Source organism: Nonomuraea sp. NEAU-A123 (genome assembly GCF_018603905.1).
In the GTDB taxonomy this organism is placed as follows: domain Bacteria; phylum Actinomycetota; class Actinomycetes; order Streptosporangiales; family Streptosporangiaceae; genus Nonomuraea.
Genome location: NZ_JAHFZZ010000034.1, coordinates 57,438 through 108,429 on the forward strand (window position 1 = coordinate 57,438; position 50,992 = coordinate 108,429).

A 50,992-nucleotide genomic window follows, 5' to 3' on the forward strand; every position below is an offset into this window, starting at 1 on the left:
AACGTCTGCAGGATCGCCCCCGCCGTCGCCGAGAGAAACGGCCTCTTGCCGTCTACCAGCGGGACCACCCCGGGATAGAGCACGATCTTGCGGAGCATCCACACGAAGCCCGGTAGCTCGAACCCGGCTAGCCCGGTAGCGTCGGAATCATCGCCGCGGCGCTTTATGCGCAGGAACCGAGAGTCCGGCGCTTCGGTCCAAACCGTGCCGTCCACACTCCACTCAACGGCGACCTCGCACGGCTGATCGAGCAGGGCCGATCCGATCGCCGTGGTGGTGTATCCGAGCTTCAGGGACGGCACATCGTTGAGCGGCCAACCGGCCTCGATCGTCAACGGGTGCGGGAGCACGCCGAGCCGGTCGCCGAACGGGCTGTAAACAACGAGGCGAAGATCGAACATCTGTGCCCCCCTGCCTGAGTGCGAGACATGGGGCACAGATGGTTCTCTCCTACACGGCAGAGAACCCGTTTCACCCTGTTCTGTTAGCCGACACGGGATTTCGTAAGAGCCTATGGCGGCCAGCGCTTATCGATGGCTCGCCATAATGACCAAGAGAGCGATGATGCCCAGGATTGAGACTATGACCCCAAACGGGCCCATGTCCTCCCACGCAGTCGGCGTGCGACCCTTATCAGACCTTTCGGTTAGCCTCCGGACCATCTGCTGGTGCTCATAATCCCGTTGGTTCTTGCGCATCCTGTCGATGTCATCGAAGGGCACTGGAGCTGTCCCCCTTCCGCTCGATGCCACTGGGTGCAACAACCATGGCACAGTAAGTCATCACTTGGGGGTAATACCGTCGTTCCATTCTTCCGTCGCCCGAATGATCCCGACCTGCGATAATCGTGCCCATCGTGACCACTCCACCTCACAGCCCCCGATCTACGTCCATGTGACGCCGCGCGGGCCGCATCTCATGATCCCGGCGGTGCGCCGCCGGAGTTCGACGCCGACGACCTACTCGCGGAACGGCTAACCGCCGCAGCTATCTGCAGCAGGGCAAGGACCTACAGTTACTGGGTTGAGCGACACACCGAGATTTCAGGACCACCAACGTTGCACCATTCCAAGCATGGGATCGGAAAGCCAGTTGACAACAAAACCAAGCAAAAACGCCAGGACCAGAAAGATGATTTGCTGAATTAGCCCCGAGCGGCGATTTCCAGTAAACTGCTTTCGCAATACCTTGTTAAGCGCCTCGACTTGTTCCGGAGTTAGCGAGGCAAGCCGCTCCTGACCATCCACCTTTTCGCTGAGCTCTTTGAGTGCAGCCAGCCGCTCTTCGAGATAGAGTTCAAGCTCACGCGATACCTCTTGCGCCTCGCGAACCATGGTCTGCAACCCCTTGGCTCGCTGTGTCAATATCGACTCGCGCCGCTTAACCCGCTCTTTTCGGCGAGCCAACAGTGCAGAAAGTCCCGAGAATGCGCCCCATCCAAAAGCGCCGACGACCACGAGCCCTACAGGGACCCCAAAAAGTACCCACCCAAAGTACTGGTCGAATAACTTATCGAACTCTGGCCCCTCCGTGGCATGGCCCGTCGCCCATGCCCAAATTAGGATGATAAGCGGCGCGCCGAGGAAAAACCACGCGGCAATACCGCCGCCCCACCACCAGCCCTCACTGCTACTTCCATCCGAAGAGACGACTTCGGGATTCTCACTAGGCGCATCCGAGGACGGAGTCGCCGACGAACTGCCAGACGGACGCGCTTCGTCCGGGGATGAAGTCATTCCTATAGAATGCGGCCCGCAACAGCCTGCGACAAGCCGACTCTGTGAGATGTCATTCAGGCGTGGTGATTGGGAATGCCGCTGAGTTGTCCTGGTACGGAACGTGCAAGATCACCGGGTCACAGGAAGGCGCGCTTCGCCTGGATCTCCGCCTTTGACGAGGCGCCCGTGCCCGTGGCCGATGTGGAGACCAGTACCGCGCGGGAGAACGGATCGGCCACCGCAACGGACGGCGTCAGATGGAGCCACCGGAACTGCGAGCCGGGACCGATCGCGTCGATCTCCCCCGTCACGTCGTTCCCGGCGGCCAGGTCCCACGTATCCGTGGTCACGACTGCGGCTTGCATCCGGCCGCAGTCAATCAGCAGCCGCTCCCCCGCCAGCAGACCACCCGGACGCAGCGCCCAGCCGCCGGTGGCGACGTCTCCGATGGACGGTTGCACGGCCGGGCCGGTGAACCGTAGCAGCGCGTCCGTGATGGGCCCGGTCGAGTTCGCGAGCGTGGTCACCGGTTGGGCGAGCTGGTTGGGCGCGCCCGTCCAGGTGGACTCGGATTCGTCCCGCCATAGCGCGCCCGGCACCTCGACTACGGCCGTGAGCCGGGCGGTCGCAGCACCGGTATTGACCTCCGGCTCGGACGCGGCGGTGATCGTCACGTCGGCGACGCGCACGAGGTTGCCCGCCTGGTAGCGCAGCTTCATCAGCCGGTGCCGCGTGCCGAGGAGCGCCGACAGCGCCTCCAGATTGCGCTCCATCTGCTCGTAGCCGCCATCCGCCCCCGAAGGAGTGGCCGACGCGACCTTGAACGTTAGGCCGAACGTCGTGGCCTCCAGGTCGAGACCGACAACCGGGATGTCACCGTGCCTGCCCGGCACGCTGACCTTCACGGCCCGCGCGCCGGGCAAGGGCCTGCGCTGTGTCCCCTTCTTGGTCCGCCAGCAGCCGGCCGGGTGGTCCAGCGGCACTCCGTCGAGTGAATAGCTCGGCACCTCAGATCACTCCCATCGCGCCGACGTACTGGAGCGACCGGTTCACGGACACGCTGGTAGGTTCGGCCTGCGGGTAGTAATTGGTCACGTTCACCACCGTCCGCGACAGAGCGCGCCCGCCGCCGATCCCGTCCGGGACGGTCACCCCGGGCATCGACAGGTCCGGCATGGCCGTCCGGGTCGCGAGCGTGGCCACCTTCTTCAGCGAAGAGACGACAACCCCACGGCTCTTATCAACGCCGATCGACATGCCTTGCATCATGAAGGCTCCGATCTGGGCAAACACCTTCGACGGAGACTTGATGCCGAGCGCGTCCTTGGCGCTCTTGACGATGTTGGCGAAGAAGTTGCGGACGTTGTTGTACAGGCCGCTGGCCAGCGACTGGAGCTTGTTCCAGAAGCCGGATACGACGTCCTGGGCGATGCCCGCCATGGTCGGGCCTATGGACGACATCGCGTTTTTGATCTTGCCTGGCAGGTCGCGGAACCAGCCGACCAGAGTGGTGCCGATCCACTTGCCGATGGCGTTGACCATGTCCGGGATGATCGAATTGCCGACCAGGACGTTGTACATCCACTGGAAGATCGCGACGCCCTTTTCGATCACCGGCTTGATCAGGCCAACGACCTCGGCCACCTTCGCTCCGAACAGAGCGAACCCGACTCCGAGCTTGATCAGCATGGGCAGGATGGGGACCAGGGCAGGCAGCACCTGCTGGATCGCCATGACCGCCAGATCGGTCAAAATCGGAAGAACGGGCAGCACCGCCTCAGCTAGCTTCACAAAGGCAGGAACAAGCCCATTGAGCAGCGAAGGGATCAGATTCAAGATCGGCGGCAGGAGTTGCTGCACGAGCACGCCCGCAATCTGACCGAAGGACGCATAGATCGGCGCCATAATCGGCCCAAGCTGCGACAAAGCTGACGAAACGGATGAAAGGGCAGGTTGCAGGGCATCCGCCAAGGCGCTGATCACTGGGCCGAGCACGGCCGACAGATTGGTCAGCGCGATACCGAGGACCTGGCCTACGATCCCCGCTAATTGCGCTACCGCAGGTAGAAGTGGCGCGAGCGCTGTAAGCGCCGCCGACAGCCCTTGGCCGAGCATTAGCAGTCCCGCCTGCAGCTCAGGCGATGCGAACGCTTGTGCGAGCATGCTCGCGACCATGGTCAGCCCCGGACCAAGAGCGGACAGGGCCGGCCCGAGCGCCGACACCGCAGAGGCGAGCCCAGGACCCAGCGCCGTCGCGATCGAGGCTACGCGCGGCGCGACCAGCGCCAACGCGCCCCCGAGCGCCCGAAAGATCGGCATCAAGGCGCTTCCGACCTGCGACAACGCGCCGAAGATCGCAACCAGCGCCTTCTGACCCTCCGCGCTCGCCAAGAACGCATTGAGCTGATCGAGGAGCTGGCCGACCACGCCCAGCGCCCCGGACCCGCCCGTAGACATCGCCGAGAAGATCGACTTGACGATGCCAATCACGTCACCGCCGACCTGGCCGAGCTGCTTGAATACCTCCAACGCGCCCTGCATCCATCTAAAAGCGCTACCGCTATTAGCGGCGTTAGACAGGAACTCTCCGAACTTCTGGGCCACAGAAGCGATGCCGGGAGCCAGCCCGGACGAGAAACTGGCACCGACCACCGCGATGTCGCGGAAGCCCGCGAGCACCGGCTGGATCGCGGGCTGCACCGCAGCGACGGCCGACCGCAGTGCCCCGAAGATCGTCGAGATCGCCGACACCGTCGCCGACGAGGAGGCAAACCGAGCCGCCTCTGCTCCGGCGAGACCGAACTCTCGCGCGACGCCCTGCATCCCGGATCGGAGCGGCCCGACAACGGCGTCCGCGACGGCGCGGATCTGGCCAGCCAGCGGAGCGAAGAAGGCGTCCTGGACGGCGGACCTCAGCCCGTCGACCGCAGGCTTGACCGAGTGCAGTTCACGCGCGGCAGCCTGCGCCGCAGGTGAGAGCCTCTGCAGGCTCTCCTCGAACTTTTTCGGATCATCGCCCAATGCCTCCTTGAAGGCGTCGTCGACGCCGAGCAATGCGACCTTGAGGGTGGCCATCGCGCCAACGCCCAGCGCTATCGCACCCGGCAGAGCGGCGATGATGCCTCCGGCAGGGGCCAGCGCCGCGGCGAAGCCGACTGCTGTCTGCGCGGCTGCGGCCATCGAGGCCGCCAGGGTGGCCGCCTTGAGCGCTGCGCCAGTGAACTGGACACCCATCGATCCGGCCGACTTGGCGAGCCCGCCCACGTCTATGTCGATCTTCTTGGCGGCGTCGCGCATGAAGGTCATGAACCGGCGGACAGCGGTTGTGCCCCGGTCCTTCACGTCGATCGTCGCGAACAACTCGCCGACATTCAGCGCCACCCGGGTCTCACCTCCTGGGATCTCAGATGACTCGCTTCACTGCCGTCCCTCGCCGGGGTCCAGCGCGCGGGCCAGGCGCGAGTCACACGTCAGCAGCCCGTGCAACCGCGTCCGCAGCCACCGCCATGACCGGGCGCGCAGCACGCCAGGCTCGCCGAGGTCGATGCCGTACACCTCGTGTAGGTCGGGCTCAACGAGCGCCCAGCGCGTCAGGATGTCGTGCCACGAGACGGTGCGGCCTTTCGAGATCGAGAGGCCGTCGTCCGGGTCGTAGTAGTCGTGGAGCCCCGTGATCGGGTCGATTTCACCGCCGCCGCTGCCGCTCGACGTGTCGCCCGGTTCGGGGCCGGTGCTTCCCCCGCGCCACCCGAGGCCCAGATCTTCGCGGCCGCGTCCTTACCGGCCGCGACCCACACCAGCGCGGTCGCGCCGATGTGCTGGACTTTCGGCCACGACACGCCGTCCGCGCGCAGCTCGTCCCACACGGGCCCGAGGATGCGCTGGTACAGGTCGCGCTCCTCGTCATCGTTCAGGACAACCTCGGCCAGCTCGTTGAGCTTGGGGTCGTCCACCGCCTCCCCCTGCTCGGCCTGCAGGCTGGCGTGCATGAGCCGCTGGCACAGTAGACCGACCTCGGCGTCGGGGGCGGGAACGATGTACCACTTCCCGCCGACCGGGAGCCGGAGGTTGTCGTCGAAGAACTCGTCGAGATCTTGGAAGGTGGTCACGGGGTGGTCACCGGGTTCTTGATCTCGACCGGAGCGCCCTGACCCAGCAAGGTGAAGTCGAACGGCTCCAAGTCGGTCACCGAACCGCCCTTGGTGAACTCGGACACGGTGCACACGCCCTCGTAGGCGTCGTTCGCGCCGTCGCGGCGGTACCACCTGACCTTGATGTTCGCGCCGAAGCCGACCTTGCGGGCGGCCTGCCGGATGGCCTCCTGGCCGGGGTCGGCGGTGAACGCCGCAGCCTCGGTCCGCTTGCGGCGGCCCTCTGCCTCGATCTGCCACGTCCGGCCGGTCACGACGGAGGAGCCCCAGCCCTCTTCGTCGTCGAAGTCTGAGTCCTCTTCCGTGTTGTCGTCGGTCGTCTCCTGGAAGCTGGTCAGGCCCTTGACCGGGAGCCAGGTCGGGTTCGCGGGGTCGGCTCCGGTGCCGACGTCGAGCTTCCAGTCCTTAGCGAGCAGGCTTCGCAGCGCCATGATCACTCCTTAAATGGGCATGTCAAAGCGCCAATAGCGGTAGCGCTATTGGCAAGGGTGAGGTCACACGTCGCGGTGCGGCGACGGCCTATGAACCATCAGGTCGAACGAGTCGGCTCGCTCCCAACGACCGCTGGAATCGCGGCCGAGTGGAGCGACCAGTGTCCGGCGCGCGAGCAACACGAGTACGCCTGTCGAGAGCGTCACGTTGGCCAAGCCGTGGATCGCGTCGAACACGCCGTCCGCCAGGTCGTCCACGACCCGCGGGTCCGTCTTGGCCCGGAACCTGGCCTGCATCTGCACGGCCGAGTCCGACTGCTCGACGTCGTCGCCCATCTGGCCCACGCCGTACACCGCGAGCGCAATCGCGGCGTCCGGCTTTGCCGGGAGACCGCCGATCGTGAGCGCCGTCTGGTTGTCGGTGTAGATGCCGTTGGGGTTCCACGTCGCGACGCGGGCCTCGCCGAGCAGGACCGCGAACCCGGTCAGAAGATCACGAGTCCAGGTCACTTGAGCGCCTGCCGGATCTGCTTGGCGATCAGCAGTTTGACCACCTCGCTCTCCTCACGGACCGCGAGTTCCAAGAACTTCGCCGCCCGGCCGGGCTTGTGCTGGTAGTCGAGATTTTCGTGCTGCACCCGGGCGTACGGCGTGTCGTAGGAGACGATGCCGCGCAGGTCGTTCTCATCGACGATGGCCGCGCCCGACCGCTCCAGCGTGCCCTCATCGTGCGGGACGCGCTGATTGGACACCGACAGAACGTGCTCGGTGGCGTGACGGAGGCCGAGTCCGGCCGCGCGCCGGATCTCAGCCGTGACCTCCTCCGCGTTGACCTTGGCGTTGAATCTGGCTCTGGCCATCAGCGGCACACCACCTCAACGTGATCCGGGGTCGGCAGTCCGCCGCCATCGCGGGAGAAGGATGTGATGACGGTGGTCTGCCGCCCGTTGACGGTGACCCTGCTCCCCTCCGGGCAGGTGGTGCCCGGAGGGAAGAACACGGTCGTATCGCTGACGACCTCGGCACCCTGCGCGTCGCGCACCAGGCGCCGCTCATCATCAACGAGGCAGCGGGACTCGACGGCCGGCCCGAACACTGGGCCGTACGCCCCGTCCCCCTGAAAGGGCTCGATGATTGCTTTGTGGCGCAGCAGCCACTCAGGCAGCATCACCACACGCTCCCGTCGAGGATGTAGCCAGGCAGCAGCCCCGCCCGCTGCAAGATCGACGAAGCGTCCGGTGAGTACCGCGGAGGCGGCGCGTCCCCGGAGCCACCGCGATCCAGCCGGACCGAGCCGATCGACACCGACTTGAACGCCGCCGCCACGCCGAACTCATCGCCCACGGCGACTGTCCACGCCACCTGGGCGCACGTCGCCCGCTTCATCGCCTCGACGTCCTCCGGCCGAGTCGGCAGGCCCGCATCGTCGGTCGGGTAGATCGAGGCGAACAGCATCTCGTCGATGCGATCAGACGCACGCTCCAGCCGCCGGTCGATGTCGTCAGGCGCGGCCTGGCCGCTGTATGCCGTGTAGTCGGCAGCGGTTGCGTACGCCATGGCTACACCGGCTGTTCGAGCACGCCGACCGTGAGCCCGGCCGGGGCCGCGTAGTCGATGTACACCTTGCCGTTGGCCTGCCGATACACCGCGCTGAACGGTGGCAGCAACAGGCTGTCGTTGGCCGGGATGGTGACCGGAAGATCCACCACGTCCTGGCCCTCGACCGTGGCGGGGATCTGCACGGTCACCGTCGCGGGCGCGCCGTTGCTGTTCTTGATCAGCAGCATGCGCCTGTCGGTGTGGTCGAAGGCGTTGCCGTCCACCTGCGCCGCGGCCAGGCCGACGCCGAGCGCAACGCCGGTACGCGGCATGGGCCGGACGGCCAGGTCAGTCCTCGCCATCTGGGTCCTCCCCGAATTCCTCGATCAGCGCGGCCTTTGACAGCGACTTGGCGTCGCTCTCGGGCATGCCGCAGGAGACCGCGTACTCGATCCACGCGGCCTTGTTGTCGTGCTCGGATGGGCGGGCCGGCCCGGCCGAAGCCGGACCGGACGTGTCGGCGGGCTCGGGCCCGCCGATGATCCGCCAGTTGTCCAACATGTCCAGGCAGGGGTCTCGCTGTTCGAGCGGGACCACCTGCCCAGTGTTGGAGTTGCGGTAGACGTAGGTCACGCCGCGACCCCGTGGATCAAGACGGCCCTGTTGGGGTCGAGGGTCTTGACGCCGTAGAGGCAGTCCACCGACACGATGTCCTGCTTTTTGGAGATGTCGTAATCCATCACGACTCTGACCCCAAATCCCTTGTAGCTCTCCACAGCGGCGTTGGCAGCGCCCTGCGGGAGAACCAAAGGACGGGTCACCAAGGCGAAGGCGGTCCTGTGAAAAGACACTCCGACCTCGGTGTTCGGCTGGCCAGCGGACGGCGTGCCGGTCGGCGCGTCGATGTTCTGGGTTTGGTAGGCGTCGTGTCCGAAAACCCGCCTACCCAGCGAAGCCTCACGGAGACCGTCCGTGTCGCCCCTGGTGTCCGCCTGATGGAACAGCGGGTCCGACAACCAGAGCGCCTCGATCTCCGGGCCGATCACCAGGTGACGGTCAGCCGAAGGGACGGAGCGCTGGTTAAGCACGCGCCTGGCGTCGATCGCTGTCTTCGGGTCGTCGTACGGGTGGATCACCTTGCCTGTGACGCCCGGGACCACCGCATTCGGCACGCCCACACGCTGCACGATGTCGTTGCGCAGGCTCAGGATGTCCCGGTCGATCTTCTGAGAGATCGCCTCCATCGCCGGAGACAGGAGCTGCGTGCCGAAGTCCTCGATCTCCAAGGTCAACTCCTCCGCCGTCACGCTGAAGCTGACGTCGGCGAAGTGGTTCAGCGTGATCGGCACGCTCCCCTCGGACGCGTTCTGGATCTGGATGCCCCGCGTCCGGTCGAACTCGTTTGCCTGGAACACGGCGGGCTTCCGCACGGAGATCGTGTCACCAACACGAGATACGAACTCCTGCTCGTAATCACGGTGAACCAACTGCGCCATCACACACGTCTCGTAGAGCGTCGCGAGCGCCGCCTTGGCGATGATGGACGGGGTCAGGAAAGTGTTAGCCATTCGGGCCTTTCACCTCTTCAGGAAGCTAATTGCGATACCGCAATTAGCGGCTAGGACGAGGCGCGCTTCGCCTTACGCCTGGCGCGGAACTCGTCGATGGAGGGCTCGGAACTCGGCGCTCGCTCACCAGGCCCGCCGGTGAACTCGCCTCCGCTCCTGGCTGGCGGCCCCGCCTGGGTGGCCGACTTGAACTTCGGGTTGTTCTCCACCGCCGTCTGGATGGTCTCGGCCAGACCGGCGGAGAAGTCGTCGGCGTCCGGGTCCATGTCCCGGACCGCCTTCAGGAACGACCTGCTGTCCAGCAGAGCGTCCGGGTCCGCGCCGACCTTCTGACTGGCGCGGTGCACCGCAAGCTCGATCAGGGCACGGCGGTGCCGCTCGCGCTCCTGGTCGCGCTCCGTCGCCGTGGTGTCCCGCTCGGCCGTCAGGGTCTCGATCACCTTCTGCGGGTCGAGCGGCTTCTCCTCCTCAGACGCCAGACCCAAGGCCTTAGCGATCTGCTGAGCGAAGTCCGTCTTGACCTGCTCGGTGATCTCATCCTGCGACGGCCCCTGCTGGGCGGTCGCGTCATCGGCAGCCTTCTGGGCGTCCTTGAGCTTGGACCGGTAGTCGGCCGCCTCCGTGCGAGTGTCCTTGATGAGCTTCTGCGCCCACGGCGGGAGCTGGTCCACGCGCTTGGCGTCGGGGTTGGCCGCCGTGTCGTCGGCCGCCGGCGGCTCAGGCGGCGTGACCTCGGCCCCAGTCGGAGGGTTCTGCTCCTCCTGCTGCGGCTGGCCTTCGCCGCTGCCATCGGTGGTCGGCACAGTGTTTTCTGGCATGACGAAATCGCCCTCCTGGAGCGTGTCGTCGGAACATGGGAAAGGCCCGCGCCTGGCGAGCCCATGTGGCGCGTCTATGCGCCCGAGCTGGCTTCTTGCTTGGCTGCGGCCTCGTCGCGGCGCTTCGTCTCCTGCTCAAGCCGGGCCAACGCCTGCTCATCGTGGCCGAACTTGCTGGCCAGGTTGGCAAGCTGCCTGTCAGTCAGCTTCTCCAGGTCCGAAGGTGGGGCATCGCCCTTCTCCCGCCCGGTCTTGCGCCGCAGACCCGTCGCCTTTGTCAGGGCCTTGACTTGACGCTGGTAGTCGGCCGTCTTCGCATTGGCCTTCGCGCGAGCGTCGTCGTCAAGCGCAACCGCTGCGCGCCGCTTGTTCTCCCGGACCTTCCGTTCCAGGTAGCGCTGCCGCTGCGAATCGGCGTATGTCGCTTCCGACCGACCCACGGGCGCCGGCCTTGAGACGCCCGGAAGGTAGGCGTTCAGGCTGTGCCCGCAGTTCGGGTGCAGCAGACCCGCCAGCCGGGCTTCCGCGACCGTCCCAGCGACCTGCACGAACACCTGCACGCCCGTGGCCGGGTTCTCTTCCACGCGCGTCCCCGCCGCCCCGGACAGGGCAAGGACCTCGCCCTCCCAGCGGGAGCACCGGTCACACGTGTGCGGCAGTCGCGACACGCTGACCAGGTTGATTCCAGCATCGCGCAGCGTGGACAGGTGCCCGTCCACCGCCGCCCGAGCGACAGCCGTCCGCATGGCCATCTCGACGTAGATGGCCATGCTCCAGGTCCGGGGCGGATCGGCCGAATCGGTGAACCCCTTGATGCCTTCCGCCGTTAACCGGTCGAGCGCTCGCTGCGCAGACTCCCTCCGGGTCTCCGCGCCGATCAGCGCTCGGCTGGCCGTCTCGGCAATGACGTTGCGGTAGATGCCTTCCACCGCGCGCAATGCGCCCTCATGCACCGAATCGACCACGCGGATGGTCTGCGCGGCCAGCTCGGCAACGCCCTGGCCAGCGTTGATGCCCCGACTCGCGCCGAGGTTCTTCGCGTCCTGCAGCACCCGCTCCAGCCGCTTCCGGACCTTCCGATCGTGGACCTGCAGCACAGCACCGCGCACCGCAGCGTCCATGCCTCCGGCCCACGTGTCCAGCACCGCCGCCTGCGCGGCCGCCTTCGACGCGGCCTGCAGACGACGGACGATGGACTCGGCTTCCTTGCGGAGCTGGGTCACCTCAGCGAGCCGCTTGTCCGCCCAGACGTTGCCGTCGTCGTTGTCGAGGTCCTTGCCGACCCGCGCGGCGATGCGTTCCAGCAGTGCCATCTCCGCGTCGGCGTACATGGCGGCGACCTTCCGCGCCTGCTCCAGACCCTCCTCGATCGCGGCGGCTGGAGTGATCGCCATCAGTCGTCGCCGGTCGCGTCAGGAATCCACGTCTCGCCCAGCGTGGTCGGGTCCGGGACGTTCAGCCCGAGCTCGTCGCGAAGCTTCTCCTTCTCAGCCTGGATCTGCACGTCGTCCCAGTCGGGATGCACCCATCGGACCTTGGTGTCCAAGGAGACGGCCTGGGCTCGGTTCAGCATGTCCAAGGTGCGGCCCATCGACTCCGGGTCCGGCATGACCCCGTCCGGCCACTCCACGGTCGCCCGCTCGGCCACGACCTTCGTCCCGAACACCGCATGATCGACGGCCAGCATCGCCTCCGACAGCCAGGCCAAACGCGGCGTCCAATACCCGATCTTCCGGCCACGTGTGCTGTACGACCGGTGCTTCTGCATGTGGATCTCGGTCGCCGTCCGGGCTTGCCCTTCACCGCCCTCACCGAAGCTCTGCACGCTGTACCCAGCGCCGCGAACGATCTGCTCCACCAGATGCTTCGACGTCTCCGAGTGCTCCTCCACCCTGATGGAGAACTGGCTGAGGGTGATCATGCCGCCCGGGTTCTGCGGCGACGGCAGCATGCCACCCAGGGGACTGTAGATCTCCCGATCCGGATCCCAGGACGCGGCCTGGCCACGGCCTGCCGTCGTCAGATAGATCTCCGGCACGATGATCCTTGCCTTACCGAGCCGCAGGTCACGCATCCAGCTCGTCCACGTCTCGTCCAAGGCGTCCATGAGCGGTTCGACGCCCGCATAGTCCGAGCGGCCGATCGCCGTACCCCGAATCATGCGGTGCGGCCGCATGTTCGGGATGTACTCGACCAGCAGGCCACGCTCGTACCCGCTATCGAATCCGCCGTCCTCGTCGACCAGCGGCGCGAACTCGGCGGTGGCCGGGTGCTCCTCCAGCGGCATCTGCTTCCCCAGGTGGTCCTCGTCGCCCAGGTACAAGCCGTGGTAGATGCGGCCTTTCTCGTGCTTCTCCAGGTGGCGCCACACCTCGCCCGACCGGTCGTCCTCGTACACCACCCGCCAGAACGTCACCGCCGTCAACCGGCCGTTGTGGAACTCTGGCACGCCGGCGTCCGGAGGCAGCGCGTCCACGACCGGATGGTCAGCCGTCGTCGTGTCCCAGCCCACCCTGAGGTAGACGCCCCCGTACGCGGCGGCCAGCTCGGCGGCCTCCAGCAGGCTGCCGTACACGCCAGCCTCGTGCAGTACCGAGTCGAGCCGCTGCTGCCCCTTCTTGCCCTTCAGCTTTAGCGTTGGCGGCTCACTGAACAGTAGATCGGCCGAGGTGGCGGCGATGTCGGCGGCGAGCGGGATGTGCAACTTCGTCGCGCGCGCCTGCGCGGCCGGAGTGGGCGTCCCCCAGAAGTACCGGGCCATCCGGCCGAGATAGCCGCCCGCGCGGGTGATCGGTCGGTCCCAGCCCTTCGGGTCCATACCCATCCTGGGAGTTGCTTGGTTGCCGCCGTACACCTGCGCCAGCTTGTCCGGGTCACCGGCGTACCAGGCGCCGTGGGTGTCGTAGAGCCGCATCTCCTGTTGGATCGCTGGCGGCGGCCACTCCTGATTACGCTCGGGAAGCGGCATCAGCCACCCTCCTCATGTCTTCTCGATCTCCGACAGGGTGACGGCCAGTTGCGTCCAGCCCTCGGCGATAGAGACCTTGGCCTCGACCATCGCCGGGTTGGGCTCGCAGTCAGCGCGCTCCCGGACTGCCGCAGCATGGGTCGCGGCTTGTCGCCAGGTGATCGTCTGCTGTGTCATCCGGCCGTCACCGGCCAGTGCCAGGTGCCAGGTTCCGTGCCGAGCGCGACGTTGTACTCGTGGAAGCCGCCGAGCTGGCCAGGCGTGAACACCCACAGGTGGACGTGGCGGTTGCTGTCCAGCGGGGGCACCGCGCCGATCTTGACGCCTTCCGGATCCAGCGTCTTCGTGTCCGCCGTGACGATCGCGGCGCGCAGAGCGAAGAGGCCCTGCTTGCCGCGGTAGCGGACGATGTCGCCGGTGGCTGGGTTGCGAAGCATGGGGTCTCCTCAGATGACAGGGACAAGCCCGCCGGGAAGGACTGGCTTTTCGACAAGAGCGGACACCCGGACCCACGCCCGGTAGGTGCCTTCGGGCAGCGCAACCGCGCCATCACCACCCGGGCCGACGAGGATCTTCGCGTCGGCCCCGGCGGCGCTGTGGTTGTCCCACGTCGCGTCGTGCCAGTCCGTCTCGGTCGGCTCGCCGGCCTCGTTGGTGAAGGCGACTTCGACGCCCTCGCCACCGGACGGGCCCTTGACGGGGATGTACAGAAACTCCCGGCTAAGGGAGGAAATTGGTTCCATGGGGCGGTCCTCCCTACGTTCGCGGCGATCCTGCGCCCCAGTCGCGGCGCGGTTCACCAGCGGAGTACCTGCGGTACGGGGAACCCGCCGACCAGCGGCGGTAGAGCGGGCCAAGCCCAGTGATGTCCCGGCCCAGGCTTGTCACCGTGGCCGTCTCGACCAGGACCGCCGAGTCCGTCGCGGACCGCGGCGCCTCAACCACGGCCTGGTCGTCGATGACCGCGCTGTCGCTGACCGTGATGGCCGCCTCACCCTGAACCGACTCGACGAGCGTTGCGCTGTCGGCCGACGCCAGGCCCACCGCGACCGACTCGACGAGCTGCGCGGAATCGCTGGCCTGCTTGAGGACAGCCACGTCCGCGACCTCTGTCAGCGCGCCGCTGTCCCCGGCCGTCGTCTCCACCGTCAGCGCGGCGACCTCGCTCAGCGCTGCGTGGTCGCTGGATATCGGACCGATCGTTTCGGCGATGGCCACCGATTCGGCCAGCGTGCCGCTGTCGCCAGTCGCCACCTGAACGTCAACCTGGGCGATTTCAGCGAAGACCGCTTGGTCCGCGCCCGACCAGCCAACCATCAGCATCGACGTCTCGACGAGCGACGATTGATCGACGCCAGCCGACTCAGCGGCGATGGCTGCGACTTCCGCCAGCGTGGCCGTGTCCCACGAGGTGATGTCGGCCGTGGCCGCTGCCGCCTCGGTCACGGTTCCAGTGTCGCTGGCCGCCTTGGGGATGCCATCCGGCAGGACGGTGACCGCGGACGACTCAGCCACGGCCGCCGTGTCGGACGCCGACTTGGTTTCCTGCGGAGGCCCGGTGACTACCGGGGCGATGGCCATGGTGTAGCCGGCCCGCCACTCCACCGTGTTGGCCGAGGCGACGAAAGCTGCGGGAGCAGTTGCCGCGTTGGACTGCAAGGCGCGGGCCGCCGCCGCCAGGACGGTGTAGGTCCGCGACTGGATGCGGTTCAGCGGGGTGAGCCCGTCCGGCGTGGTGAAGGTCATGGCGCTGCCGGTCGAGTAGGCCGCAACCAGCCGTAGCTCCACGTCGCTACCCGACGATGGGGTGATGCCCGGCGTGGTGATGTTCTGGCCGGTCCCCGCCGTCGACCGCACGATTTGCGGGGCCGCCGTCAGCGACGCGTCCTTGACCGCGACGATCAGGCAGACACCATCTGAGCCGCCGCCCTGCTTGAACGTGTACATGCCGGGCTCGGCGGATCCAGCGCGTTTCCACCAGACTCGGATCGCCTGGATGACGCCGAGTTCGCTCAACGCGTCCAAGGAATCCAGCGGCTCCCAGGTGGTGCCACCGGTCGGGGCCGTCATAGGGGCCGTGGACCCGCGGTCCGCCGCCTGGATCCCGATCAGCACGTCGGCGGCGGCGACACCGGCAGGCGCGTTGATGGTGTAGCTCGCGGAGCCGGATGTCGCCGTGGAGGTCGACCGGATCGACGGCGGCGTGTTGGTGGACTGCGGCTCCCCCACCCACCGAGCCTCGACCAGGCGCCCGCTGTCGCTACTGGCCTTGGCGATCTCCGGCACCTGGGCGATATTGGCCGTCTCGACCAGCGTGCCCGTGTCGGCGGAGCTCTTGGGAGTTCCCGTGTCGGGGACGGTGAACGTGATCTGGTCCACCCATGCCGCGTCCAGTCCGCTGCTGACGTCCGGGTCCTTGTCGTAGCGGAACATCACCAGAGACTTACCGGTCACGTTGAACGTGGCCGGGGTCCAACCGATCTCGCCCGATTGAGTGAGCACTTCCACGCCGTCGATCAGGACGTGGAACTCGTCGTAGGTGGCCTCAGACGACACCCGGTAGTAGAAAGTCAGGCTCGTGGCCCCGGTCGGGACGGTGACCACGGCCTCCGTTGCCCCGTCATCGTCGATATCGGCGCTTTTCAGCGACGATGTGCCGACGGCAGCGAAATCGGAAGCCCGCGCCCAGTTCCCCGTGATGGTGAGATTGAGGGTTGCGTCCTCGAAATCCTCCAGGATGGTCGCCACGACGCGGCCCCCTCCGTGTCAGGCAGTCACGTTGTGGCTCAGACCAGGGAGAGCTGCACCGTGAAGACCCAGCTCGCCGCGCTGGTCTTCGTGCCGAGCGCCTCCACCTTCCGGTTGAGCATCCGGCCGCCGGACGCGGCGTTGAAGATGCCCCATTCGCCCCATACGAAGTTCGCCTCCGAGGTCGAGAACGTCGCTCGGAACGTCAGCGGCGTGGCGCCAGCGCCAGTGCCGTCCGTGTGCAGCGGGTAGGTCGCGTCCATGCCCTTGCGGATCTTGTTTGTGCCCTGCAGGTCGGTCTGCACGGCGTCCGCCGCGGCGGTGCCGTCGCCAACACCAATCCGGGCGTTCGTCGCGTCGAACGCCGCGACGGCGCTTCCGCCGATGAGGCGGTGCCACAACGCGCCCACCCCGCCGTACATGACCAGATTCCCCTCACGCTCGATCACCTCGAACGGCTTCGCGGCCGGGCCGGTCTCGTCGCCGTGGAACTTCTCCAGCTTCCATTGGCAGCGCCACCGCGCGGTGTCGTGACGGCCCACGCCAGCCGCCAGTTGGCTTCCCTCGGTCAGTCGCGCGGTATCCCGCATCGTGCCCTCCCACGGACATGAAGAAGGGCCACCCGATGCGGATGGCCCTGACGATCAGTCGTGAATTGCTCAGCGTGGCGGTGACGCGGCCCCGGCCGCGCAAGCCCCTCAACTGCGAGGCCAGGGCCGCGTCACGTGCTCGACGCACGCGGGTGGACGCGCGGAGCGGCGCACCCCTCAGTCCGCCACAGAACGGGGGTGCGCGATCATGGGGTCAGTAGACCGGCTGCAGCATCGGCAGCCAGGCTGCTTGCGTGGTGTGCAGCCCGTACCGGGCGGCGTCCAACGCGTGGTCGTCCAGTTTCACCGGAACGTCATCGCCCTTCTCAGCCCGCTTGTCGTCCCACGCGTAGCTGCCGACCTCGTCGAGGAACCCCGACACCGAGCGGTGCACCCTCAAGTGGTCAGCGCCGAGCAGATTGCTGACGGTGCGGATGCCGTCGTTGACGGAGTTGTCACCCATCGTCGGGGTGAAGCCGTCGCGCTGGAGTTGCGTAATGAAGCTCGCGGCGGACGGGTCCACCACCACCCACTGCGGCCGCACCCCCTGGGTGCCGGGGCCGTAGGTATCGGGCAGGTTGTCCAGCCACGTCCCGAGCTTCTGGCTGTACTCGGCGTCGGTGAGCTGCCGCCGCTGAGCTCGGGAGTCCCACCGGAACTCGCTGGCGAGGTAGATGCGCCGCTGGCCGGCGTCATCCGGGGTGGACACGCCGATGAGGATGGCGTCGAAAGGATTGACCGTGCCATAGTCCACGCCCAGGGCCAGCCACCGCTCCATGGGCGGCAACACATCAACGACGTGCCGGTCCGGGTCGAACATGTCGTAAATCGCACCCTCGGCCATGACCCACTGGCCCAAGATGAACCTCTTGAACCACAACCCGGTGTACTCCGCCTTGAGCGCCTTGACGTACGCCGGGTCCAACGCGGTGTTGTCGTCCAACCTGAAATGCCAATGCCGCAGGTCAAGCTCGTACTTCCGGTCGAGGAACTGCCGCTTTAGCCAGTGGTTAGGCGCGTCGGGGTTCGTGGTGCCGAACAGCTTGGCGTTCTTGACGCTGAGCCGGGCCAGGAGTTGGTCCCAAAACTCGCGCTCAATCAGCGTGATCTCATCGACATACGCCCCGGCGCACGTCATGCCCCTCAACCTGTTCTCCGATCGGGCGTCGTTCGACGAGATGATCTCAACGCGTCGCCCGAGGATGTTGGCGGTCGGCGCACCTCTCGTGTAGATGATCCGCCGCGCGATCGGCCCGGTGATGGCGGGGTCCTGGAGCACGTCAAAGACGTTTCTGGCGATCGTGTCGCTCGTTTTGCCGACGATCACCAGCGAACCGCCACGAGGCGCGTTGGCGACGTACATGACCCACCGCAGCAGCGAAGCGATCGTCTTGCCCGAGCGGATCGCGCCCGACCAGATGTTCAGGCGCGCCGTGGACTCGCCGATCGACCTCAACTGCTTGGGAGACAGGTCCAGCGGCGTCGGCGCCGGCGTACTCACAGATCGTCCCCCGACTCGATCTCGCCGATCACCTCGGCCTCGAGGATGCTGTCCGTGTCAGGGTCGGGAAGGGCGTGCCGCTGCTGGATCTGGATCAGCAGGTTGCCCAGCAGCGACGCCATGTCGCCGTCCGCGACACCGTTACGGTTGATCAGGTCCAGGCCCAGCAGGCTCGCCCGCCTGTTGATGCACTTCAGCGCGGTCTCGGCGGCATTGACCTCGCCCTTCAAGACCTTCGGCCACAACGACGCCATGACGCGGTCAAGCCGGTCGATCTCCAGCTTGAGAAGCTGCTCGCTGGCCATCTGCTCCTGCTTGGCGGCCTTCTGCAGCGCCCGGTCGATGTCCTTGCTGACGGAGGCCGCGCCCGAGTAGCCCAGCCGGTCGGCGATGACCGTAGGCGACACTCCGGCGATCCTCATCTGCACGGCCTGGTAGCGACGCTGGGAGATCTCGACCTGGCGGGCCTTGCTGACGACCATGAGGGGAACTCCTGATCTATTACGCTTTCTTGGGTGCAGATGCGGATGCTGACCGTCCGGCAGCCACGGCAGCCATGGGCGGCATTGCTCGTCGCGGGCATCAAGGACGTGGAGAACCGGAGCTGGGTCACGCCGTATCGGGGCAGGCTCCTCATCCACGCGGGCCTCAAGAGCGACGCCGATGGCTTCGAGCTCATGGAGGAGCTGGGGGTCGCCCTGGACGGGCCGCTGCTGCGCGGCGTGATCCTCGGGTCGGTGAACCTCGTCGAGATCCGCCAGGACAGTGCGTCGCCGTGGGCAGTGCCCGGCGGCTTTCACTGGCTGGTCACGGGTGCCCGACCAGCCGTCGAGCCGATGCCCGCCGTTGAAGCGCTCGGTCTACGGCCAGCTCCGGCCGGGTGGGAGCAGGCGTTCGTCGCCTAAGCTCGCGGCGCCACGTACTCGAACGACACGGTGCCGAGACGGCGCGGGTCGAGCGTCTGCGCGTGCATCCATTGGTGCTTGGAGCGGGTGCCGAGCTTCTTCTGACCCTGGATCATCCGCCACCGCGGCGACGCGCTCCGGTAGGCGATCAGTGCCGGATGGCTGGACACCGACCGGTAGCGGAACCCGTCCTCGTACAGCCGCTGCCCCATCCACTCGGAGAAGCGGCTCCCGATGCCGAGCCCCTGATAATCGGGCAAGACCACGAGCCTGTGCTCCATTTTGAGGTTGCGCGTCGCGGGGTGCTGGAAGTGGCGGTATGCCAGGAATGCGACCGGCTCGCCGTCAATGAACGCGGCGAACTTCTTGCTGGACCGGTGGAGCTCCGTACTCAAATAGTGATGACGTGCGAAGACGGACCAGAGCTGCCCATCGACCGGCCGGATTTCGAGCTGGAGCGCTGGCCGGGGTTGAACCGACCTCCACTCGAACGAGCCCGTGGACACGTCCAGCACCCAGTCCGGCTGCAGCCACTCCAGCACGTCGTAATGGCAGGTCACCGCAACAAACTGACGGCCACCACGCCGCACGGTCTTCTGGATGGTGTGGCTGGCGACTCGGGCGACCTGGCGGTCCACGACCGAAGTGAACTCGTCGATGACGACCAGGTCGCCGGACTCGGCCAGGGCCCGCGCGATCGACGCGCGGAACCCCTCCCCGTTGGACAGGGTGCGGTATGGCCGCAGCCACGCCGGCGGCGAGGACAGGCCGACCGCGCCGAGCAGCGCCACGATGTCCTTGATGGACATTTCGACCGGGAAGTCGTCCACCAGCGACCGGTCATCTGACCAGGTGTGCGGGCTGACGATGTGGTCGGGCCACAGGTGCCGCGCGATGGTCGTCTTGCCAGCTCCCGAGGGGCCGACGATCATTCCGACGCTCCACGGCCGGTCCTCGATCGGCAGGTCCATGGCCCAGGAGTTGCTCAGCCGCTCCTCTACGGGCACGTCGAACAGGCCCTGGAGCTGCAGCACTCGGGCGGTCTTGTGGACCGGTGCCGATACAGTGATCTCGGCTCGCACAGCACAACCTTCCAAGGGGTAGCGGGCGGCGGGGTTACATCAGGGCGCGGACGTTCCAGCCCTGACCCGCGAGCTGGTTGAGGAGCTGCACCTGCTGCGCTTCGCTGTCACAGGTGACGACGGCGCCCCACACCGAGGGCCGCGCGTGAGTCTCGGCGTCGCCCGGTTCGGGTAACTCCTCCTCGGCGCGAGCCCCGGTGCCGGCCTGATCTGCGCGGCCGCCGCCCGTTGCCGGGGAGTCCTCAGGGGCGAGGGTCACCGCGGCGTTGTCAGCTGCGATCGCTTCGGCCAGGTCATCGAGGTCCTGCTCCGTCCAGCCGGTACCGTCGAGATCTCCCAGACCGCGCAGCAGCTCGGCAAGGGCTTGGTCGTCGTACCCGCCGATCTCTGCGGTGCGGTTGTCGGCGAGAAGGATGCGCAGCGCGGCGTCATCGTCCACGTCGAGAATCAGGGCGGGCACCTGGCCCAGGCCCTTGACCTTTGCACCGCGCCAGCGGTGCTCACCGGCGATGATCCGCATCCGCGACTGCTGGACCAGGATCGTGCCGTAGAAGCCGTTCTTCTCGATCGACTCGGCGATCACGTCCACGTCGCTCTGGTGCGGGTTGTCAGGGTGGGGTTCGAGGTCGCCGACCGGAACCATGCGATAGATCTGGGACAGGATGCCGGGCAAGGACGACCTCACCCGTCTTCCTGGGCTCGCGGCCGATAGCCGTTCCGGGTCCGCATCTGCGACATCTTCTCGCCGAGCGCGATCAGCGCGGCGGTCCGCCACGCGCCCTTCTGGACCACCTCGTCGTCCACGCGCACGTGCCAGGAGTCGATGGAGCGGCCCTCTCGGTACGGGATGCCGGGTGTGGCTGTCCAATGCACGGACCAGGTCAGGCGGTCACGCCACCTCAGCCGCGGCCGGCCGAGTCGTTCCCGGTGGAGACGCAGCCGTACCTCGTGCTGGTCGCCCTCGGGCATCCGTACGATGCCAATCTGTTCGTCGCCGACCGGCTCGTAGCTGTACTGCTTGGGACCGAACAGCCTCTCCATCAGGTCGAAGCTGAAGTAGCCCTGCTGCCACCACGGGGCGGTGCTGGACCAGTACCCGCAGCGGCCCCAGATCGCCCACCGGTATTGCCAGTCCCCGATGGCCAGTCGGAACTCCCGCGACTCGTACCCGGTCGGGTTGAATCGGCGCTGCACCCACTGGCCGAAACCCTCGGTGTGCACGTAGATGGCCAGCAGGTGGCCGAGCCGCAGGTGCGCTTCCAGCATGTGATCGCTACCGAAGTTGCCCACCTCGAACCCGATCGAGAAGCCGGACAGAGCTCGATGGCCGACGACGACCTGCCCGCCGAGACCGCCCCGCGGGCTCTCCGGCCACGGGCCGGGCTTCCCCTGGTCGTCCTCGTGGACGGGCACGGTGCGCAGCCCGAGCATGGCCATCCACGCGTCGGCCGCCAGTACCCGCGTGAGTGGGATCCACGGCCCGGTGTATGAGTCGCCTACCTGGTACTTCTCCGGGTCGAGCGATCCCTGCGGGCTAGGCCGGACTCCGCACCGGTCGCAGACAATCCAGCGCGTCGCGTGCAGGCCGGGCTCGCGCGGGCCATACCCGTCCACGACCGGCCGGTGTCCGCGCATGCGGCAGATGAGCATGAGGCGGGGTAGGTCCGACAGCCACCACCCGCGATCGACGAGTGATCGGCTGTTGTCCTCTGCCTTGTAGTTGACGGTGTGCCAGCGCACGGCAGTGACCTCCGAGGGGTGAGAGGGGAAATCTGGTCGTCGCCGGAAGGGAACGTCCTGTACGCATGCGCATAGACGTTCGATAATGGGCTGATGATCGTGGGACCCGGCATCTGCTCGTTGTGGCACCAGGAGCCGCGCTCGATGCTGAGACCCGCCACCCTGGACGAGGGCCGGCGTGCGACGACGGCGAGTGGCACACGGCCCGGCTGGAGTGCTGGCATGCCGGACTGCTGGGATGGGAGTGCCTAATCTCCTGGAGTGCGACACCGCTCAGGCTGTACACGGGCTGGTTCGGCTACGACCGGAGGGCGCTCCGCCCGAGCAGCGATTCCTAGCTCATAAGCACTGCAAGCCCGCCGCCAGAAACGTACGCTGGAAACATGGGAGGGCGAGCATAGCGTCAGGGCGGCCAAAGGCCGCGTCCCGATCGCCGCCTCCTAGCGCTGACCGGATTGTCGATGCAGTGCAGCATCGCCTCGAACTTCGGCGACGCTCCTGAGTGGCATCAGGTGCTGTTCGGCGTGGTGGCTGTCGTCAGCACAGTTGCGGCCGTCTCACACCCCAGCACATTTTTTAAAAAAATTCCCGATCTAGAGCCATTCGGCATAGGTTCCCAAATGGAAGGTGCCACGCAAGCCACAGGGACTGGAAAATGCGTCCGTGGCGTCCGTTGGCTGCCGAGCCGTGCGTCGGACTGTGTTTTGTCGTCATGTCGGTGACCTGCAAAAACGCCTCAGATAGAGGCTAACAAGATCGTCATTGGGGACCCATCCAATGGACCTTCGGAAGCTAGCGATCACCCGTCAGCATTGCTCTGATACGCGCGAATCCTGCGTGATCAGCGTTCCGAAAGTCCAAGGATGTGACGAATGCGAGGATTCACTGACCGGATCACCAGACGCGCACGAGCCGGTAGTGCTCGATAGCCATTGTGCGGTCCACCTGGAATTGGTCCATGCCGCCGCACCTGAGTGCAGAGAATGGAATCATCCAGCCGAAGCAAGAGCCCTTCGGTAGTCTGATAGGTAACGGCCTCACAGAAGGGGTGGCCATATGGGTGCAGCCGACCTTCTCGGCTTTGGAGCTGCCCTGGCGATGTCTACGGGTCTCACCGTCTCTATAGTGCGTGAGCACGTGGCTCGACGAATCAGAAGACGGCTCGAGCGCGAGGAGAGGATACCTCTCCGGCGCGATGCCCTCGTTCAGTGGCTCCAGCTCACCGAGCACAGTGGCAATCCCGATCAACATCAGGGATTGCCTATGCCTGAATATCGTAGAAAAGCACTGGCTGACATGTTTGAGAAGTACGCGCTTCTACACAGTCGTCAGCACCAACTTAGTATGATCGCAATAGCCGCGGCTTACCTGGGGAGCCAGCACCCTGCGCTACAGGAAGCGTTCGCGCGGCTCAACTGGGAAGCGACGGCGCCACGCGACGCAGCGAAGGAACGTGACGCTACCGCCAACGTCAACTTGATGGACGTCAGCACTAACGAGGACACCGTCCAGGCGGCCGGAGCCGTCGCTGATGGACTTGACGCCCTGTTCCGGCGGCTTGGCCCACCACCCGATCACCTCCACACCGAGCGGACGCCCCTACTACACGGAGGCGGGGGAGCTGCCGAATGATCCCCGACCAGGAGCAGCGGCCCTTCACTGGGCTGGAGATCGCCATGCGATGGGCGGAGCTCCCACCCGAGCATCTATCAGCTGCGTTGAAGGCGCTCAATCCGCAGCTCGCACGTGAGCACGAGTATCGTATGGCCGAGCTAACTGCCGAGGCGCAGGAGAAAAAGGATCTTCGCAACCACCGTCTTCAGATGACGGGCCTGATCACAGGTCTCGTCCTGGCCGTCGGCATGCTCGTTGGCGCGGTCGTACTCGGCGTCAACGACCAGCCGTGGCTCGCGGGGGCGTTCATGGGGCCCAGCCTGCTGGTGCTCGTGAAAATTTTCGTGCTCCGCGAGACGATCGCCGTTGACATCCAAGCCGTTCAGAAGGCTCACGCCAATGCTCAGCCGACAACTGTGCCGCCAGCGGCTGAGCCTGGCGCCCCGCCTCTCGTGTAGACGGGTTCGGTCACTCAATGGCGGACGCGACGATCTGGGAGGCGTCCTTCTCCAGCCGGTCCCGACTGTGCAGATAGATCTCCGTCGTGGACACGTCAGCGTGGTTAAGGTCGAGCTGGATCTGCCGCATCGTGACGCCGGCCTCCTCGGCCACCGAGGCGTAGGTGTGTCGCAGGGAGTGTGGCGATACCTTCGACGTGATGCCCGCCTGCTTGGCGATTCGCCGTACCAGCTCGAACGCCTTCGACCGGTCCCACGTTCGGCCCGTCGAGGTCGCGAACAGCGGGCCCTTCAAATCCTGCAGCTCGACCCCTTCGCAGCGTGCCCGCTCAGCGAGGTAGGCGTCCAACGCGTGCGTCGTCTCCACCGGCAGTCGCCGGGTGATCGTGTCGCCGCCCTTGACCGTGATGCGCAGCGTCCGATACCCGCGGGCGAACCCGAGGTCGCCGATCTGCGCGTTCACCGCCTCGGAGATGCGGACGCCGGTCTGCAGCAGCAGCCGGAGCAGCGCCGAGGTACGCAGCCGTTCCCGGCCGTGGTCGAAGTCGGCGGCACGGAGCAGGTCCTGCGCCTCCGACTTGGTGAGCGCGACCGTCTCGGTGTGCTTGCGCGGGATCTTCGGCCGCCGCGTCTTCTTGAAACGATTGGCGTCGAGAGCTTCGGTCTCGTGCAGGTACTCGTACCAGGACGACACCGACGACAGCACCTGAGCGACCGTCTTCGGCTTCGGCGGCCGGCGGGCCGTCTCCTGAAACCAGCGAGAGAACACGTCGCCGTGCGGCTTGCGCGCCTCCAGCGGGTCCAGGCCGGTCTCCGCGCAGAACTGAAACCATCGCCGGATGTTCCGCTCGTACGCTTCGCGCGTGTTCGGCGAGTCGTACGACCACAGCCACGCCCGAGTCAGGTCGAGGATAAGCGGCGGCAGGTCGAGCGGAAGCGCGACCTCTTCGCCCTGGGCGACGATCAGCTCAGCGGTCATTGATCGTCACCGACGCCGAATTGCGGCGGTTGCCCACCGACGGCATCCCCGATGCTCTCGCGGGCAGGGCTCATCAGCCGACCTTACGAAAGACGACGGTCGCCTGGTAGCGGTTGTGGTGCTCCCCGTCCGGCTCAGCTTCGGCGCTGATGACGTCCAGTTCGGTGCTCGACCCGAAGAACGAGAGGGCCTGCGTCACGGCGGCCTCTCTGATCTCATCCGGTGTCGCTCCGGTCACGGTGACGCGCAGGGTCAGCGGAAACGATCGCACGCTCATACGTGATCTTCCTTCGCGGATAGGTGATCTTCTTTGAGCGTAACACGGAGAGCGGAACATAACGGTAATTATGTTCCTATGTCAGCGATCTTGGTCAGGCCCTGGTAGCGATCCAGCCACAGCCGCCAACACGACACGCTGCAATGAACAGATGCGCTTCAGACCACATGCCCCATCGCCGACTGACTGATATCAGCAGCCCCACCAATCTCTACTAACCCAGCAACGAACGGCATTAGCTGATCATATATCCGATAAGTCCAATTGCCGCGCAGAAGATCAAGGAAACAGATCAAATACTCTACCCACCAAAGTCAGCTTCATCACAAAAGCCTCAAATCGAACCATCGGCGACAAATTGGCCTTCATATAGTTAGTTAGCCAGTAATAGCTATGGCATATCTTCCGGATATTGCGTAGATTTTTCCTTGTGTCATCGGAGGGGAGAAAACGTGGCACTCAACTACGCTGCGGTCCAGGTCGAAGCAAGCGGAGGGGTCCTGCGGATCGGCAGTGAAGCCTACCCACTACGCGGTATCACTCGTGTTGGCCAGCGCAAACTGGTACCAAGGGAGGGAGCTGCGTGGAAGAAATTCTTCGTGCGCACTCTGATCAGTCTATTCCTGGGCGCAATTATGATCAGCATCTGGGGAGGCATATGGACCTTCGCGCTAATCGCCATACTCGCGCTGCTGACTTGGCAGCTTGTTTCGGCGCTCCAAACGCCGCCGCTGTACGGGCTCGTCATCGCAACTGCCGGCGTCCAGCACGATGCCGTGTGGGGCACAGACAAGGCAGAAATCGACCAACTGATCTTCAAGGTCACCCAGGCGGTAGGCCAACCCGACGCGGCACAGCTGTTCCAACAGGTCAACCATGCAGTTCATATAGGCGACCAGAACCGTATCTACCAGGAGGGGGACGGGAACATCGGCATCGCGAAGCACAGGGGCAGCGGTGACAACGTGGCGGGCGGATGACTCGACAACGCAAAAGCAAGCAAACGACCAATGACACGTACAGCGTCCAGCAGCGCGGGAACGGGAACATCGGCATCGCGAAGCACAGCGGCAGCGGTGACAACGTGGCAGGCGGCAAGACCGTGAGCGGTAAGCGCTCGTCGCCACCAGCGCCTTCGACAACAGACGACGCAGAACAGCCGTCGATGACTCCGCGAAGGATCAGCAGCAGAGCTCTAGCCGCCTCCATCGGTGCCATATTGTCGGCCGTGGTGAGCGCCTTGATCAACCTGCTCACCGCCTCGTGGAGTTGGTGGATATTCGCCATTGCCGCTGCCCTGTTGCTCGCAGTGGCAATAATCGTCTACGTCGTGGAATCAGTTGCTCACAGATGAGATGAGACAGCGCTACTTGACTACCCTGCGGCCACGCGGGCCGGCCCCTGGTTACCGCCCCGCGGCCGCAGCGGCGCTCCCGCCTCCTCCAGCAGTCGGTGGACGAAGCCGTACGAGCGGCCCGTCGAGATCGACAGCGCCCGGATCGACTCACCGTCCAGGTACCGGCGCTTCAGCTCCGCCTTCAACTCCTCGCGCTCCGCGCCTGACACCCGCTGATACTTCCGAACCATCACAGCCACCCCTGTCTGTTCACTTCACGCAGCCGCCGCCAGCCGAGCCCGCAGCGCATCCCGGTCCTCCGGCGTCTCGGGCACCTCTTCGCCCCGCCAGATGCAGCCCTCGATCGTCGCCAAGTCGGCGAAGTCGTACACGACTTCGCGCCCGGCCCGGCCCAGCACCCGCACGCCATACCGGCGCGCCCACTGACGGATCGTCACCGCCTCCCGGCCCAGCCGGACTGCAGCAGTCTTCGCCGTCGCAGGGGACACCAACACCCCCCGAACAGCGGAAAGCCCCCGAACCATGATCGATCCGAGGGCACACGTCTCTCCGTCGCCCGGAAGTGTTACACACTCCACCCGCCAGACGCAAGCCAACTGCGGCACCGCAATTAGCGCCCCGCCTCCTCCTCCACCCGCGCCGACGCCTCCCGTTCCGAAACGTGCGTCCCACACGAGGAGCACACGTAGAAGCCCGCCTTCACATCCCAGTTGAACCGCCGCTCCCCGCACCGGCACCGCGCTGGCGTCCACGCAGGCGGCTCATCCCCCGCCAACCGCTCCAACGCCTGCCGCCACGACCGAGCGAAGTCCACCAGCCCCACCAGGTCCTCGCGAACCAGGACACTCTCCAGACGACCCGACTCCGTCAGCCAGCCCACCGCCCTCGACCGAGCAACCGCCGACCGGACCCCGCTCGGACGCGACCCCGCCCGTAGCCACACCCGCGCCCGATCCTCGAAGTCGAGCAGCCCGCCCGTCAGCTTCTCCAGCAGCTCCCCGATCCGAGCAACATCCGGCTTCGGTCTCGACCCTGACACCCGCGACCACTTCGACGGCGGCCGGAACCCATCCGCCTCCCGAGCGAGCTGCGCAGCGAACGCGTCCATCTCCAACAGCCACGCCCGGACCGTCCCGCAGCACGTTCCGCACACCAGCGGCTCCCCCGGCCGCCACCGCACCGCCGGAACCTCCGGCTCGACAGGCGACTCCCCCGCCTCCCCCGCACGCACCCACTCGTCCACCAGATCCGCATGCTCATCACGCGCCCGCTCAAAAGCAGTCCACGCGCGCCGCGACCTGCCATTACACGGCCCCACACACGCGCCCCGAACCACCGACACCCCAGAAGCAAGACCAGACACGGCACCCCCGACCCCGAGACGAAACGCCCACAAGGCTACAAGATCAAATTCTTTCCGCAGGCACCAAGCCGAATGCAGCCCCGGCCGGGCGCGATTTTGGACCCCCGGGGGCATGCGAAAGCGCCGAACCGCGCGGTGCGGTTCGGCGCTGGTCGCGCGTCGCGCTAGACGCGAACCTTCGCGCGTTCGGCAAGCTTGCCCGCGCTGTGCACGTCGCGTGCTACCTCGTGCCACTCCTTACGCAACGTGTGTGCGCGTAGCGCCTGCAAGAGGTAGAGCGCTGCGGCGATGTACTGCCCGACCTGCGTGGCGCTCTCCCTCTCGGCGCGGCCTTCGGCTCCGATGAACTCGGCGCTACTCCAGGTGACAAGCACGGTGCCAAGGTCGTTGCGCTCCGCCTTCACATCGACCGCGACGCGATGCTGTGCCAGCACGGCGCAGCACTGCTCTACCGCGCGCTTGACGGCGTTGAGCTGCTCACGCTGCCGAACTTCCCGGCTGCTCAGCTGCACGCTCGGCAGCGTCGCGAAGAACGGGCGGACCTTGTGAGCAATGAGCACGTAGCCGCTCCACGGGCACCGGGACGACAATCCGATGACGGTGAACACCTGTCCCCGGTATTCCCTGCGGTCGCCCTGATAGGCGACCTCGGTGCCGCGCGGGAGGTAGGCGGCTAGGGCGTCGGCAGCCTCCCGAGAGATCTTGCCCGCGCCACGCTGGAGCATTCCGCCCAGCTCACACGGGATACCGTCGTCGGTGCACTTGCGGCACGTGGACACGTGGGCTGTGAGCGACCGGTGCGCGTTGAGCGCGTGATCGCGGGCTACTTCGGCTTGCTCTCGGCGGATCATGGCTAGGGCCTCCTGTGGCGTCGTGGTGTTGGGGTGGGGCGGGGAAGGGCGGGCGGCCCGTGGTGGCGTCACGGGCCGCCCGGTGCTGCTAGGCGTCGGTCTTGGCCTCGTCGGCGGTCTCCGCGTCCGTCTTGGCGTCGGCCTCCTTGGTGAGGGCAGCGATGATCTCGCTGACCTTCGCCCAAGCCAGGTCACGGTCCGCCATGACCTCGTCATAGGTGTCCGGCGTGTGGTCGGCCTTGAACTTCTCGGCGAACTTCCACACCAGGCGGACGGCGGCCACGTCGGCGGTGCGCTTGGCCTGCGCCTTGCGGCGGGCGTCGACTTCCTTGCGGTGCTCCTCCATCTCGGGAAGCTCCGCCAGGAAGTTCTGAACCTTGCTGGCGCTGGTGCCGGGCACCTTGCCAAGCTCGGTGAGCGTCGCCTTGCCGAAGCCGACCTGAGCGGCAACGTGCATGCCGATCAGGGCGTAGGTGCTGAACTTGACCGCGCTCTTGCCAGTGCCACGCGTCGCGATGCACTCGGCGGGAAGGTCCTTCAGCTCATCACCGGTCATGATCCGGTCGGCGGTGCTGCCCTCGGTGCTCGCGGCGGCAAGCTCGTCAAGGCGGCCGGTAGCGGCCAGACCGATCACGGTAAAGCCGGTCGGGCGGGAGACGCCCTGCCGGGAGAACGTGGCCTTGTGGGCGACGGTCACGCGCTCAATGGCGTCGAAGATCTCGGCGGGGTTGATGCTGATCATGGTGTTGCCTTTCGTGGTGTGGGGCGCCCGCCCGGACGGTCCGGGCGGGCGGGGTTGGTTAGAGCTGCTGCGTGTCTTCGATAGCGCTACCGCTGTTAACAGGCTGACCAGCAGATTCGCTGGCCCTATCGCGTCTGCGGCGTCGCCACCTGATCAGCAGTCCGAGCGCTACGGCTCCGACTGCCAGCAGAGCAGCGGCCCATGCGGTCCACACGGTCACGGGGTCGCCGCTTGCCGTGTTCGCCGCGTTGAGCTTGCCCGGTTCCGCCGTGTCGGCCATACCGGGCTCGCCCTGGTCGCCCTTGAGTCTGGGCGATCCAGGCTTGCCGGACGGTCCGGCGCTCCCGTCCCGTCCGGCGGGCCCTGCGGCTCCGGTCGGTCCGGGGTCGCCGGTACCAGCGAGACCGGTCGGTCCGGCGCTCCCGGTGGGTCCGGGGTCGCCCTGCGGTCCGGTCGGTCCGGGGTCGCCCTTGGGGCCGGACGGTCCGGGCTCGCCCTGAGATCCAGGCTTGCCCGTTTCGCCCTGCTCGCCCTGGGGTCCGGTTGGTCCGGGGTCGCCCTGCGGTCCCGCGTCGCCTTTGTCGCCCTTCGGTCCGGGGACCGGGACGGCGGTAACGGTGGCGGTGGGTCCGGGGCTTCCCTGGGGTCCGGGCGGTCCGGACGGACCGGGGTTGCCCTGGGGGCCGGTCTCGCCCTGGGGTCCGGGCGGACCGGGCGGTCCAGGCGGACCGCTCACGGTCACTGTGGTGACAGGTTCGGCGGCGACCAGCGTTGCCGTGGTCACATGCCCTCCCGTCAGCATGAGCGCTACTAGGACCGTCGCGAGTGACCCGCAGGTCAGCCACGCAATCCGTTCGCTCGTTCGTATCTGCACATGACAAACAGTAGGGCGGTAATGACTTTGACGGGGGCGGCTTCTGGTAACAATTTTCCGGCAGATTTATAACTGTTAGATCACGAAACGAGGGCTGGCCAGGAGGCGAAGCGAATGCGCGTTCGACAAATCGTCAGTGAGGCTGATCGTCTGCATTGGCACACATCTGGCTCTTTTGCCGACCTGCGACCAGTCGCCCACCCTCGGCTCGCATTTTTCTGATCTCGATCTTACTGGAACGCTCTCAGATCGACGCTGAGCGACTCACATCCATGGGGGTGCTTCCCTGTACCGACCAAGCGATGATCGTCGCTCAGTGTTGAACTCAGCGCGTTCCAAGGGGTGTGTCACATCACCTGTGGTGCGTCAGATGCGTTTTGATGCGTCTGGGAGCATGCGAAAACCCATCAGCGACGAGGAGGTAGCTCGGCCTCGTTCTGATGGGTTTCCGACTCATTCTGGCGACCTTTCGGCCTGTTTCGCGTGGTTCTGGCGGTCCGCCTCGTGGGCGCCTGCGGTGTATGTGCTGGTGGCGGCCTTGCGAGGTGTCGCTCTATCCGCCAACCAGCTCCTCACGCGTCGGGCATGGCCTTGGCGTCGGCCGCGCATCCGATGCAGGGCAGCGACGACCAGTGCAGGTCACACCGGCCGGCGGTGCGCGTGGTGCGCACCACCTTCGCCTGCTGCTGGGCCTCCTGGTCGCGAGTCGTCTCGCGCCAGGTGCGCAGGTCTGCCGCTGGGATGCCTGCGACGTAGATGTGGAGCGGCTTTCGGATGCGGTTCTCGCGGGCGATGACCTGGGCGACGCGCTCGGCCTCGTCGAGGGGGCATCCGATCCGCTTGGTGATGACCCGTGCGGCGCGGCTGGCCGCCGGGGTGTTGTCCTCCTTGCTGATCTTGTCGTCTTCTTCCGGTTGGTGGGCGGCGGCCGGTCGGCTCGGTTCCTCCTCGACCCCGTACGGAGATGAAGAGGATTGAGAGTGAGGAGTGGAGAGAGGATTGGGGGGAAGTCCAGACTTCCCCCTTTTGGTCCCAAACTTCCCCTTTTGCGGTCCAGACTTCCCCCTTTCCGCCCCCGAAACGGGGAAGCCTGGACTTCCCCCTTTTCCACCGGTCTCCCGGTCATCCACAGCGTCATCCACAGGGGAAACGGGGAAGTCTGGACTTCCCCCTTTCTGACCCTCCCTGGATCCGTGCGGCCCCGAATCGGGGAAGTCCGGCCCCGCTTCGAGCTCCAGATCGAGGGGACGCGGCGGCTGCCCGGGCAGGTACCCAGGCATCGGAGGGATGTAAAACACGGTCGCCTTCCGGCGGCCGCCCCCGGACTCAAGCACGACAAGCAGCCCGGCCTCGACCAACCGTTCCCGCATCGCCTTGACCGACCGCACGTCGATCCTCGCCCAGTGGGCGATCTCCTCGCGGGTCAGCCAGCCGGTGCGGGTGTGGTCGTTGATCCTGCGCGCGATGGCGATCAGCGCGAGAAGGTCTCTCGGCGGGGTCGCCTTCGGCGCGTTGATCGCCACCTCGTCGGCCAACTTGTAACCCATCAGGCCCCTTACGTGCTGGTTTTCCAAGGGAGCCACCGAGGGCAGAGGCGTCCCGCAACGATAGCGGTACCGCAATTAACGGTCATCCAGCTCGTGGAGGTCGCCCCGTCAGGTCGTAGGCTTGCCGCCGGCCGGAGTCGGACAGGACGTGGTACGCCTCTCCGATCTCCTGGAACCTCGTCCTCACCGCCGGGTCTGGGTTGACGTCGGGGTGGAGCTGGCGGGCCAGCCTGCGGTACGCCCTCGTGATGTCGTCCCTGCTCGCAGTGCCGGCGACGCCGAGCAGGTCGTACAGATGCCCGGTCGGTGGTTCGGGTCTGCGCGGCGGCCGGGGTGGCGGCGGGGGCGGGACCTCGACGCGCAGCTTCCCCGTGCAGGTGGCGGCATGCGGTGTCATCCGCTTCTCCCACGGGGCGATCGGCTCGTCCTCGGTGATGCGGCGGGACCGGAGCACCCTGTGGACGTCCCTCCACACGGCGGTGTTGCCATCCGGGTGCGGGGCGGGATCCACAGCGAGCTGGGCACCGCTCTCTGAGCGGGTCCACCGGACTTGCTTCCCGCAGGGCAGTTTGCCCTTGCTGCCCTGACACGCCTTGAGGTCAGAAGGAGACAGCACTCGGCCCCTCCGTGTCCCGATCGGACAGCCCGATCATGCGGTGTCCCCGCCGTACCGAGCGAACACGGCGTTGATCGCTGCCAGCTCGGTCTTGGCCTGATCGCGGTCGGCCTTGACCTCGTCCAGCTCGACGAGGAGGTTGTCCCGGTCGGCGCGGACCTCTTCCAGCGCGGCGCGCGCTACGTCCCGGTCGCGAGCCGCGTCGTCCCGCTCGGCTTCCGCTTTCTGGATGGCCTGCTCGAATCCGATGAGGGCTCGCAGCGCAGGGCCCGCGGTGGTCGGCGGCGCGCTGTCTGCGGCCGGGGCTGCGGCGAAGGTCTTCTTCGCGGAGGTCTCGGCGGTCGTCTTCACGGCCGCGGGCGCGACTGTCCGGGGATCGGGCTTCGGGGTGGTCTTGGTGATGGTGAGTCCGCCGTCGTTCCACTCCAGCGCGATCCACCAGACGGGCGGGGTGGCGCGGGGCCGGTGGCAGCGGGTGTGCTCCGTTCGGTTGAGGTATTGCCGGACCTCCTGCTCGTGCATGGTGTCCCAGTCGGGGCATGCAGCCTTGATGATCTGGGAGAGGGCGCCCTGCCACTGCACGCCGACGACACCGCCGTTGGTCAGCGGCTTGTCTCCCTGCTCGCGGGCCGCGTCGCGAAGCAGACCCCAGAGGGCTTCGGCGTCAGCGAAGATGTCGCGGGACTTGCTCCTGACGACGGTGACGGTCTCGCCGATCTTCGGCACGTCGGCGTCTCCTTCGGTGATGGCGGTGGTGGTGTTCTTGGTGAGGTGGGCGATCACTTCGTCCTTGCGGGCCTGAAGCATCTCCGCGAAGGGCTGGGCATCAATCGGGCCGGGGGTGTGGAGATTGCCTCCCGACACGTACGGCTTGAGACCGTTGGAGAAAGCGGCGGCGAGGAGCGCTTCCACGGTCCACCAGGTGTCGCGGGGCATGGTGTCGGCTTTCTCGGGGGCGAGGTCGGTGGCGGCGACCATGGGTGACGGCTTGGTGGGGTGGTCCTGCTGCAGCGAGCGGATTTTGGTCCGGTAGTTGTCGAGGCCGCGGCCCATGGCTTGCAGCGGAATCTCGCCGGTGCGGCCGTTCTCGGGGTTGGTGATCAGCCATCTGCCGTTGGCGAGCTCCATCGTGAATCCGAGGCGATCCGTCTCGGTCTCGACGAGCTTGCGGACGTCGGACTTGCTGGTCATATGGCGGGCTCCTTCCGGATGCGCAGGTCGCTGCCGCTCTCATCGCGAGGGGCGTTGGTGACGGGCATGTCGGTCCTTTCGATGGCGGCCCAGTTCACGGCCTCGTCGATGATCACGAGAGAGGCGCGCTGGCCCTGTAGGGTCCGGCGCGCCTTCATGCGTTGCTTGATCTGGTCTTGGGTCGGTGGGGTCCAGCCGTGCCAGCCGGCCGTGCGGGCCCACCGCTGGAAGTGGTCGCGCTGCGCGAGGCCGCACCAGCGGCACCCGTTCGGCTGCGCGACCACCCGCTCAGGCACTGCCGCGGCGCACCATGCGCCGCTCACGTCGCGACATGTACAGCTGAATGCCGTACGCGCCGCCTCGGCGGTGCGCGATCCATTCGGCCTCGGCGTAGCCCCCGGGCTCGACGCCGACCGTCCGTACGGTCTCGACGAACTCCGTCATGGACATGGGGAACATGTGGCTCTCGTCGTCGAGCCACATGACGTAGCCGGCGGCGCGGCCGCGGGCGAACTGGCCGAGCTGGAGTCGCGCGGTGAACGGTTCCGGAGCGCGCCACACGATCTCCCCTTCTGGGGTCCATGCAGCGCGCAGGAGGTTGCCGAACTCGTCGAACGGCACCAACGCCTTGTCGTCGTCGTCCAGGTCAGCGGCCATCGCTGTCTCCCCTGCCGATCTGGGCCAGGGCCTGGCGGGCGATGGCTACGCCGCGGAGCCCGTTCGGCGGTGCTGGGTGCGCGGGTGTGGCGGCTGGCGGGGTGTGATCCCAGCCGTTGGCGCGGAGCCAGATGATGAACTCGAACGCGAAGTCCGTTGTGCTGCCCCGGTCTTCGGGATCGGCGTGGTCGCGGTCAAAGACGCGCTGTGTGAGCGCCTCCATCGCCTTCTCTGCTGCCTTGGTCATCATGGGGTTCTCCTTTCTCGTGCTGCTTTGCGCTGCAGGCGGCGCCGGTAGGTCCTGCGCTCGTCCTCGTCGAGGCCTCCGGCGACGCCGTATTGCGCTGCGCTGGCCTGTAGGTGGAAGTCCAGGCACTCGACCTGGACGGGGCAAACGCGGCAGAGCTGCTTGGCCCGCTCGATGCGGGCCTCCTTCTGCTTGGGGGTCTCGCGGGGTTCGCCTTCGCCTGGGCCGAAGAACAGGACCAGGTCCTGTCCTTGGCAGGCGGCGCGGTTCCGCCACCCCTTGCGGGCGGGCATCAGCGCCTCCGCTCGGTCAGTCCCATTTCGCGGGCGGCAGCGCTGTACCGTTCGACCTGGCGCAGCGACATCCGCGTCTCGGCGGCGATCTGCTGCAGCGTCTTGCCGTTGTTGATCAGCTCTGCGACACGCTGGGCCTTGGCGAGGCTCCTCGGCGTGGCGGGGATCCAGGCCGGCCCGGACTCGGGCCGGAGGACTCGGTATCCCGCGTTGCCGAGCGCGTCGAGGATGTCGGCGGCGTTGGGGGCGGCGGACGTGAGGGCGTCGGTGATGACCTCGGTCGCCGTGTTGCTCATGGGTATTTCTCCTGTTTGTCCGCTTGATTGCGGTAGCGCTGTTGTCTCATGCGGACTCGCGCAGCTTGCCGAGGTTGAGCTCCGCCCGAATCAGAAGGCGCTCCAGCGCTTCCCAGGTGGTACCGAGCCGTTCGGCGAGTAGTTCTCCGTCGATCTCCTGCGTTCGCGGGTTGATGGGCGGGTCGGTGGCAAGGACGAACCGGGCGTCCTCCAGGAGAGCCTGGGTGTTCCGCATGAGGCGGGCCCCTTCAAGGGTGCCCCTCTTCTTGAGCAGCCTCAGGTGGGTGTCGCATAGCAGACGCTCGTCCTTCGACCCGTTGATGCAGGTCGGGTAGGAGCAGCGGACGACGTGCCATGGCTTGGCCGCAGGGTCGTCGATCGCATCGGCCCACGCAGCCGCTGGATACCAACCGCTGGCGACGGCCTGCTTGCGCAAGGTCGTCACGACGGTCTTGCGACAGTGCGCGTACGGATCGAGCTGCATCAGCTCGTCGTACGTCAGCCGGAGCAAGCGGGCAGTTCGCAGGACGACCGTAGTTCTCTCACCGCGCCGAAGCTGCTTGAGACCATCCCAGGCAGCGCCCATCTGGTCGGCCACGTACCGCACGGGCCACCCCTCAACCGACAGCGCACGCATCCGCCGCATAGACCCGGTCGCGTTGACCAGGTAGTTGTCCGGCAGGTCGTCCACGGTGACGGTGAGAAGCGCTTCGACTGTGCACGCCCCGACCCGAGCCGGTGGTGGAAGCTGTCGGGTGGCACTACCTACGACGAGGTGCCTGACCGTAGTGTGCGACACCCCTGCGAGTTCGGCGATTGCCTCGTAGCTAACCAGCCAGATCCTGTGCAGTTCCCGGACGTGCTGGCGTGCCTCCTCGGCGTCGACGAGACCCTGCCAGGTGCCCGATCTTCTCCCCTTGTCGCGCTTCTGCCAGTAACGACGTCGGGCTTCGGTGTACGCGTCGCGAGTCATCGAGCGACCTCCGGCCACGTCAGCTTGTCGAGCGCTGCGCGGTGCGTCTTCGGCATGTCCGCGAGCGAGTGCCCGAGGTGGTCGGCGCCGAGCGCGGCCAGCGTTGCGGCGTCGGCCTGGTTGTGGTCACCCCCGGTGTGGAAGATCGGCAGGCGGCGGGCGATCGAATCGACGATCTCGCCCTTGCTGCCGCTGCCCTTGCCGAGCGCGTACGTCTTGAGCGTGGCCTGCGGCACCTCGACGATGGGCACTCCGGCGTCCGCGATGATGCCCATCGTCCGGTAGTACAGGTACGACCGCTCACCGACGCCGCCACGACCACCGTCCTGCCGGTTGAACACCAGCTTCTCGACCAGGACGAGATGGGCCTTCTCGGCGTTGGTAAGCACGATGATGCGACTGGCCAGGTCGTTGAGCGTCCGGTACTTGGTGCGCAGCGGCATGTTGGTGATGCCTTCGCGTCCGACCTTCTCGCACCAGCCGACGCCATTGGCCATGCCAGTTGCGGTGAGGGAGAGGTCGAGGCCGACGATGTGGAAGGGGGTCACGGTTGCCATTCCTTCGGGGTTCTGAGGACTTTGTGCAGGTCGTGGTCAAGGTAGAAGTCGGACCAGAGGGCCGGGTCTTTGGCGACCTGCTCGGCCGGCCGGGCGGCCCGGTGGTCGCGGTTGCTGCGAGAGCGTCGCCGCTCAGCGCGCCGAGCGAGCAGCGCCAGGACGAGCACCCCGGCGGCGGCCAGCACACAGAGCGCGCCGATCGCCGCCAGGATGTCTTTCACGCGGTGCCGTCTGCGCGGGCGTCGAGCTGGGCGCGGAGCGCGGTCTTCTCCGCCGCGGTGGCGAGCAGGTCACGCTCGGCCGACTCGGCCCGCTGCGCCACAGCAGTCAGCTCCTCGTTCAGCTTGTACGCCAGCTCGGACGCGGCTTCGTACTGGGAGCGCAGGGCGTTCATCTCGGTCTCGATGTCGCGTCGCATCATCTCGGCACCAACGATCAGGCCGAGCAGGATGCCAACGAACATGCAGACGACGGCGATGACGAGCGCCCACATCCCGCCGAAGACGATCAGGCCGCCGAAGAACGCGATGCTCACGCCGAGCACGAAGTACTTCTGGTACGGCTCGACCTTCTCGACGGCGATCTCGAGCTTGGGCTTCACTTCGTGGCCTCCCCTTCGATGCTGAGGATGTTGGGGTAGGACGAGGTGGCGGGGACGCGCCAGCCGTTGACCTTGATGCGGTAGGTGCGGCCTTCCTTCAGCTCGCCGTACAGCGTGGAGGAGTCGAATTTGAGGGATAGCCAGGCGTCGGTGTTTTCGTACACGTCGCCGTCGCGGTCCCAAACGAGGTAGCGGCACGACTTGGAGCTGTCACAGACCCGCTCCTTGTCCTCGATGGTGATCGTCTCGACGCGGGCGGTGGAGAGCTTGAACAGGCCGACTGCGAGGAAGATAAGCGCGCCGAGAACGAGAACGCCGCAGCCCCACAGACCGGTGTTGTCGTTGTAGCGGTTCATCGGCCACCGCCCTGGAGAGCGGCGTCGATGCGCGCCTGCTGGTCGACGGGGACGTGCGGCCGCGTCATCTCGGCGATGAGCTGAGTCGCGGGCCGGCCCGCGAAGCTCTCCCCCTCGGCCGGCTTGTCCGCGCGGAGCTTGTCCACGGTGGAGGGCGGGATCTCGATGCCCTGCTCGCGGAGCGCGGTGACGAGGGATTCGACGTCGGGCAGCTCGCATGGGGTGTATCCGATCCAGAAAACCTCCACGTCCTCCTCGTCGATGGAGGCGGGAGGGTCGAACGCCGTGGCCCAGTAGGTGTTGCAGGGGGCGTCCCAGCCGACCTTGGTGACGCGGCTCTCGGGTGAGTCGGGCGGGTTGGGGATGGTGTAGCTGCTCATGACTTCCTTAGTGGTCGGTGTCGGCGCGGGCCTGGAGGACCGCGAGGGATCAGGTGGTGGCGTTCTCGCGGGCGTACTGGTCGGCGTCGAGCTTCTGCAGCGCGGCCACGATGTCCCCGCGCCAGCCGACGACAGCGCCGGACAACCGGTCAGCGATCTGCAGGGCCTCCAGCAGACGGCCCTTGTCGTTGAGCGCGGCGGGGTAGCGGCGGTTGCCCATCGCGAGGACGGTTTCCTCGGCGGTCAGTCGGTGTTCGATCGTGGCGGGGGTGACGTCGTTGTACTCGACGGTGATGGTCTTCATGGGGCGCTCCTTGAGAGGCGGGCCCGGCGTCGGCAGTGCGCGACGCCGGGCCGGGTTTGGTCAGGTGAAGTAGTCGGGCTTGAGCGGGGCGTACGGGTCCTCGACCTCCTCGCCGTGCCAGGCGTTGGCGAGGCGGACGAGGACGACCCACGAGGCGTCGTGGACCGTTCGGGCCAGCGGGGTGCCGAGGTGAGCGTTCTCGGACAGGTCCTGGTGCACGTCGCGGATCCGCTCCAGGCGCTCGCGGAGCTCGTCGAGCTGGTGCCGGACGTGCTCGTAGTCCTCGCGTACTGTGGGCTCAGGCATGTACTCGACGAGCAGTCGGAACGCCTTGCAAAGCAGGCAATTGCGGCGGCTTTCGCACGCTCCCGCGTGGTGCGCGATCTCCGCGAAGATGGCGGTTCGCCGCTCGCGCTCGCGCTTGAGGCGGGCGAGCCGGTCAGCGCGGAGCGCTGACCGCTGGTCGTTGGTCAGCGGTATCACTGGCCACCGCCCGGGGTGACGTCGCTGTTGGTGAGCTTCTGGAGGAAGGCGGCGAGGTCTGCGTTGGTGGCCTCGGCGACCGGCTTCTTCATGTGCTGCTCGAACGTGGCGGAAAGCTGCTGGTTGTTGCCGTCGAGGTCGGACCAGACGTTGACGATGCGCTGCTGCATGTCCTTGCGGCGGGCGGCGGCCTGCTGCATCAGCAGTTTGACCCCGGTGTCCACCCGCTCGGCGTTGAGCTCCTTCGTCGAGGTGACGGCGACGCCCAGGTGCTCGGTGATCCACGCGAACCGGGCCTCGTCGTTCTTTGCGGCCGAACCCTTGCCGGTGTGGATGGTGACGCCGGCCTCGCCGAGCCAGATGCCGAGGTCGCGCAGCGCCTTGGCGGTGGGCTTTGGCTCGTCCTCGACGATCACCGCGTCCACGATGTCCTCGCCGCCGTCGGCCGCCGCGGTGCTCTGCTCGCGGGCGGCCTTGAGGAGCGCGTCGGCGCGTTCGGACGCCTTGCGCGGTTCGTCCGCGATCGGGCCCGCCGCGGGCTGGCCGAGGTCGTCGGCGAACTCCTGGAGGTGCTGCAGGGTCGCGGCCTTCATGGTCGTGCCGGTGCGGTCGCGGAACTCGGTGTGGAGCTGGCTCGTCGTGCCTGCCCACGCGGTCATGATGTGCTGGCGGATCCGATCCGCTTCGGGGTCGCTCGGCGCTGGCGGCTTCTCCAACCACTCCTGCGGGTAGCCGCCGGGCGGCGGGGTGTGCGGGGGTTCCTCCTCGTGCGTGGGCTCGTCGGGCTCAGGGGCGGCCGGGGCGGCCGGGCCCTGCGGTGCGCCCTTGCCCTGCTCGGGGAGGAAGGTGGCAACACGGGCCTTGGCCGCGGCCTCAACTTCCTCTCCTCGGCATTGCCAGGCGGGGTCGAGCTTGGTCGTCCTCCAGATGGCCAGGACGGCGTCGCGGTTCGGGGCTGTCTTGATCATCGTGAGGTAGTCGGTGGCGGGCGCAGCCTCGATCGCCCGCTGAGTCTCGCCACCCCGGGCCAGTTCGGCGCGGCGCGCGACCTCGCCCGACATCAGCTCGTCGAACCCGATGCCCTCGATGGTCAGGCCGGGCACCATGTACGTCGCGGCCTTGACCACGTGGTCCTTCTCGTCGAGAAACGAGCCGGTGCGCTCGGCCACGTACAGCCAGGCGTCCACGTAGGTCCCGGCGTGGGCGAGGAATTCTGCGGCGTTCGGCAGTTCGGCCGCGGCGTTGCCGCCCTTGCTGTCGAGTCGCCACAGGCCCAGGCTGCGCAGCCTCTTCAGAAAGACCCCGAGCCGCGTGTGCGGCTTGCACGGCCGCCTCTTGAGCTCAACGTCTGCGCCGCACAGGCAAGGGCCGACGAACGGGGGCTGCATCGCTACGCCGGTGCAGCGGCGGACGCACAGCTTGCCGTCCCAGAGCTCCATGTTCTGGCTCAGGCCGTTGGGCGGGACGATCACCGGGATGCGCTTCGCGTCGGTGATGACCTCGAACTGCGGGCCCTGCGGCGACTTCCACGGTCTGGCCTGCCCGCCGTACAGCTCGGCGACGCCCTGGATCATCTCCTCGGACGGGCTCGTGAACCGGAACGTCTCGATCTTGCTGGGGTACTCCTTGCCGTTCTTGCTGATCTTCTTCACGCCGAGGCGGATCCGACCGTCCTGCCAGTGGCGGCGCTGCAGTACAGAGGGGTCGATGGGCATCAGGCGGCGTCCTTCCTGGTGGTCTTGCTCGGGGGCTGGATGGGCTTGTGACCGCGCATTTCGAGCCCGTGGACGTAGTGCGCGAGCGGGAGCAGTCCGCAGAAGGCGTCGAACGCGTCCCGATCAGCGGGCAGAGGGACGAAGCCGTACTCCGTCTCACGGAGGTTGAGGATCGCCGTCCCGGCGAACTCCGGGACCTCGAACTCGTGGCTGTCGTCGTGGTCGTCGGTCTCGCCGTACCTGCACGACGGCGGGCACACCAGGGCGACCTCCGCGTTCCGCAGCGCTGCGAGTTGCAGCAGGTAGTCCTCGTAGACGGCGCTGGCGGGCTTGGTCAGCGAGGTCTTCATGTCGATGAGCCACAACCCGGACGGGGTGGGGATCGGGTCGGGCGGGACCGCGCGCGGCTTGAACTTCGGGATGATCGGCGACGTCGGACCGTCGAAGCGGAGGTTGGCCCAGATGTCGCTTGTGCCCCCATAGGGGATGGTGCGATTGATTACCGTGCACTCGGCCGCCACGATGTCGCGGCGGATGTTCACTCCGAAGTCGGCGAGGAACTGCCGGTAGGAGTTGACGAACGGTTCGGCTTCCTCGTCTGGGATGTACGGGGCGCCGAGGTTGATCGCTTCGCCGATGGCGTGCACGCGGGAGCCGAGGTCGGCCTTCTTGTCCCACTGGACCCGGTACTGCGCCTTGGCCAGCTTGATGAACTCCACCATGTCGTCGGGGTCCGCAGCCGCGCGGATCGCGTCGGGGAGGTTGTCCATCAGCCAAATCGCGGTGTCCCTCGCGGCGGCGGGGGCCAGCGCCTCGATCATGTGCTGATCGATGGCGTTGGTGACCGAGATCTTCATCCGGTTCGGGTCGTCCAGGGCACACATCGGGTCGCAGTAGTAGCGGCCCGCGCTCGTCGGGACGGCGTGGCTCGGGTCGTACTCGTCGCGCTCGTCCTCGCGGATAGTGATGCTCACGCACCACCGCCGAGGTGCCCGTCATAGTCGGCCTGGCCGAACCAGCCGAATCGATACTCGTCCTCGATCATCGGGTCGAGCGCGGGCCCGCCGCGGTAGCTCGGCCAGCGCGGCGGCGGCTCGTCGTTCTTGAGAGCGCCGAGGTAGTCGGCTTGCTTCGATTCGGTAGGGGGTGCTGTGCGCGGTGGGGTCACTGGGGGTCCTCTTCGTATTCGGCGGCCAGGAGCTTTCGGCCGATCTCCTCGATGAGCTGGTAGGCGGCGTCGTGGTCGCCGAGGACGTCGACGAGCAGACGAGTGAGCGCGGACTTGGCGTCGTAGTTCCAGTGCTCGGCAGCTCTTGTGGCGATGAGCTGCACCAGGTCGTCGGGGATCGGCGCTTGAGTGGTGTTGGTCATGCTGAACGCGGCACCGCTGTTAGCGGGCTGGGACGTACTGGACGTGAACGAGAACGACCTTGGCTCCGCCGTCCTTGGTGACGGTGCGGGTGGTGGCCTGGAACGTTCCGCTTTCGTCGTTGCGGAAGCCCCTGTAGCCGTTCTTGACGGCGTTGAAGAGGCGGTTGGTGTCACGCCTGCCTTCGGGGGTGTCGGGGGTCTCCGCAATGACTGCCCACTTGCCGGGGTTCTTCTGAAGTTCGGCCGCTACGGGCTCGTACTCCTTGTTGATGCGGGTTTTGACGGGCGCTGGGTCTTCCCAGCGGATGATGCCTGCGGGCATGGCGATATGACGCTCTGTGGCTTGGGGGTGGTTTTGCCGGGCTTTTTCGCCGGTGCGCTGCTTTCGGTCGCACTCGATCGAACCGACATAACGACACTATCGCGTCGTGACGCACCGTGCAACGTCTGACGCATCATTTGCGTCACCGCAGCTACCTCGCTCATGTCACAGAGAGTAATCGCTCACTTTGCGATTGCAGAGGACGCATTGACACATCAGTTGATACCGTTGCGCCAGACTCGTATGACGCATCAAATGCCGTGAAGGGACACCCGACTCGCCGTGGCCGACCTCAACCAGCCCTCAGCAGTGGTTCAGCTCCTCATTGATCGCCGCAACACTCCGGGAGGGCTCAAGCGACGCATCTCCACCCGCGCCGCCGCCACACGCGCGAAGGAACTGGCCGGCAACGCGTTGTCTGAGCCCACCTGGCGACGCATTGAGTCCGGCGAGAAGATCCCTGAAGACCGGGAACTCGTGCTCATGGCGGCCGCGATCAACGATTTGGCTGCCGAGGTCATCATTTCCCCGGACGACTTCGACGAGCATGGCCGGCCTGCGGCGGCCGAGTTGTTCCGCGAGTGGATCCGTGAGCGTACCGCTGCCGATCCAGCGCTGGCGGACATCGACCCGCAACTCGCACCGGAATCCCTGCAGCAGATGCTCCAGAAGATGCTCGGTGAAATCCGCGAGCTACGTGGCGTTACAGCCGCCGAGAAGGCCGAGATGGAGAAGATCCTGCTGTCGAACGTTGAGTCAACGCTGAAGGCGTACGGCGCCCAATTGCGCATCTTCCGACGCAAGTAGTGGTCAGTTCATCCAGTGGCGCAACGCATAGGCGCCAAGCTACAACTACGTGCAGGCCCTGCACGCCGACGTCTTCCCCCAGCGGCTTGACGACCATTCTCACCGCAGGCTAGTGATCTCCTTGGCAAAGCCTCGAACGGCCGCGCGTTGTTTCTGGCCGAGCGCGAGCACTCGGCGAGCGGTGCGCACGCGCCGCCAGCCCGAGATGGTGTGGAACGTTACTGGTGCAGATACAGCCATGATCCACACCAGCAGCAGCACCGCCGCATGGCCGGTTAGCCTGCCCATATCGATCAGGATGAGAAGGGAAGACGCCGTCGCCACCCAGCTCACGACTGACATAGTCGCCATGCTGAGCAGCCACACGCGCGCCTCGTAACTGATCATGGAGTTGGTCCCCGTCCTCTCCATCGCCGACGTCACATACCGTCCGCATGCACGGACGGATCCAATCCGGACATCTCCCGCTACCTCGCGTCGGGCTCCGACTCGATAGGAGAAGAGATCATGGTGACGGAGGCTGGCGAACTTGTCGGCTGGCCTACCGCCCGAGCAAATGATCTTTCCTGCAGAGGCGAATATTGTCAACTGACGGCTATCTTTCCCGCCGGGTGTGTACTGTTGGCGAACAGTTGAATGTAGGCGAACGGCGTCCGAATAGGGCAAGCCGGGCGTGAGGAATGGGGTGGCTGTGGCGACCTTCGCCGAGCGGCTAGACGAAGCGTTGAGGGACAAGGGCTGGTCCGCCCGTCAAGCCCAGCGCGAAATGAAGCGCACCCATCCGGATCTGGCCATCACCCACGCCTACATCAGCGGTCTGCGGAGGGGCAAGCACACCAACCCTTCAACCGAGGTCGTAACCGCGCTAGCGCAGTTGTTCGACGTGTCGGTCAGTTGGCTTTTCGGTGAGGACCCGCCCCCACCGCAGCTCAGCGAAGAGGACCAGCAGCGACACCAAGCGGTCCGCGAGGGCCTGGCCGAACTCGGCGTGCAGAACATCGCCGAGCGCCTGGTTGGCCTGTCGCCGCTTTCGCTGGAGGCCATCGAGAAGATGGTTGAGGCGATGCGGCGGGCCGAGCAGCTCGACAACGACACAGACGTGCAGTAGTCGGATCCGATCACGGGCGCGGGTAGCCTGTCGCGGGCCTGACCGAAAAGGTTGTGATATTGCCGTCCCCCACGCTGCTGACTGCCTTGTCGAAGGCGCCGCTCCCGCAGCCGTTCACCCTGGATGCTTTCATCGCTCGGATCCGGGCCGTACGGCGGCGCCCCCTGCACATGCTCGACTTGCCCGCCGAGGCCGCCAGCGCCGTATCCGGGGTATGGATCGCGACGACGAAGGCCGACCACATCTTCGTCGCTCCCGGTGCCGCCGGGCTGCTGCGCGTCAACATCGTCTTGCATGAGGTCTCCCACATGCTGCTCGGCCACGGCAAGGTCGGCGGCGACGTCGAGGAGGCCATGCGCCGGCTCCTCGGGCCCTTGGTGACGGGAATGGCAGCACGCAGCCGCTACGAGACCGTCGAGGAGCGCGACGCCGAGAAGCTCGCCACGCTCATCCTGACGCGCGCCCACACCCCGCCCGAAGGCGGCGACGAGGGCCTGCGCAAGATCGGCAAAACATTCGGATACGACCTTGGAGGCGACGACGCGTGAGCGTTGTGGACTGGATTGCCCTCGTACTGCTGTGGGGGGCGTCGATCTCCCGCATACGGTCCGCCAGGCATTCATTCGAGCAGCGAATGCTGTGGGCTGCGTTCACTGCCCTCGCTTTATCCAGGGTGGTCTCCGCGGCACCCGTTGTCGCATGGATGGACACCACCACTGGCACCGAGGCGGCTACTCTGCTCCGCCACGTCACCGGCCTGGTCTCGGCGGCGTGTCTGCTGGCGTATGTAGAGGCGATCACTCGCCGGGATCGGCCGTCCCGGGGGCGCTGGGTCTGGCCGACCGCGCTGGCCGTCATTGTCTTGCTGTTCGTGATGTTCCTTTCGCGTGGGGGCCGCATCTACTGGGCGGACGGCGCGACCGGACCCGGGGAAACCGCCATTGTGGGGCGCATCTACCTAGTTGCGTTCGACGCGTGGCTGATGACGTGCGGGTGCGCCGCGGCCTGGATGTTCGCCCAGCACGCGCGGCTGGCGCCGCCGCTCCTGCGACTCGGACTGATCTTGTCCACCATCGGAAACGTCTCCGGCGTGATCAACCGTGGCCACGTCATGACGGTGAACCTCGCGCACTTGATCACCCCGGCCACCACCTGGCGGGAAATCCCGGCGCTGCACAAGACGTCGTTCCTCATCTGCATCCTGTTCATCACAGCGGGCACGTCAATCCCAGCCTGGCGCGCAGCGACCACCCGCCTGCGGCAACGAGCCGAGCTGCGGGAGCTGCAGCCACTGTGGGAGGCGATCATCCGCCAGTACCCGACCGTGTCGCTCGGCATGAAGGGCTCACTGCAAGCCCGTATCGTGCGCCGAGTGGTGGAGATCCAGGACGGGATGCTGAGCCTCACTTCGGTCCATGAACCGCCTACGAGCGACGATCCCGCCGAGGTGGCCCAGTGGATTGCCGAGGCTCTGCAAGCCGCCCGCGCCGGTCAGGAGCCGGGGGTTCCAACTGGACGGATCCCTGGTCCGGATCTCACTGGCGAAGAAGACAGCACGGACAAGGTGAACAATGAGGCGGCATGGCTGCGTCAGGTCGCGGCCCAGTTCAAGAAGATCAGCGCCGAGAAAGCCGCGCAGCTCGCGCCTTGACGGAGCCTTCGCACCCGCACATCTGCTGTAGGCCGGAACGTCCCCTGCTTGATCCTGCCAGCACCGCTGCCAGTTGGGGTGATGGTAAGAAGTGCATCACACGGCCCAAACGTGCGGGTATTGTCCGAGGGCTCGCGAGATGATTTCTTCATGCGCCGCATCGGCTTAGCCCTTGTCGTCATGCTGCTCCTCGTCGCTGGCGGATTCCTGCTCAGCGTTACGGGCAGCCAACTCACCGGCGTGGAGGACATCAGCACCGTCGTCACGGCGCTGTCCGCGCTCGTCTCCGGTGCCGGAGCCCTTTTGGCAGCCGCAGCAGCATGGCGTTCGACCGGCAGCCCCAAGCCGACGTCGAACAGGGGCACGCACCCCTCCGCGCTGACTGCCGCGGACCTTGCCCAGCTCGACAGCGACCAGGCCCCGGTCCGGCTGGTCGGCCTGTACGCCCTGGAACGTCTCGCCGAGCAGAACCCGGCACTGCAGCAGGACATCGTGGACGTGATCTGCGGCTATCTGCGCATGCCCTTCACCCCGCCAGCCGCCCGCGCCGACGTCGCGCGCCCGACCGCGCCTGACGGCCGCGACCCGCACGGGGAACAGGAGGTCCGCCTGGCCGCCCAGCGCATCCTGACCACCCACCTACGCCATGAGACCCACCTAGGCCATAAGGTGCCTCCACCCCGCTGGTGGCAGCGCCGACCCCCTGAGCCCGCCTCGCGGCACTGGCCCGGCATCAATCTGGACCTCACCGGTGCCACCCTCATTGACTTCGGTTTGACCAGCTCCCGCGTCGGCGACGCCGCGTTCGACGGGGCGATCTTCACCGGCACCGCCAGGTTCAGCGAGGCGACCTTCACCGGCGACGCCAGGTTCAGCAGGGCGATCTTCACCGGCGACGCCAGGTTCAGCGGGGCGACCTTCACCGGCGACGTCTGGTTCGACCGGGCGACCTTCACCGGCACCGCCGGGTTCAGCGGGGCGGCCTTCACCCGCACCGCCTGGTTCGACGGGGTGACCTTCACCAGCGACGCCAGGTTCGACCGGGCGACCTTCACCAGCGACGCCAGGTTCGACCGGACGACCTTCACCGGCACCGCCGCGTTCGACCGGGTGACCTTCACCCGCACCGCCGGGTTCGACCGGACGACCTTCAGCGGCGACGCCTGGTTCGACTGGGCGACCTTTACCGGCGGAGTCACGTTCAACGGGGCGAGGAGGCTGGAGCGGGTGGAGTTGTACGGCGTGCGGGTGGAGGTGGAGGGCGCGGACATGCGTCGGATGTGGCCGCCCGGCTGGCGGGCAGAGACGGGCGCGGACGGGTGGCAGACGCTGCACCGGGCGGCCGCCCCGGAGGAGAAGGGCGAGACAGTGGAGGGCGGGCCGGGGCCCGGGGCCGGAGGGGGTTGACATAAGGTCCCTTACCGCGCATCACGACCGGGAATAGCGTCCTACGTGGCGTTATCCGCCCGGTGCGCGCCGGACTTATCCCGCCATGTTCGAGCCGAAACCGCACCCGCTCCGGGTTGCTGTGGTTCAGCCTGTGACCTGCTGTGACGCTGTTCGTCTGGGCCGTATGAAGCGATTCTTACCACCGGGCCCAGTTCTCGCCGTCGGCGCCGTGGTGGTGGCGTTGATCGGATGGGCTCGCGCGGAGATCCGCGACCACACGCCTGCTCAGGTGCTCGCGGGTACCGCGGCCGGGGCTGCGGCCACCTGGGCGACGCTCGTAATTTTGCTGTGAGACGTTAAATCGGCGTCCGACGTCAACCACAGCCAGTACAAGATCGTCATACCATTAACGATTCTTGATGCCGACGTCCTGCCGAGGCACAACGAGAGGTAATGGGACTAGATCATGACACGAACGATGGCAGCAATCGCGCTGGTCTTTGTCGTGGGCACGGTGACGTTTGCGGTGTTTCTCGTCCATGCCGTCGGGTCCCGTGAAGTCGAGGGCCTGGACGTGGCCTTCATGGTGGCGGCCGGGCTAATCGTCGCCGTCAGCGCGCTGGCGGCTGTGCGGCGGCGACCGGCAGCGTCAATCGTCGATGTTTACGCGATGGGTGGCGGATACGAGCGCGTCAAGCGTTGAGAAACGCATGGAGCCGGACAGGTCATAATCTGCCCGGCTCCATGCCCGTAATCGCACACGCGGATACAATTCCGCAGGTCAACGTATATTCGGCCATTTATCGCGGCTTGTGACGAACGTTCCGATCGCGGGCACCGTGTATACCCATCCCTGCTCACGGAGCAAAGCCACGGCGGCACTAGCGGTCTTCTTGGCCACGCCGTACTGCTCGATCAACTCCAGTTGCGAGGGCAGCACCTGATCCGGCCCGTAGTCGCCCCGCTTGATGCCCTCTGCGAGGTCGGCGGCGATCTTCTCGAACTCACGCGGCTCGCGGATCTGCGGAGCGTCGCGCGGTCCGACGTAGGAGCCATCGGCACGGATGGTGTAGATGACATCTGCCTCGCGCAGCACCTCCAGGGCTCTGCGCACTGTCAGCCGTGACGCCTGGTGGGTCGCGCACATCTCGGCTTCCGTCGGGAGCGCCTGGCCGGGCTTAAGTTTGCCGGCGGCGATGTCGTCCTTGATGGCGTTGACGATCACCTGATAGATCGGCACTGGCCCCCGAGGGCCTCGCTTCGTCATGGCCGAAGTATACATACCGGGAACCTTTGTAGACATTAGGGGTCTGCTGATCGGGCAGGGAGGTGACGAGCCGGAAGCAAAGAAGCCCCAGCGCCAGACGGCGCCGGGGCTTCGGCGTATTCGTGCAGATACGCAGAACCAGCCTACGCCGCGCTGTCCGTCAGCGTAGCCGCACCGGGGAGCGGCGCTGCGGAGGATTGACGGCCATCACACGCTCCCGTTCTGCCCGTCGACCCGCTCCCAGACCTGCGCGCCAGTCTCGACCAGGTCGTCCTCGTTCTCGAAGTGGTCGAGTGCCCACCACAGCGAGTTGAACTTGAGATCGGCGGCCGCGCAGACCGCCGCGCCGAGCTTGAAGAGGTCGCGCGCCTGGTCGTCGCTGACGCCGAGGTGGCTGAAGTCAACGGCCATCACTTCTCACCGTCCTGCGCAGGCTCGCGCTCGGCCGGCTGGTCGGCCGCCAGCTCGGTGACCCAGTTGCCCATGACGAGCATGCCGACGAGACCCAGGCCGAGGATCCACGTGATCAGGCCGGTGCCCTTCATCAGGTAGGCGAAAGTCAGCCACATCGCCAGCATGAGCAGCAGCGTCACCAGGCAGACGACGACGCGGATGGTGGGGTTCATAGGGGAGGTCCTTTCGATGAGTGGTTGGTTGAGGCGGTCGGCGTACGGCCGGCCGGGCTGGAATTTCTGATTGCGATACCGCAATTAGCGGTAATAGCCAGGGCCTTTGTCGCCGCCGTGCATGCGAACCCGGAACTCCTCATCTGGCGTGAGGGCGAGCGCGGGAAGCGTCTCGATCCCCTCGCGCCTGGCCTTCCAGAGGCGGTGCCAGCCGTCGATGGGGATGTTCCCGGTGTCCAAGAAGGGGGCGAGGATCAGGGGCTGGGTGAGGTCCACCGTGGCGGCGTGAGCCTTGTTGATGTAGACCAGCCACAGCAGCGCTGCGGCCTTCTCGACCTGGATGTAGTCGGGCTCGCGACCCTCGACGATGCTCATGGCGGCGGTCACGTTCCACGCGTAGGGGCCGAGGTGGAACACCTCGCGCGTGCGCGGGGTGGGCTCGGACGGCTGGGCGGTCACGCCCATTTCTCCTCTTCGATGGCGTCGGTGAGGCTGTTGATGAGCCCTTGGGCCTCTTCGAGGGTGATCTTTTCGAGGCTGCCTTCGACAGTGCGACTGCCGGGCAAAGCGGCGATTTCGATGAAGTTGGTGCCGTCTACGCGGAGGACGGCGACGGGCGAGCCGGCGCAGGTGTACTCGTGCGGTTCGAGCGCGGTGGACATGGCTTCCCTTCTGGGCGATGCGGTGTTGGCGCTGGTGGCGAGGTGCGATCAGGTGGCGAAGAGGGGAAGACCTCGTGGGGAGCGAGGCCCTCCTGACTGGCGTGCTAGTGAGAAGCGGGGGGTGCGGGCAGGAGGACCCAGCCCTCGGCGTCGTGTTCCTTCCAGGTGGCCGCGAGGAAGTCGGGCAGAGGTCCGTCGATCCAGGGGCAGTAGATCGCGTCGCCTTCCCACAGCACGTCAACGTCGTCGTAGTAGCTGTGGGCGGCGAAGAAGCTGGCCGAGGCTTCGGTTCCCCAGAAGTGGGTCATCCAGACGGGGCCGGGCTCACCAGGTTGCGCGTCGGGGGTGATCTCGTAGTGCTTGATCTCGATCTGCCCGTTGTCGAGGTTCGTGCGGGTGTAGAGGCGGGTTTCCATGTGGTGCCCTTCAGGGTGTGGTGTTGGTGCCGGTAGCGGTGTGCCACCAGGTGGCGAAGGAAAGTTGATCTTGTATGTAGCGATCACTCTTATAGTACATTAAGTAGGGCGGTATAGATAATCAGGAAACCAGCAGGTCGGAGCGATGAACCAATCACATGCGTGCACGTCCCAGACGACACGACGACAGAGACCCCGTACGGTGAGAACGCACGCCACACGCCACCACAGGAAGCCACAGATGCCGCGCAACCCGAAGCCGCCACAGCACCCGCAAGCCGAACTGTTCGACAACCTCTCAAACGAGCAGCAGCAGAGTGCGGAACCGCAATCGGCCCGCCGAACTGGCCCCCGACGAGTCCGCGCGGTCCGATGGACCAAGCTCGTCCCCACCATGGTCTACCTGTACAGCGACATCGACGACCGCCTCACTAGCGCCCTCGAAGACATCGGCCTGGGCCCGCAAGAAGCTTTCGAGCTCGCCATCAACACCTACTGCGATGCGCTGCAACCACCGATCCGCGCCGAGTTTCCCGAGCCGATCAGCAAGGCTGACCTTTCGCTGCCACGGGATCCCAACCCACCGCCGCCCGGCACACCTCGCGAACGCTCTGTCGCACCAGGCACCACCGTACGACTCACACCCAACGCACGGGCGAGGCTCGCAGCCGCATGCAAGCAGGAACAAATGGGCGGCATGGCCGGCCTCAACGACGCTATCGAAGCGTGGCTCGACGAGCTGGACCTGGAGCAGTACACAGATTGAATGCGTAGAGTCTTAGCCTCGTGACGGATCGCTTTTGGTGCGGTACGACCGAGGTATGCGGTACGGGCAAAGGGGTGGGTACACGCCTGCGGAGCAGGAGCGGCGGGAGTGTGTACG

General features: G+C 66.5%; 75 protein-coding genes (1 of these 75 running past the window's edge). 13 read left to right on the top strand and 62 right to left on the bottom strand.

The genetic code is table 11. The features are described from left to right. The 24 genes from KLK06_RS53860 to KLK06_RS53975 form a co-directional block, all read right to left on the bottom strand. Positions 1–401 carry the 5' portion of a fibronectin type III domain-containing protein gene (locus KLK06_RS53860; protein ID WP_214643654.1) on the bottom strand. It extends 2,314 nt beyond the left edge of the window, so only the first 401 of its 2,715 coding nucleotides appear in the window; it begins with the start codon at positions 399–401; its stop codon lies beyond the left edge, outside the window. A gap of 642 nt (positions 402–1,043) precedes the next feature. Then, positions 1,044–1,736: a hypothetical protein gene (locus KLK06_RS53865; RefSeq protein WP_214643655.1), complete on the bottom strand. Its 693-nt coding sequence runs from the start codon at positions 1,734–1,736 to the stop codon at positions 1,044–1,046. Positions 1,737–1,855: 119 nt separating this feature from the next. Beyond that, positions 1,856–2,725, bottom strand: a complete 870-nt coding sequence (locus KLK06_RS53870) for a phage tail family protein (protein WP_214643656.1) — start codon at positions 2,723–2,725, stop codon at positions 1,856–1,858. 1 nt (position 2,726) lies between these two features. After that, positions 2,727–5,099 carry a hypothetical protein gene (locus KLK06_RS53875; protein WP_214643657.1) on the bottom strand — a complete coding sequence of 791 codons (2,373 nt, stop codon included), beginning with the start codon at positions 5,097–5,099 and terminating at the stop codon, positions 2,727–2,729. Between the two features lie 36 nt (positions 5,100–5,135). Next, a complete protein-coding gene (locus tag KLK06_RS53880) occupies positions 5,136–5,273 on the bottom strand; it encodes a hypothetical protein (protein ID WP_214643658.1) in 138 nt (45 codons plus the stop codon). A gap of 35 nt (positions 5,274–5,308) precedes the next feature. Further along, a complete protein-coding gene (locus tag KLK06_RS53885; protein WP_214643659.1) occupies positions 5,309–5,827 on the bottom strand; it encodes a hypothetical protein in 519 nt (172 codons plus the stop codon). Beyond that, a complete protein-coding gene (locus KLK06_RS53890) occupies positions 5,824–6,300 on the bottom strand; it encodes a phage tail tube protein (protein WP_214643660.1) in 477 nt (158 codons plus the stop codon). Before KLK06_RS53890 ends, KLK06_RS53885 begins: the two co-directional genes overlap by 4 nt. A gap of 63 nt (positions 6,301–6,363) precedes the next feature. Then, positions 6,364–6,810: a minor capsid protein gene (locus KLK06_RS53895; protein ID WP_214643661.1), complete on the bottom strand. Its 447-nt coding sequence runs from the start codon at positions 6,808–6,810 to the stop codon at positions 6,364–6,366. Continuing rightward, on the bottom strand, positions 6,807–7,160 hold the full coding sequence (locus tag KLK06_RS53900; protein WP_214643662.1) for a minor capsid protein: 354 nt from the start codon (positions 7,158–7,160) through the stop codon (positions 6,807–6,809). The genes KLK06_RS53895 and KLK06_RS53900 overlap by 4 nt, the downstream gene beginning before the upstream one ends. Continuing rightward, on the bottom strand, positions 7,160–7,471 hold the full coding sequence (locus tag KLK06_RS53905; RefSeq protein ID WP_214643663.1) for a hypothetical protein: 312 nt from the start codon (positions 7,469–7,471) through the stop codon (positions 7,160–7,162). The genes KLK06_RS53900 and KLK06_RS53905 overlap by 1 nt, the downstream gene beginning before the upstream one ends. Beyond that, entirely contained in the window at positions 7,468–7,857 is a 390-nt protein-coding gene (locus KLK06_RS53910; protein ID WP_214643664.1) for a hypothetical protein, read from the bottom strand. Before KLK06_RS53910 ends, KLK06_RS53905 begins: the two co-directional genes overlap by 4 nt. A 2-nt stretch (positions 7,858–7,859) precedes the next feature. Beyond that, complete coding sequence (locus KLK06_RS53915) at positions 7,860–8,201, bottom strand: hypothetical protein (protein ID WP_214643665.1); 342 nt, start codon at positions 8,199–8,201, stop codon at positions 7,860–7,862. Then, complete coding sequence (locus KLK06_RS53920; RefSeq protein WP_214643666.1) at positions 8,188–8,472, bottom strand: hypothetical protein; 285 nt, start codon at positions 8,470–8,472, stop codon at positions 8,188–8,190. Before KLK06_RS53920 ends, KLK06_RS53915 begins: the two co-directional genes overlap by 14 nt. Then, the gene (locus KLK06_RS53925) at positions 8,469–9,407 is read right to left on the bottom strand and encodes a P22 phage major capsid protein family protein (RefSeq protein ID WP_214643667.1); all 939 of its coding nucleotides are present in this window, start codon (positions 9,405–9,407) and stop codon (positions 8,469–8,471) included. Before KLK06_RS53925 ends, KLK06_RS53920 begins: the two co-directional genes overlap by 4 nt. A gap of 50 nt (positions 9,408–9,457) precedes the next feature. Beyond that, entirely contained in the window at positions 9,458–10,225 is a 768-nt protein-coding gene (locus KLK06_RS53930; RefSeq protein WP_214643668.1) for a hypothetical protein, read from the bottom strand. 74 nt (positions 10,226–10,299) lie between these two features. Beyond that, complete coding sequence (locus KLK06_RS53935) at positions 10,300–11,619, bottom strand: phage minor capsid protein (protein WP_214643669.1); 1,320 nt, start codon at positions 11,617–11,619, stop codon at positions 10,300–10,302. Then, positions 11,619–13,193, bottom strand: coding sequence for a phage portal protein (locus KLK06_RS53940; protein ID WP_214643670.1), 1,575 nt, complete (start codon positions 13,191–13,193; stop codon positions 11,619–11,621). Before KLK06_RS53940 ends, KLK06_RS53935 begins: the two co-directional genes overlap by 1 nt. A gap of 12 nt (positions 13,194–13,205) precedes the next feature. Beyond that, positions 13,206–13,370 carry a hypothetical protein gene (locus KLK06_RS53945; protein WP_214643671.1) on the bottom strand — a complete coding sequence of 55 codons (165 nt, stop codon included), beginning with the start codon at positions 13,368–13,370 and terminating at the stop codon, positions 13,206–13,208. After that, positions 13,367–13,630, bottom strand: a complete 264-nt coding sequence (locus KLK06_RS53950; RefSeq protein WP_214643672.1) for a hypothetical protein — start codon at positions 13,628–13,630, stop codon at positions 13,367–13,369. The genes KLK06_RS53945 and KLK06_RS53950 overlap by 4 nt, the downstream gene beginning before the upstream one ends. Positions 13,631–13,639: 9 nt before the next feature. Then, positions 13,640–13,936 carry a hypothetical protein gene (locus tag KLK06_RS53955; protein ID WP_214643673.1) on the bottom strand — a complete coding sequence of 99 codons (297 nt, stop codon included), beginning with the start codon at positions 13,934–13,936 and terminating at the stop codon, positions 13,640–13,642. A 13-nt stretch (positions 13,937–13,949) separates the two neighbouring features. Next, complete coding sequence (locus tag KLK06_RS53960) at positions 13,950–15,941, bottom strand: hypothetical protein (protein ID WP_214643674.1); 1,992 nt, start codon at positions 15,939–15,941, stop codon at positions 13,950–13,952. A gap of 38 nt (positions 15,942–15,979) precedes the next feature. Further along, on the bottom strand, positions 15,980–16,531 hold the full coding sequence (locus tag KLK06_RS53965) for a hypothetical protein (protein WP_214643675.1): 552 nt from the start codon (positions 16,529–16,531) through the stop codon (positions 15,980–15,982). Between the two features lie 214 nt (positions 16,532–16,745). Next, positions 16,746–18,032 (bottom strand): PBSX family phage terminase large subunit, encoded by a 1,287-nt coding sequence (locus KLK06_RS53970; protein ID WP_214643676.1) that lies wholly within the window; start codon positions 18,030–18,032, stop codon positions 16,746–16,748. Next, complete coding sequence (locus KLK06_RS53975) at positions 18,029–18,514, bottom strand: hypothetical protein (RefSeq protein ID WP_214643677.1); 486 nt, start codon at positions 18,512–18,514, stop codon at positions 18,029–18,031. Before KLK06_RS53975 ends, KLK06_RS53970 begins: the two co-directional genes overlap by 4 nt. Positions 18,515–18,553: 39 nt before the next feature. Here KLK06_RS53975 and KLK06_RS53980 point away from each other — a divergent pair, with 39 nt between their 5' ends. Further along, positions 18,554–18,937 (top strand): ASCH domain-containing protein, encoded by a 384-nt coding sequence (locus KLK06_RS53980; RefSeq protein WP_250907494.1) that lies wholly within the window; start codon positions 18,554–18,556, stop codon positions 18,935–18,937. Here KLK06_RS53980 and KLK06_RS53985 read toward each other — a convergent pair. Genes KLK06_RS53985 through KLK06_RS53995 form a run of 3 tightly spaced genes read right to left on the bottom strand, consistent with a single transcriptional unit; the run spans position 18,934 to position 21,759 of the window. Next, a complete protein-coding gene (locus tag KLK06_RS53985; RefSeq protein WP_214643679.1) occupies positions 18,934–20,019 on the bottom strand; it encodes a GNAT family N-acetyltransferase in 1,086 nt (361 codons plus the stop codon). The two genes, KLK06_RS53980 and KLK06_RS53985, sit on opposite strands and share 4 nt — an antisense overlap. Positions 20,020–20,053: 34 nt before the next feature. Beyond that, positions 20,054–20,704 carry a ParB/RepB/Spo0J family partition protein gene (locus tag KLK06_RS53990; RefSeq protein WP_214643680.1) on the bottom strand — a complete coding sequence of 217 codons (651 nt, stop codon included), beginning with the start codon at positions 20,702–20,704 and terminating at the stop codon, positions 20,054–20,056. Then, complete coding sequence (locus KLK06_RS53995) at positions 20,701–21,759, bottom strand: hypothetical protein (RefSeq protein WP_214643681.1); 1,059 nt, start codon at positions 21,757–21,759, stop codon at positions 20,701–20,703. Before KLK06_RS53995 ends, KLK06_RS53990 begins: the two co-directional genes overlap by 4 nt. A gap of 1,056 nt (positions 21,760–22,815) precedes the next feature. Here KLK06_RS53995 and KLK06_RS54000 point away from each other — a divergent pair. Further along, positions 22,816–23,391, top strand: coding sequence for a hypothetical protein (locus tag KLK06_RS54000; RefSeq protein WP_214643682.1), 576 nt, complete (start codon positions 22,816–22,818; stop codon positions 23,389–23,391). Further along, a complete protein-coding gene (locus tag KLK06_RS54005; RefSeq protein WP_214643683.1) occupies positions 23,388–23,831 on the top strand; it encodes a hypothetical protein in 444 nt (147 codons plus the stop codon). Before KLK06_RS54000 ends, KLK06_RS54005 begins: the two co-directional genes overlap by 4 nt. A gap of 10 nt (positions 23,832–23,841) precedes the next feature. Here KLK06_RS54005 and KLK06_RS54010 read toward each other — a convergent pair whose 3' ends face one another. Next, complete coding sequence (locus KLK06_RS54010) at positions 23,842–24,810, bottom strand: tyrosine-type recombinase/integrase (RefSeq protein WP_214643684.1); 969 nt, start codon at positions 24,808–24,810, stop codon at positions 23,842–23,844. A gap of 73 nt (positions 24,811–24,883) precedes the next feature. Beyond that, positions 24,884–25,087: a hypothetical protein gene (locus KLK06_RS54015; protein WP_214643685.1), complete on the bottom strand. Its 204-nt coding sequence runs from the start codon at positions 25,085–25,087 to the stop codon at positions 24,884–24,886. A gap of 452 nt (positions 25,088–25,539) precedes the next feature. Here KLK06_RS54015 and KLK06_RS54020 point away from each other — a divergent pair, with 452 nt between their 5' ends. After that, a complete protein-coding gene (locus tag KLK06_RS54020) occupies positions 25,540–26,067 on the top strand; it encodes a DUF6232 family protein (protein WP_214643686.1) in 528 nt (175 codons plus the stop codon). Then, a complete protein-coding gene (locus KLK06_RS54025) occupies positions 26,064–26,441 on the top strand; it encodes a hypothetical protein (protein ID WP_214643687.1) in 378 nt (125 codons plus the stop codon). The genes KLK06_RS54020 and KLK06_RS54025 overlap by 4 nt, the downstream gene beginning before the upstream one ends. 20 nt (positions 26,442–26,461) lie before the next feature. On the opposite strand, the gene KLK06_RS54030 is transcribed toward KLK06_RS54025, so the two are convergent. The 26 genes from KLK06_RS54030 to KLK06_RS54155 form a co-directional block, all read right to left on the bottom strand. Continuing rightward, the gene (locus KLK06_RS54030) at positions 26,462–26,674 is read right to left on the bottom strand and encodes a helix-turn-helix domain-containing protein (protein ID WP_214643688.1); all 213 of its coding nucleotides are present in this window, start codon (positions 26,672–26,674) and stop codon (positions 26,462–26,464) included. 24 nt (positions 26,675–26,698) lie between these two features. Beyond that, positions 26,699–26,932: a hypothetical protein gene (locus KLK06_RS54035; RefSeq protein ID WP_214643689.1), complete on the bottom strand. Its 234-nt coding sequence runs from the start codon at positions 26,930–26,932 to the stop codon at positions 26,699–26,701. A 122-nt stretch (positions 26,933–27,054) separates the two neighbouring features. Next, a complete protein-coding gene (locus tag KLK06_RS54040) occupies positions 27,055–27,687 on the bottom strand; it encodes a TFIIB-type zinc ribbon-containing protein (RefSeq protein ID WP_214643690.1) in 633 nt (210 codons plus the stop codon). Positions 27,688–27,971: 284 nt separating this feature from the next. Beyond that, positions 27,972–28,658 (bottom strand): hypothetical protein, encoded by a 687-nt coding sequence (locus KLK06_RS54045; RefSeq protein ID WP_214643691.1) that lies wholly within the window; start codon positions 28,656–28,658, stop codon positions 27,972–27,974. An 88-nt stretch (positions 28,659–28,746) separates the two neighbouring features. Beyond that, positions 28,747–29,400: a hypothetical protein gene (locus KLK06_RS54050; protein ID WP_214643692.1), complete on the bottom strand. Its 654-nt coding sequence runs from the start codon at positions 29,398–29,400 to the stop codon at positions 28,747–28,749. 1,446 nt (positions 29,401–30,846) lie between these two features. After that, positions 30,847–31,821, bottom strand: a complete 975-nt coding sequence (locus tag KLK06_RS54055; RefSeq protein ID WP_214643693.1) for a hypothetical protein — start codon at positions 31,819–31,821, stop codon at positions 30,847–30,849. A gap of 82 nt (positions 31,822–31,903) precedes the next feature. Beyond that, positions 31,904–32,437, bottom strand: a complete 534-nt coding sequence (locus KLK06_RS61075; RefSeq protein ID WP_308168917.1) for a J domain-containing protein — start codon at positions 32,435–32,437, stop codon at positions 31,904–31,906. A 33-nt stretch (positions 32,438–32,470) separates the two neighbouring features. Then, positions 32,471–33,628 (bottom strand): hypothetical protein, encoded by a 1,158-nt coding sequence (locus KLK06_RS54065; protein WP_214643694.1) that lies wholly within the window; start codon positions 33,626–33,628, stop codon positions 32,471–32,473. After that, complete coding sequence (locus tag KLK06_RS54070; RefSeq protein ID WP_214643695.1) at positions 33,625–33,924, bottom strand: hypothetical protein; 300 nt, start codon at positions 33,922–33,924, stop codon at positions 33,625–33,627. Before KLK06_RS54070 ends, KLK06_RS54065 begins: the two co-directional genes overlap by 4 nt. Next, positions 33,917–34,285 carry a hypothetical protein gene (locus KLK06_RS54075; protein ID WP_214643696.1) on the bottom strand — a complete coding sequence of 123 codons (369 nt, stop codon included), beginning with the start codon at positions 34,283–34,285 and terminating at the stop codon, positions 33,917–33,919. Before KLK06_RS54075 ends, KLK06_RS54070 begins: the two co-directional genes overlap by 8 nt. Continuing rightward, positions 34,275–34,535, bottom strand: coding sequence for a hypothetical protein (locus tag KLK06_RS54080; RefSeq protein WP_214643697.1), 261 nt, complete (start codon positions 34,533–34,535; stop codon positions 34,275–34,277). Before KLK06_RS54080 ends, KLK06_RS54075 begins: the two co-directional genes overlap by 11 nt. Beyond that, complete coding sequence (locus KLK06_RS54085; RefSeq protein WP_214643698.1) at positions 34,532–34,825, bottom strand: WhiB family transcriptional regulator; 294 nt, start codon at positions 34,823–34,825, stop codon at positions 34,532–34,534. Before KLK06_RS54085 ends, KLK06_RS54080 begins: the two co-directional genes overlap by 4 nt. Then, complete coding sequence (locus KLK06_RS54090) at positions 34,825–35,121, bottom strand: hypothetical protein (protein ID WP_214643699.1); 297 nt, start codon at positions 35,119–35,121, stop codon at positions 34,825–34,827. Before KLK06_RS54090 ends, KLK06_RS54085 begins: the two co-directional genes overlap by 1 nt. 46 nt (positions 35,122–35,167) lie before the next feature. Continuing rightward, entirely contained in the window at positions 35,168–36,094 is a 927-nt protein-coding gene (locus tag KLK06_RS54095) for a hypothetical protein (protein ID WP_214643700.1), read from the bottom strand. Next, positions 36,091–36,642 carry a hypothetical protein gene (locus KLK06_RS54100; protein WP_214643701.1) on the bottom strand — a complete coding sequence of 184 codons (552 nt, stop codon included), beginning with the start codon at positions 36,640–36,642 and terminating at the stop codon, positions 36,091–36,093. Before KLK06_RS54100 ends, KLK06_RS54095 begins: the two co-directional genes overlap by 4 nt. Further along, the gene (locus KLK06_RS54105) at positions 36,639–36,872 is read right to left on the bottom strand and encodes a hypothetical protein (RefSeq protein ID WP_214643702.1); all 234 of its coding nucleotides are present in this window, start codon (positions 36,870–36,872) and stop codon (positions 36,639–36,641) included. The genes KLK06_RS54100 and KLK06_RS54105 overlap by 4 nt, the downstream gene beginning before the upstream one ends. Further along, on the bottom strand, positions 36,869–37,252 hold the full coding sequence (locus KLK06_RS54110) for a hypothetical protein (RefSeq protein ID WP_214643703.1): 384 nt from the start codon (positions 37,250–37,252) through the stop codon (positions 36,869–36,871). The genes KLK06_RS54105 and KLK06_RS54110 overlap by 4 nt, the downstream gene beginning before the upstream one ends. Then, on the bottom strand, positions 37,249–37,608 hold the full coding sequence (locus KLK06_RS54115) for a hypothetical protein (RefSeq protein WP_214643704.1): 360 nt from the start codon (positions 37,606–37,608) through the stop codon (positions 37,249–37,251). Before KLK06_RS54115 ends, KLK06_RS54110 begins: the two co-directional genes overlap by 4 nt. After that, complete coding sequence (locus tag KLK06_RS54120) at positions 37,605–37,988, bottom strand: hypothetical protein (protein WP_214643705.1); 384 nt, start codon at positions 37,986–37,988, stop codon at positions 37,605–37,607. The genes KLK06_RS54115 and KLK06_RS54120 overlap by 4 nt, the downstream gene beginning before the upstream one ends. A gap of 49 nt (positions 37,989–38,037) precedes the next feature. Continuing rightward, complete coding sequence (locus KLK06_RS54125) at positions 38,038–38,292, bottom strand: hypothetical protein (protein WP_214643706.1); 255 nt, start codon at positions 38,290–38,292, stop codon at positions 38,038–38,040. A gap of 60 nt (positions 38,293–38,352) precedes the next feature. Further along, positions 38,353–38,775: a hypothetical protein gene (locus KLK06_RS54130; protein ID WP_214643707.1), complete on the bottom strand. Its 423-nt coding sequence runs from the start codon at positions 38,773–38,775 to the stop codon at positions 38,353–38,355. Next, positions 38,772–40,490 carry a hypothetical protein gene (locus KLK06_RS54135; protein ID WP_214643708.1) on the bottom strand — a complete coding sequence of 573 codons (1,719 nt, stop codon included), beginning with the start codon at positions 40,488–40,490 and terminating at the stop codon, positions 38,772–38,774. The genes KLK06_RS54130 and KLK06_RS54135 overlap by 4 nt, the downstream gene beginning before the upstream one ends. After that, positions 40,490–41,464: a hypothetical protein gene (locus tag KLK06_RS54140; RefSeq protein WP_214643709.1), complete on the bottom strand. Its 975-nt coding sequence runs from the start codon at positions 41,462–41,464 to the stop codon at positions 40,490–40,492. The genes KLK06_RS54135 and KLK06_RS54140 overlap by 1 nt, the downstream gene beginning before the upstream one ends. After that, complete coding sequence (locus KLK06_RS54145) at positions 41,461–41,658, bottom strand: hypothetical protein (protein WP_214643710.1); 198 nt, start codon at positions 41,656–41,658, stop codon at positions 41,461–41,463. Before KLK06_RS54145 ends, KLK06_RS54140 begins: the two co-directional genes overlap by 4 nt. Beyond that, positions 41,655–41,861: a hypothetical protein gene (locus KLK06_RS54150; protein ID WP_214643711.1), complete on the bottom strand. Its 207-nt coding sequence runs from the start codon at positions 41,859–41,861 to the stop codon at positions 41,655–41,657. Before KLK06_RS54150 ends, KLK06_RS54145 begins: the two co-directional genes overlap by 4 nt. Positions 41,862–41,880: 19 nt before the next feature. After that, complete coding sequence (locus KLK06_RS54155) at positions 41,881–42,183, bottom strand: hypothetical protein (protein WP_214643712.1); 303 nt, start codon at positions 42,181–42,183, stop codon at positions 41,881–41,883. Positions 42,184–42,465: 282 nt separating this feature from the next. On the opposite strand from KLK06_RS54155, the gene KLK06_RS54160 reads away from it, so the two are divergent. Beyond that, positions 42,466–42,990: a hypothetical protein gene (locus KLK06_RS54160; protein WP_214643713.1), complete on the top strand. Its 525-nt coding sequence runs from the start codon at positions 42,466–42,468 to the stop codon at positions 42,988–42,990. 99 nt (positions 42,991–43,089) lie between these two features. Here KLK06_RS54160 and KLK06_RS54165 read toward each other — a convergent pair whose 3' ends face one another. Further along, positions 43,090–43,377 carry a hypothetical protein gene (locus tag KLK06_RS54165; protein WP_214643714.1) on the bottom strand — a complete coding sequence of 96 codons (288 nt, stop codon included), beginning with the start codon at positions 43,375–43,377 and terminating at the stop codon, positions 43,090–43,092. A gap of 304 nt (positions 43,378–43,681) precedes the next feature. On the opposite strand from KLK06_RS54165, the gene KLK06_RS54170 reads away from it, so the two are divergent. The 6 genes from KLK06_RS54170 (at position 43,682) to KLK06_RS54195 (ending at position 47,841) form a co-directional block, all read left to right on the top strand. Next, the gene (locus KLK06_RS54170) at positions 43,682–44,098 is read left to right on the top strand and encodes a helix-turn-helix domain-containing protein (RefSeq protein WP_214643715.1); all 417 of its coding nucleotides are present in this window, start codon (positions 43,682–43,684) and stop codon (positions 44,096–44,098) included. A gap of 59 nt (positions 44,099–44,157) precedes the next feature. Next, the gene (locus KLK06_RS54175; protein WP_214643716.1) at positions 44,158–44,646 is read left to right on the top strand and encodes a hypothetical protein; all 489 of its coding nucleotides are present in this window, start codon (positions 44,158–44,160) and stop codon (positions 44,644–44,646) included. A gap of 5 nt (positions 44,647–44,651) precedes the next feature. Beyond that, the gene (locus tag KLK06_RS54180) at positions 44,652–45,749 is read left to right on the top strand and encodes an MAB_1171c family putative transporter (protein ID WP_308168923.1); all 1,098 of its coding nucleotides are present in this window, start codon (positions 44,652–44,654) and stop codon (positions 45,747–45,749) included. A 150-nt stretch (positions 45,750–45,899) separates the two neighbouring features. Next, entirely contained in the window at positions 45,900–47,156 is a 1,257-nt protein-coding gene (locus KLK06_RS54185) for a pentapeptide repeat-containing protein (protein ID WP_214643718.1), read from the top strand. Positions 47,157–47,322: 166 nt separating this feature from the next. Continuing rightward, positions 47,323–47,490 carry a hypothetical protein gene (locus KLK06_RS54190; protein ID WP_214643719.1) on the top strand — a complete coding sequence of 56 codons (168 nt, stop codon included), beginning with the start codon at positions 47,323–47,325 and terminating at the stop codon, positions 47,488–47,490. Between the two features lie 126 nt (positions 47,491–47,616). After that, positions 47,617–47,841 carry a hypothetical protein gene (locus tag KLK06_RS54195; RefSeq protein ID WP_214643720.1) on the top strand — a complete coding sequence of 75 codons (225 nt, stop codon included), beginning with the start codon at positions 47,617–47,619 and terminating at the stop codon, positions 47,839–47,841. Positions 47,842–47,919: 78 nt separating this feature from the next. Here KLK06_RS54195 and KLK06_RS54200 read toward each other — a convergent pair whose 3' ends face one another. The 6 genes from KLK06_RS54200 to KLK06_RS54225 form a co-directional block, all read right to left on the bottom strand. Further along, positions 47,920–48,378, bottom strand: a complete 459-nt coding sequence (locus KLK06_RS54200; RefSeq protein WP_214643721.1) for a GntR family transcriptional regulator — start codon at positions 48,376–48,378, stop codon at positions 47,920–47,922. A gap of 234 nt (positions 48,379–48,612) precedes the next feature. Next, a complete protein-coding gene (locus tag KLK06_RS54205; RefSeq protein WP_214643722.1) occupies positions 48,613–48,816 on the bottom strand; it encodes a hypothetical protein in 204 nt (67 codons plus the stop codon). Beyond that, on the bottom strand, positions 48,816–49,031 hold the full coding sequence (locus KLK06_RS54210) for a hypothetical protein (RefSeq protein ID WP_214643723.1): 216 nt from the start codon (positions 49,029–49,031) through the stop codon (positions 48,816–48,818). The genes KLK06_RS54205 and KLK06_RS54210 overlap by 1 nt, the downstream gene beginning before the upstream one ends. A gap of 84 nt (positions 49,032–49,115) precedes the next feature. After that, positions 49,116–49,490 (bottom strand): hypothetical protein, encoded by a 375-nt coding sequence (locus tag KLK06_RS54215; protein WP_214643724.1) that lies wholly within the window; start codon positions 49,488–49,490, stop codon positions 49,116–49,118. Next, complete coding sequence (locus KLK06_RS54220; protein WP_214643725.1) at positions 49,487–49,693, bottom strand: hypothetical protein; 207 nt, start codon at positions 49,691–49,693, stop codon at positions 49,487–49,489. The genes KLK06_RS54215 and KLK06_RS54220 overlap by 4 nt, the downstream gene beginning before the upstream one ends. Before the next feature lie 104 nt (positions 49,694–49,797). After that, on the bottom strand, positions 49,798–50,109 hold the full coding sequence (locus KLK06_RS54225) for a hypothetical protein (RefSeq protein ID WP_214643726.1): 312 nt from the start codon (positions 50,107–50,109) through the stop codon (positions 49,798–49,800). A gap of 241 nt (positions 50,110–50,350) precedes the next feature. On the opposite strand from KLK06_RS54225, the gene KLK06_RS54230 reads away from it, so the two are divergent. Next, positions 50,351–50,875: a hypothetical protein gene (locus tag KLK06_RS54230; RefSeq protein WP_214643727.1), complete on the top strand. Its 525-nt coding sequence runs from the start codon at positions 50,351–50,353 to the stop codon at positions 50,873–50,875. Positions 50,876–50,992 lie beyond the last annotated feature (117 nt).

Coding starts and splice junctions, on each gene's coding strand:
- KLK06_RS53865 (WP_214643655.1), bottom strand. CDS start 1,736: ATGACTTCATCCCCGGACGAAGCGCGTCCGTCTGGCAGTTCGTCGGCG.
- KLK06_RS53890 (WP_214643660.1), bottom strand. CDS start 6,300: ATGGCGCTGCGAAGCCTGCTCGCTAAGGACTGGAAGCTCGACGTCGGC.
- KLK06_RS53900 (WP_214643662.1), bottom strand. CDS start 7,160: ATGGCCAGAGCCAGATTCAACGCCAAGGTCAACGCGGAGGAGGTCACG.
- KLK06_RS53910 (WP_214643664.1), bottom strand. CDS start 7,857: ATGGCGTACGCAACCGCTGCCGACTACACGGCATACAGCGGCCAGGCC.
- KLK06_RS53915 (WP_214643665.1), bottom strand. CDS start 8,201: ATGGCGAGGACTGACCTGGCCGTCCGGCCCATGCCGCGTACCGGCGTT.
- KLK06_RS53925 (WP_214643667.1), bottom strand. CDS start 9,407: ATGGCTAACACTTTCCTGACCCCGTCCATCATCGCCAAGGCGGCGCTC.
- KLK06_RS53930 (WP_214643668.1), bottom strand. CDS start 10,225: ATGCCAGAAAACACTGTGCCGACCACCGATGGCAGCGGCGAAGGCCAG.
- KLK06_RS53935 (WP_214643669.1), bottom strand. CDS start 11,619: ATGGCGATCACTCCAGCCGCCGCGATCGAGGAGGGTCTGGAGCAGGCG.
- KLK06_RS53940 (WP_214643670.1), bottom strand. CDS start 13,193: ATGCCGCTTCCCGAGCGTAATCAGGAGTGGCCGCCGCCAGCGATCCAA.
- KLK06_RS53945 (WP_214643671.1), bottom strand. CDS start 13,370: ATGACACAGCAGACGATCACCTGGCGACAAGCCGCGACCCATGCTGCG.
- KLK06_RS53950 (WP_214643672.1), bottom strand. CDS start 13,630: ATGCTTCGCAACCCAGCCACCGGCGACATCGTCCGCTACCGCGGCAAG.
- KLK06_RS53955 (WP_214643673.1), bottom strand. CDS start 13,936: ATGGAACCAATTTCCTCCCTTAGCCGGGAGTTTCTGTACATCCCCGTC.
- KLK06_RS53965 (WP_214643675.1), bottom strand. CDS start 16,531: ATGCGGGATACCGCGCGACTGACCGAGGGAAGCCAACTGGCGGCTGGC.
- KLK06_RS53975 (WP_214643677.1), bottom strand. CDS start 18,514: ATGGTCGTCAGCAAGGCCCGCCAGGTCGAGATCTCCCAGCGTCGCTAC.
- KLK06_RS53980 (WP_250907494.1), top strand. CDS start 18,554: ATGCGGATGCTGACCGTCCGGCAGCCACGGCAGCCATGGGCGGCATTG.
- KLK06_RS54000 (WP_214643682.1), top strand. CDS start 22,816: ATGGGTGCAGCCGACCTTCTCGGCTTTGGAGCTGCCCTGGCGATGTCT.
- KLK06_RS54005 (WP_214643683.1), top strand. CDS start 23,388: ATGATCCCCGACCAGGAGCAGCGGCCCTTCACTGGGCTGGAGATCGCC.
- KLK06_RS54010 (WP_214643684.1), bottom strand. CDS start 24,810: ATGACCGCTGAGCTGATCGTCGCCCAGGGCGAAGAGGTCGCGCTTCCG.
- KLK06_RS54015 (WP_214643685.1), bottom strand. CDS start 25,087: ATGAGCGTGCGATCGTTTCCGCTGACCCTGCGCGTCACCGTGACCGGA.
- KLK06_RS54025 (WP_214643687.1), top strand. CDS start 26,064: ATGACTCGACAACGCAAAAGCAAGCAAACGACCAATGACACGTACAGC.
- KLK06_RS54030 (WP_214643688.1), bottom strand. CDS start 26,674: ATGGTTCGGAAGTATCAGCGGGTGTCAGGCGCGGAGCGCGAGGAGTTG.
- KLK06_RS54045 (WP_214643691.1), bottom strand. CDS start 28,658: ATGATCCGCCGAGAGCAAGCCGAAGTAGCCCGCGATCACGCGCTCAAC.
- KLK06_RS54050 (WP_214643692.1), bottom strand. CDS start 29,400: ATGATCAGCATCAACCCCGCCGAGATCTTCGACGCCATTGAGCGCGTG.
- KLK06_RS54055 (WP_214643693.1), bottom strand. CDS start 31,821: ATGGGTTACAAGTTGGCCGACGAGGTGGCGATCAACGCGCCGAAGGCG.
- KLK06_RS54065 (WP_214643694.1), bottom strand. CDS start 33,628: ATGACCAGCAAGTCCGACGTCCGCAAGCTCGTCGAGACCGAGACGGAT.
- KLK06_RS54075 (WP_214643696.1), bottom strand. CDS start 34,285: ATGGCCGCTGACCTGGACGACGACGACAAGGCGTTGGTGCCGTTCGAC.
- KLK06_RS54080 (WP_214643697.1), bottom strand. CDS start 34,535: ATGATGACCAAGGCAGCAGAGAAGGCGATGGAGGCGCTCACACAGCGC.
- KLK06_RS54085 (WP_214643698.1), bottom strand. CDS start 34,825: ATGCCCGCCCGCAAGGGGTGGCGGAACCGCGCCGCCTGCCAAGGACAG.
- KLK06_RS54090 (WP_214643699.1), bottom strand. CDS start 35,121: ATGAGCAACACGGCGACCGAGGTCATCACCGACGCCCTCACGTCCGCC.
- KLK06_RS54095 (WP_214643700.1), bottom strand. CDS start 36,094: ATGACTCGCGACGCGTACACCGAAGCCCGACGTCGTTACTGGCAGAAG.
- KLK06_RS54115 (WP_214643704.1), bottom strand. CDS start 37,608: ATGAACCGCTACAACGACAACACCGGTCTGTGGGGCTGCGGCGTTCTC.
- KLK06_RS54120 (WP_214643705.1), bottom strand. CDS start 37,988: ATGAGCAGCTACACCATCCCCAACCCGCCCGACTCACCCGAGAGCCGC.
- KLK06_RS54125 (WP_214643706.1), bottom strand. CDS start 38,292: ATGAAGACCATCACCGTCGAGTACAACGACGTCACCCCCGCCACGATC.
- KLK06_RS54135 (WP_214643708.1), bottom strand. CDS start 40,490: ATGCCCATCGACCCCTCTGTACTGCAGCGCCGCCACTGGCAGGACGGT.
- KLK06_RS54150 (WP_214643711.1), bottom strand. CDS start 41,861: ATGACCAACACCACTCAAGCGCCGATCCCCGACGACCTGGTGCAGCTC.
- KLK06_RS54155 (WP_214643712.1), bottom strand. CDS start 42,183: ATGCCCGCAGGCATCATCCGCTGGGAAGACCCAGCGCCCGTCAAAACC.
- KLK06_RS54165 (WP_214643714.1), bottom strand. CDS start 43,377: ATGATCAGTTACGAGGCGCGCGTGTGGCTGCTCAGCATGGCGACTATG.
- KLK06_RS54185 (WP_214643718.1), top strand. CDS start 45,900: ATGCGCCGCATCGGCTTAGCCCTTGTCGTCATGCTGCTCCTCGTCGCT.
- KLK06_RS54190 (WP_214643719.1), top strand. CDS start 47,323: ATGAAGCGATTCTTACCACCGGGCCCAGTTCTCGCCGTCGGCGCCGTG.
- KLK06_RS54195 (WP_214643720.1), top strand. CDS start 47,617: ATGGCAGCAATCGCGCTGGTCTTTGTCGTGGGCACGGTGACGTTTGCG.
- KLK06_RS54205 (WP_214643722.1), bottom strand. CDS start 48,816: ATGGCCGTTGACTTCAGCCACCTCGGCGTCAGCGACGACCAGGCGCGC.
- KLK06_RS54210 (WP_214643723.1), bottom strand. CDS start 49,031: ATGAACCCCACCATCCGCGTCGTCGTCTGCCTGGTGACGCTGCTGCTC.
- KLK06_RS54220 (WP_214643725.1), bottom strand. CDS start 49,693: ATGTCCACCGCGCTCGAACCGCACGAGTACACCTGCGCCGGCTCGCCC.
- KLK06_RS54225 (WP_214643726.1), bottom strand. CDS start 50,109: ATGGAAACCCGCCTCTACACCCGCACGAACCTCGACAACGGGCAGATC.
- KLK06_RS54230 (WP_214643727.1), top strand. CDS start 50,351: ATGCCGCGCAACCCGAAGCCGCCACAGCACCCGCAAGCCGAACTGTTC.